At 47.1% G+C, this 57,671-nt stretch carries 34 protein-coding genes (1 of these 34 running past the window's edge); 14 read left to right on the top strand and 20 right to left on the bottom strand.

The genetic code is table 11. From position 1 onward, the window contains the following. From CRP01_RS04625 to CRP01_RS04600, 6 genes are all read left to right on the top strand, one after another. On the top strand, positions 1-5 hold the 3' end of the coding sequence (locus CRP01_RS04625; RefSeq protein ID WP_099148842.1) for a response regulator transcription factor. 664 nt of this gene lie to the left of the window's left edge; the window shows 5 of its 669 coding nt (coding positions 665-669); its start codon lies beyond the left edge, outside the window; the stop codon is at positions 3-5. A gap of 212 nt (positions 6-217) precedes the next feature. Then, positions 218-1,762: an amidohydrolase family protein gene (locus CRP01_RS04620; protein WP_099148841.1), complete on the top strand. Its 1,545-nt coding sequence runs from the start codon at positions 218-220 to the stop codon at positions 1,760-1,762. Positions 1,763-1,967: 205 nt separating this feature from the next. Continuing rightward, positions 1,968-2,879 carry a DUF2589 domain-containing protein gene (locus CRP01_RS04615; protein WP_099148840.1) on the top strand — a complete coding sequence of 304 codons (912 nt, stop codon included), beginning with the start codon at positions 1,968-1,970 and terminating at the stop codon, positions 2,877-2,879. 7 nt (positions 2,880-2,886) lie between these two features. Continuing rightward, a complete protein-coding gene (locus CRP01_RS04610; RefSeq protein WP_099148839.1) occupies positions 2,887-3,594 on the top strand; it encodes a hypothetical protein in 708 nt (235 codons plus the stop codon). Positions 3,595-3,596: 2 nt separating this feature from the next. Beyond that, positions 3,597-4,142, top strand: coding sequence for a hypothetical protein (locus CRP01_RS04605; RefSeq protein WP_099148838.1), 546 nt, complete (start codon positions 3,597-3,599; stop codon positions 4,140-4,142). A 37-nt stretch (positions 4,143-4,179) separates the two neighbouring features. Continuing rightward, entirely contained in the window at positions 4,180-5,742 is a 1,563-nt protein-coding gene (locus CRP01_RS04600) for a hypothetical protein (RefSeq protein ID WP_099148837.1), read from the top strand. 141 nt (positions 5,743-5,883) lie between these two features. Here the strand turns inward: CRP01_RS04600 and CRP01_RS04595 are convergent, their stop codons facing one another. The 6 genes from CRP01_RS04595 to CRP01_RS04570 all read right to left on the bottom strand — a co-directional run bounded on the left by CRP01_RS04595 (position 5,884) and on the right by CRP01_RS04570 (position 27,776). Next, the gene (locus CRP01_RS04595) at positions 5,884-13,368 is read right to left on the bottom strand and encodes a LamG-like jellyroll fold domain-containing protein (protein WP_170110224.1); all 7,485 of its coding nucleotides are present in this window, start codon (positions 13,366-13,368) and stop codon (positions 5,884-5,886) included. Positions 13,369-13,562: 194 nt separating this feature from the next. Further along, positions 13,563-19,697, bottom strand: a complete 6,135-nt coding sequence (locus CRP01_RS04590; RefSeq protein ID WP_099148835.1) for an RHS repeat-associated core domain-containing protein — start codon at positions 19,695-19,697, stop codon at positions 13,563-13,565. Positions 19,698-20,263: 566 nt separating this feature from the next. Then, entirely contained in the window at positions 20,264-21,007 is a 744-nt protein-coding gene (locus tag CRP01_RS04585) for a LytR/AlgR family response regulator transcription factor (RefSeq protein WP_170110223.1), read from the bottom strand. Continuing rightward, a complete protein-coding gene (locus CRP01_RS04580) occupies positions 20,997-24,116 on the bottom strand; it encodes a sensor histidine kinase (RefSeq protein WP_170110222.1) in 3,120 nt (1,039 codons plus the stop codon). Before CRP01_RS04580 ends, CRP01_RS04585 begins: the two co-directional genes overlap by 11 nt. Before the next feature lie 1,010 nt (positions 24,117-25,126). Beyond that, positions 25,127-26,608: a sulfatase family protein gene (locus CRP01_RS04575; protein ID WP_099148832.1), complete on the bottom strand. Its 1,482-nt coding sequence runs from the start codon at positions 26,606-26,608 to the stop codon at positions 25,127-25,129. A gap of 22 nt (positions 26,609-26,630) precedes the next feature. Continuing rightward, the gene (locus CRP01_RS04570; RefSeq protein WP_143473269.1) at positions 26,631-27,776 is read right to left on the bottom strand and encodes an NHL repeat-containing protein; all 1,146 of its coding nucleotides are present in this window, start codon (positions 27,774-27,776) and stop codon (positions 26,631-26,633) included. 1,083 nt (positions 27,777-28,859) lie between these two features. Here CRP01_RS04570 and CRP01_RS04565 point away from each other — a divergent pair. Both CRP01_RS04565 and CRP01_RS04560 read left to right on the top strand, forming a co-directional pair. After that, entirely contained in the window at positions 28,860-29,747 is an 888-nt protein-coding gene (locus CRP01_RS04565; RefSeq protein ID WP_099148830.1) for a hypothetical protein, read from the top strand. A 310-nt stretch (positions 29,748-30,057) separates the two neighbouring features. Next, positions 30,058-31,602: a site-specific integrase gene (locus CRP01_RS04560; protein ID WP_099148829.1), complete on the top strand. Its 1,545-nt coding sequence runs from the start codon at positions 30,058-30,060 to the stop codon at positions 31,600-31,602. Between the two features lie 86 nt (positions 31,603-31,688). On the opposite strand, the gene CRP01_RS04555 is transcribed toward CRP01_RS04560, so the two are convergent. Next, positions 31,689-32,051, bottom strand: coding sequence for a four helix bundle protein (locus CRP01_RS04555; RefSeq protein ID WP_170110221.1), 363 nt, complete (start codon positions 32,049-32,051; stop codon positions 31,689-31,691). 208 nt (positions 32,052-32,259) lie between these two features. On the opposite strand from CRP01_RS04555, the gene CRP01_RS04550 reads away from it, so the two are divergent. Together CRP01_RS04550 and CRP01_RS41815 are read left to right on the top strand one after the other, a co-directional pair. Continuing rightward, a complete protein-coding gene (locus tag CRP01_RS04550; RefSeq protein ID WP_099148827.1) occupies positions 32,260-33,630 on the top strand; it encodes a metal-dependent hydrolase in 1,371 nt (456 codons plus the stop codon). A gap of 10 nt (positions 33,631-33,640) precedes the next feature. Further along, positions 33,641-34,393 (top strand): hypothetical protein, encoded by a 753-nt coding sequence (locus tag CRP01_RS41815; RefSeq protein ID WP_143473268.1) that lies wholly within the window; start codon positions 33,641-33,643, stop codon positions 34,391-34,393. Positions 34,394-34,719: 326 nt separating this feature from the next. Here CRP01_RS41815 and CRP01_RS04535 read toward each other — a convergent pair whose 3' ends face one another. The 5 genes from CRP01_RS04535 to CRP01_RS04515 all read right to left on the bottom strand — a co-directional run bounded on the left by CRP01_RS04535 (position 34,720) and on the right by CRP01_RS04515 (position 41,736). Next, positions 34,720-35,607 (bottom strand): KilA-N domain-containing protein, encoded by an 888-nt coding sequence (locus CRP01_RS04535; RefSeq protein ID WP_099148824.1) that lies wholly within the window; start codon positions 35,605-35,607, stop codon positions 34,720-34,722. A 122-nt stretch (positions 35,608-35,729) separates the two neighbouring features. Further along, entirely contained in the window at positions 35,730-37,163 is a 1,434-nt protein-coding gene (locus CRP01_RS04530; RefSeq protein ID WP_099148823.1) for a replication initiation protein, read from the bottom strand. A 1,441-nt stretch (positions 37,164-38,604) separates the two neighbouring features. After that, positions 38,605-39,060: a hypothetical protein gene (locus CRP01_RS04525; RefSeq protein WP_143473267.1), complete on the bottom strand. Its 456-nt coding sequence runs from the start codon at positions 39,058-39,060 to the stop codon at positions 38,605-38,607. Continuing rightward, positions 39,050-39,751 (bottom strand): ParA family protein, encoded by a 702-nt coding sequence (locus CRP01_RS04520; RefSeq protein ID WP_099148821.1) that lies wholly within the window; start codon positions 39,749-39,751, stop codon positions 39,050-39,052. Before CRP01_RS04520 ends, CRP01_RS04525 begins: the two co-directional genes overlap by 11 nt. 1,379 nt (positions 39,752-41,130) lie before the next feature. Beyond that, on the bottom strand, positions 41,131-41,736 hold the full coding sequence (locus tag CRP01_RS04515) for a hypothetical protein (protein ID WP_143473266.1): 606 nt from the start codon (positions 41,734-41,736) through the stop codon (positions 41,131-41,133). Between the two features lie 100 nt (positions 41,737-41,836). Between CRP01_RS04515 and CRP01_RS41810 the strand changes: the two genes are divergently transcribed. Further along, complete coding sequence (locus CRP01_RS41810) at positions 41,837-42,040, top strand: hypothetical protein (protein ID WP_143473265.1); 204 nt, start codon at positions 41,837-41,839, stop codon at positions 42,038-42,040. A 711-nt stretch (positions 42,041-42,751) separates the two neighbouring features. Here the strand turns inward: CRP01_RS41810 and CRP01_RS04505 are convergent. From CRP01_RS04505 to CRP01_RS04495, 3 genes are read right to left on the bottom strand one after another with little or no spacing between them, the layout of a single operon-like run. Further along, positions 42,752-43,474 (bottom strand): hypothetical protein, encoded by a 723-nt coding sequence (locus CRP01_RS04505; RefSeq protein WP_099148818.1) that lies wholly within the window; start codon positions 43,472-43,474, stop codon positions 42,752-42,754. Positions 43,475-43,488: 14 nt separating this feature from the next. Continuing rightward, entirely contained in the window at positions 43,489-47,124 is a 3,636-nt protein-coding gene (locus tag CRP01_RS04500; protein ID WP_099148817.1) for a hypothetical protein, read from the bottom strand. 2 nt (positions 47,125-47,126) lie between these two features. After that, a complete protein-coding gene (locus CRP01_RS04495; protein ID WP_099148816.1) occupies positions 47,127-48,836 on the bottom strand; it encodes a hypothetical protein in 1,710 nt (569 codons plus the stop codon). An 801-nt stretch (positions 48,837-49,637) separates the two neighbouring features. Between CRP01_RS04495 and CRP01_RS04490 the strand changes: the two genes are divergently transcribed. From CRP01_RS04490 to CRP01_RS04480, 3 genes are all read left to right on the top strand, one after another. Continuing rightward, on the top strand, positions 49,638-50,273 hold the full coding sequence (locus CRP01_RS04490) for a TlpA family protein disulfide reductase (protein WP_099148815.1): 636 nt from the start codon (positions 49,638-49,640) through the stop codon (positions 50,271-50,273). Between the two features lie 188 nt (positions 50,274-50,461). Next, a complete protein-coding gene (locus tag CRP01_RS04485) occupies positions 50,462-51,316 on the top strand; it encodes a hypothetical protein (RefSeq protein WP_099148814.1) in 855 nt (284 codons plus the stop codon). 32 nt (positions 51,317-51,348) lie between these two features. Then, positions 51,349-51,561, top strand: coding sequence for a DUF433 domain-containing protein (locus CRP01_RS04480; RefSeq protein WP_099148813.1), 213 nt, complete (start codon positions 51,349-51,351; stop codon positions 51,559-51,561). A gap of 171 nt (positions 51,562-51,732) precedes the next feature. Here CRP01_RS04480 and CRP01_RS04475 read toward each other — a convergent pair whose 3' ends face one another. From CRP01_RS04475 to CRP01_RS04455, 5 genes are all read right to left on the bottom strand, one after another. Further along, the gene (locus CRP01_RS04475; protein ID WP_099148812.1) at positions 51,733-53,817 is read right to left on the bottom strand and encodes a tetratricopeptide repeat protein; all 2,085 of its coding nucleotides are present in this window, start codon (positions 53,815-53,817) and stop codon (positions 51,733-51,735) included. Further along, positions 53,814-55,910, bottom strand: coding sequence for a tetratricopeptide repeat protein (locus CRP01_RS04470; RefSeq protein ID WP_099148811.1), 2,097 nt, complete (start codon positions 55,908-55,910; stop codon positions 53,814-53,816). The genes CRP01_RS04475 and CRP01_RS04470 overlap by 4 nt, the downstream gene beginning before the upstream one ends. A gap of 5 nt (positions 55,911-55,915) precedes the next feature. Continuing rightward, a complete protein-coding gene (locus tag CRP01_RS04465; RefSeq protein WP_099148810.1) occupies positions 55,916-56,437 on the bottom strand; it encodes a hypothetical protein in 522 nt (173 codons plus the stop codon). Next, entirely contained in the window at positions 56,427-56,888 is a 462-nt protein-coding gene (locus CRP01_RS04460) for a hypothetical protein (protein WP_099148809.1), read from the bottom strand. The genes CRP01_RS04465 and CRP01_RS04460 overlap by 11 nt, the downstream gene beginning before the upstream one ends. A gap of 176 nt (positions 56,889-57,064) precedes the next feature. Beyond that, positions 57,065-57,448: a hypothetical protein gene (locus CRP01_RS04455; RefSeq protein ID WP_099148808.1), complete on the bottom strand. Its 384-nt coding sequence runs from the start codon at positions 57,446-57,448 to the stop codon at positions 57,065-57,067. Between the last annotated feature and the right edge of the window lie 223 nt (positions 57,449-57,671).

Genomic DNA, 57,671 nt, shown 5'->3' with positions numbered 1-57,671 from the left:
ACTAAAGCAAAACCCATTTTAAGTTCATACGGGTTTTCGGCTATCAGCTGAAAACCCGTTTCTCGTATAAAGAGATAAAACTACTCCAATCAAGCATCTTATGCTACTTAAAACTATTCAAAAACTAGGTAGTGTTGAAATAGGGTTTGGGTATTTCTCCTAGTATCTTCTTCTGCATTTTTGTTCCAGGAATCAAAAATTGCTCAAACTCCTAATTATGGAAAAATACACATTCCTGGATCTGCATTGCCATCCCTTTATGAAGGCTTACGCCCATAGTTTCAAATCTGACGGGCCGACCTACAAAAATTCAAACCATTACCGGCATAGGAACAGTAGCTGGTGGTCAGATCGGGCTACGGCCAGGGACCTCAAAAAGCACCTTAACGGATTATTCGGACTGACCCACTTTACGCAGGCGGACGTTCGCACTAGCCTTCAGGGTAATGTTGGGGTCGTCTTTTCCAGCCTTTATCCACTGGAACACGGATTTACTGTACCCATGAATTGCGATGGACCATTAGCTGATACTTTACTGGATGGGATTACACAATTCGGTAAACCCCGGATCAATTTTATCCAGGCACTCCCTGCTGACCCATACGACGGATATTGGTATGATCTCCAGCAGGAGTATGCATTCCAAAAGGCTCATTCGGGTAACGTAAAGGAGATATATGGAAAAAGCTACCGTTATCAGTTTGTCAATAATTATCGGGAAATGGAAGCATTGCTGACTTCCGAGGATCATCAGGTCCAAAATCTTGCCGTCATTAATACCATCGAAGGTGCTCACTGCTTCGGATCAGGAATTGCACCCTTTTGCCTTCCGAAGCGGTTGGATGAGATCTTGGAAAGAGTAAGAAGTGTAAAGCAAGACTGGGAATATCCACCTTTCTTCATCACTTTGGCTCATCATTTCAAAAATGAAATTTGCGGGCACGCCAAGAGTTTAGGTATGGCCGGTGTGTTGCTCAATCAAAGGCCTGGCCTCAATACGGGGATCACTTCAGCGGGTTGGAAGATCATTGATCTCTTATTGAATGAAAATACGGGGCGTCGGGTATTGATCGATGTCAAACATATGAGCTTACAGGCTCGCAAGCAGTATTATCAGTTTATTGCCCAAAAGCATCAGTATGCTATTCCCATTATTGTTAGCCACGGATGTGTGACGGGTTACGATGATAAAGAAAATAGCCAGCATAAATTATCTGCCGTTCCAGGAAAGCCACACCGGAAATTCTGCTCCGATGATATAAATTTCTTCGATTCGGAAATTCTCGCCATTCAACGTTCCGGTGGAATATTCGGTATCCAATTGGACGAAAAAAGAATTTCCAGCAAACAGGAAAGAAGGCGGGTTAAAAGGGTTGATCCTCGGTATAGATTGCTCTATTCTTCCAAATTGGTTTGGAATCAAATTCAGCACATCGCACAAGTACTGGATCAGGCCGGGCTTCCCGCTTGGAATATCCAAAGTCTAGGGTCTGACTTCGACGGTATTATCAATCCGATCGATGGCTGCTTTACTGCCGAATACTATCAGAATTTATCGCAATTCCTTCTGATCCATGCCCGCTATTTTGTCACGCATGAAATGTCGGAAAAAATAAAATTGAAAGAGAATCGGATACCGGCAGAAGCAATTGTCCAACGGTTTTTTCACCAAAACGCAATGGACTTTTTGCGAAAATATTTTCGAGAAAAAGACGACTACTCCAACCCTGTGTATAGGGTCGCTAAGCGGGCCCGGCGCTAATAAATTTTCGGGCAAACTAAACCCCCACTTATAACCCCATTTTCACCTGTGGCCTGGCTTTTAAAGCTAGGCCGCTTTTTAACACTACTCAATTTTGGGTAAACAGAGCGATAAGACTGAGTACGCTTGTTGATTTTTTTACGGTCATCTTCGTACTGTCTTAAAAATAAATAGCATTTATTAACCCCTTTTAAATTTTGCAATTATGGCATTGTCAAATTACAACCCCGGTCAGGAATTGGCTAGCACCAATCTCGCCAGTATTATCGGCGGTTCATTATCAGCAATTGTTGATGCTCAGGCAAAAGCGGCATTATCTACAGTAGATTTTATTAAAAGTGTAGGTTTTACTAAGGATGTAGTAGACGAGGATACCGGAGAGGTCATTGAGCAGGGAAAGCTTGTATATGTTAACTTCCAGTATCCTAAAATGGTGAAGCCCTATGAGCCAGGTGTTAAAGGTAAAATCAAAAGCATTGCCGTAAAGAGCGGAGGAAAGGATTATAAGGTCAGCGATATTCTTATTGTAGATGGAATTGAAGTTACGGTGACGGAAATCAATGCGAGTGGTAGTATCACGAAAATTTCGTTTAGCAAAGAAGGAAGTGGTTACGAAAATGAAACAAACGTAGGCGCTGCTGGAGGCGGAGGTACAGGTGCTACATTTGATATCGCAGTGCAAGATATAGATGCAATCCCAGCTGAGTTTCAAAAAACATATCTGAGTGTACCCTTGATAGGGCTGATTACCACTCCGCATATCCGGGTTGAGGAAGGAGAGGTAGCTTTCAATGTCAACATTAGTTCTGTGGAGCACGCAGAAGTAGGGACAAACTTTAATTTGAGAGCAAGTTTCTCGCGTCAAAACACCAATACTAACAACAACTATGCATTGGCGGGTAATTCTCTCAATTATAACAAAAATACTAGCTCAGTTAATTTCAAATCCAGTATTGCTTACCAACGTACCTCCCGTCAAGGGCATAAGATCGACAAAACCTATCATATGGGTGTGAAGATTAAAGTCATCCAAGATGAAATGCCAGAAGGTATGGGGAAGTTGTTGGATATCCTGGAAGATGCCATCATTTCTACTCCTACCGAAAACCAATATTGATCTGAGCATGGTTACCATTAAAGATTTTTTGGGCGCTTTAGCCGTTGGCATCAATCAATCTCGGGTATTGGCGGACCTTGAGTCCGCCAATATCGCCCGGGAATACGCAGCAGATGAGATACTTAAACATTTTTCGGTACCTCGTTTCCGAATGGACGACGTGACGCTTCATATTCCAATGGCGATTGATCAGTTAGGGAAAAAATTGGCTAACGATCAATCACCCCTGGATCAGGAAAAAATTGAACAGCTTGTATTCCGCACCTTTCAGGAGTTAGCTCCAGTGGATAAAATGGATGAGCGCCATAAAATTGCATTGGAGCGCTATCTCCAGCTTCAGTTGGAGTTACTGGAAACTGACCTGAGTGAAGGAAGAGATAAGGAAACTGCTTTACGGTTCTTCGTCTCTTCACTGGTCAGTGAATTGATGATAATTTTATCGGTCCAGGAGAAAGAAGAGGTCTTCCCCAAAGCCACGGAACTGAAGGAAAAGTTGGCAGAAACTTTAATGACCAGGTTAAACCAGGTGGTCAAGGACCCCGTCGAAGTGATCGACCTGGAGCAGACCCGGGTCATTGTGGAAGCGGCTAAATTGAAAGAAATACGACCGGAAAATTTGATTCGGGCTAGTGTTCAGCTCGTAGAAGAAAGTTTGATTTTGCAAAGGATTGAGGGCAATGACGGTGAGATCAGATTCAAATTATTACCAGAATAACTATGCTTAGATCTGTACTTACTCCCTGTGAAGAACTACAGCATCAACTGATGAACGTTGGTTCCATTGTCAACCACTTTCGGGACAAAAAGAATGATGCAGTCCCACAGTGGCTCCAATGGCTGGAAGTTACCGAGGAAATACTGAAGAAGAATAATTTCAGTGAAACCTCCGCCTTGGCGGGTTTGCGAGCCGATATCCTCGCCGTAGCAATGGAAATAGATGCACCTCGCAAACGGAAAAAGGCAATTGCACAAAAATCTTTGGAATCGGTTAACGTCGCCCAGGATATTGTTGCAAGCCGTCATAATGCACTACAAGAAAAAATTGAACAGGTTCGGACGCTTTTCCGACAGATCGTTCCGGTAGCTAAACAAGCGGGCCTCATTCGATTTGGTCCCGGCCAGGATTTTACCGCCTTTATGGAAGATTTTCTTCAACAGTTACAACAGCATGAACAGTTAGGACCCGGTATTACTGCAGCCATAGCTGCCATCGGGAAAACGGATACTTTGAGGATTATGGCCGATGAAATTGACTTAACTTAAAATTAGTTTAAACACCCCTTTTAAATCAAAACCTAAAATGAAGAACTTAACCCCTTTTTTCTCCAAATCCTGGAATTTCGCTCTTCTTCTATTGACACTATCAATACCTCTGTTTGCACAATATGAGTGCCAATGGGGACAATCTATTTTTCCTGGCTCGCTGAGTGTTAAGGTCACCGCAACGGATCAGGAAACTTTTTTTAACGGTCCTTCCTGCCTGACCACGGACGGATTGGGCAATAGTTATGTTGCCGGACAACTCGGTACAGCTAATGGCCATGCAGATATGTACATGGCTAAGTACGACGCAGGTGGTAATCAACTCTGGTTTCGACTGTTTAACAGTCTGGGTAGTTTGGATATTCCGACCGGAATCACGGTGAGAGGAAAAATGGTTTATCTGTCAGGACACTTTACCGGGAAGGTGGATTTTGATTTGAATGGAGATTTCGGAGCAAATGATCCTGCTGGAAAAACTATCGGTGATCAAACAGTGGGCTTTATCGCCCGCTATCGAGATTTGGGCAATCAGGTGGTCTATGATCATAAGGTAGCATTTTTCAATGCTGAAGAAAGAGTACTTACGCATGGGCTAGCACAAGGGCCTAACGGCAACCTGGCAATCGTAGGGAATTCCCGGGGGGATATCTATGTGAATGGCCAGGAGGAAACCGTGGAGGCGATAGGAAATGGTAACTTAGATGCCTTCGTCCTTTATTTCAACCCCGAACTGGATTTTGATTGGGGATTGATCAATGGCTCGCTGGATGGTGATGACCAGGGGTTGGATGTGGTAATCGATAATGATGATCAGATTTTCATTTCGGGATCCTTCAGGAATACGATTATTTTTCATGAAATTAAACCGGGTGGATCTAAGCCTCAATCTGCTGTCCCAGGGATGTTGAAATCAGTTGGAGACAATCCGTATCATGCTTTTCTAGCGAAATATAGTGTAGCCGGTGAATTAGATTGGACAGTAATCCCTCAGGGTGAAAATAATCAGTCCAACGGGCAACGGCTTGCCGTAGATGGGGAAAGGGTTTATATGGCCGGAAGGACAAAGGGAAATGTTGAGTTTTATCCAGGTATAAAAAGTGAGAATGACAATACCATAAATGTATACGTGGCGGCCTTCAACAAGCATGGTCTTGAGCATGCAGATGCTTATTGGATTAATTGTTTAACGACGGGTAATAGTGACCTGGAAAATATTTATGACCTTGACATTCCCAAAGGTGATGACGTGGTAACGCTCCTTTACGGTCAGCCAGATGGCACCTTTGTAGATCGAAATTTGGTCATTCACTTTTTTGAAAAGGAAAAGGGGAAAACTGATGTTAAGCTTGATCCTATAGCTATTCCATACAACCGCTTAGCCCAAAATTCCAGACATTTTAAGGGGCAATTGTGCTACAACCGGAATAATAACAGGGATTTTATTCTTGCTACAGCTTACTGGACAGATGGGTTAGATGCCCCTCAACCAGAAGATTATCTAGATCTAAACAACGGAATAGTTTGGCCACATGCAAATATTCCAGTCCAAAGCTCCATCAGGATGAATGGCAGTCTGATCGCCAGATTCATTTGGAAATAAGGGTGTTAGCACAGACTCACTGCAAAGGAGATAAATACAGCACTGGTGATGCTTTCTTTTTTAGTGCTCCTTTTACCCCCCCCCCAGAATTGAAGGAGGGGGTAAAAGGAGCATTTAACTCTGAGTGGTGTCGCGCCCCCTTTACCTCGCCACCATCACCCGTTCAGTGTGTAGTCCCTGATCCGTCAATAAAGAAATAAAATAGATGCCCGGAGCAAGATCTTGTAATTCTAATTCCTCGGTATAAGCGCCGGGGTCCGCCCAATTGCTGAGTAACTGGTTGACTTTTTCTTTGCCGTTGGTATCCCAGATCACTAATTGTACGGTGGTCGCTAGCGGCAACTCATAACGAATGTGTAGTATTTCTCCGGCCGGATTGGGATAGATACTCATCCGGAAAGCTGGTGGGGGTGAGATAAGCTGCGCTGCTTCCCCGGTTTCCTCTTCCGGTAACCGGGCGGTACTCGTCGGTTCGCAGGGCGCGATCAGTGCCCGAAAGCTACTCCCGGCTTCAGCCTGGAAGCCGGCTTTTAAAACAATTGCATTTTCTGCCTGGAAAATGACATTGGAGCCTTCGGCGATCCAGCCCCCGGAGGTGATGACCCCGCCGACATAAGTGCCCGATTGGATCGGATCATCATCTATGGTTTGATCATCACAGATCGTTCCACAGAATGGTTGGTCTATCACCTCATCACAATTGTTATCGATCCCGTCACATAATTCCGGGGCTCCCGGATATACCTCGTTGCGGGTATCGTCACAGTCCAGATCGTTAGTAACGTACCCGGCTATCGCGGAAGCACAACCCAGTAGCGATTGGGCCGGATCGCCGTAACCGTCACCATCGGTATCCGCGTATAGCATCTGGTACCGGTCGGCTATATTAACCTCGGTGGAGCATATTTGTCCGTCGGCCTGGGCAAAGACGCTAATCAGCTCTTCCTGCTGCGGATTGGCGGGGTCGAGTTGGGACCGGTATCCGGTATCACCGTTTGACCAACTGATTTCGGCGATGCCCAATTCCCAGATCTGGACATTAAATTGGCCACAGTTGTCTTCGTACTTAGTATCGTGGAAAAACAACTGGATCGAAGATCCATCACCGGTCATTTGGTAAGCATAGGTATGCAGTGAATTTGGCTGGTTGTTCAACGGAAGCAGATTGTTGTAGGCTCCCCTGAAGGGGGAACTGAAGCTTGCATTGCCATTTTCGTAGTAAAAAGCCGGATCAAAGTACTGTTGGCCCGTGGCCAGAAAGTCACAGCCCGTCCATTTGGTATACTGGCCGGCTACCAGCACCAGGTATTCTTTATTGGGTTCGGTGACATAAGTATAGTTATGACCGCTGGTGAAACTCAACTTGGTCTCCCCTACTTTGGTTTTTAAATAGAAATTGGTCAACTGATCGAGATCAATCCCGGGCAGGATGGCTTCGAGGCTGAGTGCTTCCGGGCTACACGCTGCGACATCCTCGTCGAGGATGCCGGCTTTAAGTTGCGGAATATATACTCCATCAAAACTTACACAACCAACCTGATCGGTGATCTGTACACTGTGCAGCCCAGCTTCCAATCCAGTGGGAGAATTGCCGGTTTGGCCATCTCCCCATTGTAAGGAATAGGGCGCTTGTCCACCGGCTACTTCCACCGTGAGTGCCTTCGTGTCATGCTCGCATATAGCTGTACTATTGGCAGCAGTGATCTGCGGTTGATTGACGTTTACGGTGACGGTAGCGATACAATCACTATTACCTTCCGTGTTTTCCAAAGTGTAAGTTGTGGCCACGGTCGGACTGACCCGAATGCTGTTTCCTCTTTCTCCGGTACTCCAAAGCAGTGCTGCATTTTCAATTGCCGGTTCATCTTCGGTAGAAATGGGGCTCCCTACTAGCTGCCCGTTGTGCCCCTGCGGTGAACGATCAACTACCGCATTGCCCTTACCTTCATCAAATGACCAGTAACCGGACAGATTGCCATAGTTTGGATGCGTACTGATGACCGATTGATCTTTCCAAGCCTGGATCACCGCTTCGTCCAAAGCGGTATTCCAGATCCGGACTTCATCTATATTACCGGCATAACCATCCGGCTGATAACCGGAACCAATGAGAACATCATTTACACTGGCCACGGCCGGAATGACGTCGGTGGTGGTATTTTCGGTGACCAGCACCCCGTTGAGGTACCAGGCCAGCCGGTTGCCGGATACATCCCGTACTATGGCTACGTGATTCCATTCGTTAAGGGTAAGCGGCTGGGTACAGTAGAATTCCCGGGGCGTACCACGATCCTTTCCGGTGGTCCCCCAGTAAAAATTAATGTGTCCGTTCTCCCATTGAGTAATGGCGTATTCGCCGCCATAAGCTTTGTGCAGTGGATTGCGGCGTACGTCAAATGCGGAAGGCTTTAGCCACATCTCAATGGTCAGGTCTCCCGTAATTTGCAGTCCCGGAGCATTGTCGATGTGAGCGTGATCACGGCCTCCGTCAAATTGCAGGGAACGATGCGGCCCGTCATCGGCAGTAAGGGTGACAAAAGTGCCCAGACAGACCTCGGGATCAGCGGGTAAAATGTTTGGCGTCGCCGTCCAAAGATCCTCACAATTATTACACGCATCCGTAACCTGATTTGCCTGTGCTTCGGTGCAGGCATCGCAGGGAATACAAAGGGTACCTCCACAGTCAATCCCGGTTTCATCGCCGTTCTGGATACCGTCGAAGCAGGTGGCACAACTACCGTCACTTTGAGTGGCCGTCGGGTCGTAATTGTGTGCATTGGGGTCGGTACAACCCGACTGGCAGCCACTATTTCCATTGTCACAGAAGTCTGTAAAGTCACCACCTCCGGGCAGATCGGAATTGTTGTGCAACTGCACGAGCAGATTGGGTAGGCTACACAGGTTCTGGTAGCTATCCGGTATACAACCGCTCAGTAGGTTATCATTGAGGTACAGGTAGCGCAACTTGCTCAGCAGCCCTATCGATTGCGGCAACGGGCCTTCCAGGTAGTTTTCGTACGATAGAAGGGATTCAAGATTACCTAGTTCGCCCAAACTTTCGGGTATGGCACCAGTTAACTGGTTTTCGAACAGATACAAATGGGTCATAAGCGGGAAATTCCCGAAGGTGCTTGGGATGGGGCCGATCAGCCGGTTATCTGACAGATCGAGATAGGTCAATTGATCCAGGTTACCGATACTGGACGGAATGGATCCCGTAAGCCGGTTGGTCGCCAGCTGTATACGGGTAAGTTGGGTTAAATTGCCTAAAGACTCCGGCAGGCTTCCCGTTAACTGGTTGCGGTAGCCGTCAAACTTTTGCAATTTCAATAGATTCCCTATTTCCGTCGGGATACTTCCGCTGAGTTGGTTATCGGACAGGTAAAGTAATTCCAGATCTGTTAATTGCCCGATGGAGGTAGGAATGACGCCGGTCAACTTATTTTTACTGAGGTGCAAAATGCGTAAGTTCGTCAACTCGCCGAGCTCAAAGGGAATAGTGCCGTCCAGTTGGTTATCAAAGAGGTAGAGTTGTTCCAAGCGACTTAGAGTCCGTAAATCTACCGGTATAGAACCGGTCAGACGGTTTTGCTGTAGCTGTAGGGTGAGCAGATTCCCGAGCTGGCCTAAACTAGCGGGTATGCCCCCGGTAAGGTCGTTATCTACCAATAGGAAATACTCCAGTTGCGACAGGTTCCCCAATTCCGGCGGCACCGGGCCGGTCAGCAATGGATTGAAGGAAATGAACAGCCGTTTTAAGCCGGCCAGTGAGCCCATTGATGCCGGCAGAGTACCCGCCAGGTTGTTACCGCCACCGTACGTGGCACTACAATCGGGGTCACCATCCAGATCCAGGCAACTGACACAGCCTTCGGCGTTGAGCTGGACGCCGTACCAGGTGTCGAGGGGTTGGGTGAGATCCCAGCTATTGGTCCAGTTGGGGCCACCTGCTTGCCAGTAGAGGTCGACCAGGGAAAGGGAGTCTTGGTAACGGCAACTTATGTTGATGTGAAATTGTTCTTCCAAACATCCTTCTGCAGCCCCGGATTGATTATATGGTGTGATGGTCACATAGATGGTAGCCCCTTGCGGGAGAGGACCTGGATTATAGTTGGTGGTATTTCCGACATCCAGATCATTCAGAATATCCGTACCTCCTGAGCTAGTTCCGGCTGTAAGTCGATATCCGGTAGCATTGTTTGCTGCCTGCCAAGATAGGGAGGTGTTGTAATTTACATCAACCGCTCCATCCTGGGGATTGATTAAGCCGCTACAGTCAGGTATTGTACAGTGCGAAACGGGTGTGAAACTGCGCAGTGCGGTATTATTGGTTTCATCGCATTCGGCCAAATTATGGTCCCGATCTACTACTACGTACACATATTCGTATTGACAATCTGCGTAATTGATATTGCTTAAGGTAAAGCCATACGCTGACCCGGGTGCAAGCTCTGATATAACAGCATCCATCAGCCATCCTCCGGCACCTGCTTCGTCGCCGTTCCCTATAATGGTGTCTGTGGAATAGTAGGCCTGAAGAACAATGGAGTTGGTGATCGATGCGGTTACATCCCCTCTGTTTTCGACCACAGCTTGGATGGTTCCAGAAGCGGTAATAGTGAAGTCACGAATAGCCAGATCTGGACAGGAATTGCCGCAATCATCTTCGATATTGTTGATTTGAAAAACTTTATCAGTTGTACATCCGAGAGCATCCGTTACCGTGAGGGCGTAATTTTCTGCCTGGAGATCACTAACGCTGCTATTCATCCCTCCGGTGCTCCATTTATAAGTATATGGCTGGGTGCCGAGGGTGATCGTGGCTATAGCTGTACCGTCAGATTGCCCACAGGTTTCATCAGTAATGTCCAGTTGAATGAAGGGGTTATCTAGCACCTCGATCACCCGCTCGGTAGTATCGGCACATCCCAGGTTACTGTAAGCCATTAAATAAATTGTATAGGTGCCGGAAGTGTTGAATGGATAGATCAATTCGTGAGTATTGCCAACTACATTGTTGAGATCATCGATAGCCCAGGAAATACTATCCGCACCGGCCGAAAGGTCGAGGAAGGAAATGGCTGGATCTGCACAAAATATATCATCCGTGGATCCGATTTTCGCTAATATCCCGCAGGGACTTCCGCAGGGATAGATCAATTCGAATTGGGTGTTGCTCCATGTAGAGGTTGTGGTACTAGTAGGCGGACTCACCGAACTGGTAAGTACTGCAGTTGCACTAGTTAAAGAATAATTAACCGCAGACGCATTCATACCGGTGGTCTGGCAATCGTTTAATAGGTCGGATTTTCGGATCACCAGCATCCCTTTATCATTATTGTTTAAGGGGTTAAAGGCGTCCGTGTTTCCCACCAGCAACAACCGGTCGGCAAATACAGATGAATTAAAATGGGTATTGTCTCCACCGCCGTAAATATATTTGGATACTATTGGCGTACCGGAACTATTGATTTCAGTGATCGTCAGATCTTCGTTGCCATCCGATCCGATATCTTCATTGCCCAGTAGGAAGATTTTTCCTGTTTGATCGATAACTACTTGTTCGCAGTTACCGGCATTACTTAATTGTTTTGCCCAGATCAGATCACCGCCGGCCGTCAGTTTAGCAAAATTATTTCTTGCCGCCACGTAGAGATTACCACTTGCGTCTTCGGTCATCTTTTCTGCTATATAGTCTTGGAGGGCATCGCCGGGGCGATAGGCTTTGATCCATAGTACTGTGCCGCTCGGATTTACCTTAGCCAGACCAAATCCATCGCTTGATGTGCTTCCGGTGGGAATGGAGACGATCACCCGGTGATCAAATAACAATACATAGTTGCCATCATTAGTCACTTCTACATCCATGCCGATGTTCCACTGATCATTACCGAAAAAGTGACTCCACTGGTGGGTACCGCCCGAACTGAGTTTGCACAGCCAGGCATCCCGGTTGCCGGCACCGTAGGTGGAGGAATGACCGGCCAGTATAATATTACCGACCCCGTCTTCTGCCAGGGATTCTATTCTTTCAATTCCTGATCCATCCAGCTTTGTATTCCATAACTCCTGGCCATTTTCGTCCAATTTAACTACATAGCCGTCATTATTATATCCGCCGGCCAGAATGTAACCCTTATCAATGGTTGAAATGATTTCGCTGGGAAGAATAGAGGCCGATAATTGCACGGTCCAAAGTTCATTGCCCCCTTCATCGTATTTACTGATAAAGGTATTGCCTCCCAATAAGCCGGTGACGACATAGGTGTCATCGTGGGCCGAATAGGTGACGGCTCGAAAACTGACTGCCTGGGATGGATCTTCCGCTACAATAATGAATTCGTCCCCGCTGCTGGCGGTTAGAGGGAAGGTGTTGAAATAAATGGAGGAGGACCAGGGGCTCAATCCTGAGTTCGCACATTTACTACGTACTTGCCACTCGTACTCCGTGTCAGGTTCCAGCCCTTCAATAAGCGCCTGGGTATGGGGCAGACCGGTCACTTCTGTCCATTCGTCCAGACCGGCTTTGGAGTAGCGAATTTGCCATTCATCTACATTCAGCTGATAATACCAGCGAAATAACGCAGCCGTAGCACCTATGCCGCTGGTATTCCTTCCATCTGGCGGTTCACAACTGCTATTGCTAAGTGTGATTGTTTGACAGTAGGTATCTTCTCCGCAGGAGTTCGTCACTTTCAAACAGGCCTCATATTCTCCACCGTAAAGGTATTGATGGGTAGGGTTTTCCAGACTGGAAACTGTTCCTTCGCCGAAATCCCAGAAATGCTGATCGGCTCCGCCCGATTGATCCGTAAAGCTGACCTCCAGATCGGAAATGCTGTATGTAAAATGACTGGCCGGCAGATTACCGGCATCCCCTAAGGTGAAACTATCTATTCTCCGGCATCCTCGTTGATCTTCTACCGTAACGGTATAGTCTCCAGCAGCCAGTTCTGTGGCCGTAGCCGTAGTTTGCACCGGCACGGTACTCCAGCGATAAGTAAATGGCGGCTCTCCGCCGGAAACACCTGCGGTGACCTGTCCTACATTCCGCTGACAGTTATCGGGTACGATCAAGTTAAAGCTAATCGCCATGGTGCTGCAACTATTGATCTCCATCGGGAGTATACTGAGGTTATTATCCTCATCGGTTTCGGTGATGGCTTCCAACGCATCTATCTGAATGAGTAGATAGACCGTACCGGTTGCACTCCAGTCGGAAGGAATGCTCAGTTGCTTGGCAATTGGAGTATACCCGCCGGCAGGTACGCCGGCCACGTAGCGTGAGCCGAGGTAGGTTTCATTGCCATCCAGGGTATTACCGGTATTTAGGTGAAAATGTACCTGGTGCCCTCCAGCCAGGACATTACTGCTGCTATTATTGATGCGCCCGCTGTAGGTAAAGTCATTTCCGGGACTCAGAGCCGTCGGAGTCACGCTTTCCTGGGTGGCGTAGAGATCTACCGGGGTCGGATTGGTTACCTTATACTCCGTACGGTTGCCTAGTTTGTCGTACTGGTACTGGATGATGGTACCGTTGGGGTATTCGGTTTGGATGAGGCGGTTTAGGTCGTCGTAGGTGTAACCTACATCTAGATTTTGACTATGGACAAAATATAAAATCAATATTTGAAATAATATTGTAAGATTATATTTGATGATCATCTCTATTTGTACTTAAGGGTGAAAATTAATTTTATCCTGTTTGTATTGACAAAACAACTTGTTCAAAAGTCACTCTATCTTCTCAACAGCAAAAAGATTGCAGAGTACTATCCCCAAGGAGGAGCAGGTTTTCTACTAATTCCTTTTCATTACACCTATTTTCTAAATTGTATTCCTAAATTCAGTCCAGCTCCATAACCATCTCCTGTATGTACAGGGGTTAGATCAATGTCAGAAAATGAATTTTTATTTGTCGGAATAGTGTTGGTATTTAAATAGATTGGTGCTCGGGGATTTGGCTTTAAAACTGTTGCCATTTCAGATTCTGATCTATAGTCTGTAAAGGTTTGGTTTATAGGAAGAGCAACATTTCCAAATTTTACGCCTCCTTCAATATCTAAATATTGCTTGCCTTCTAAATCTGCTCCGAGGCTAAAACAGACATCAGCTTTAATAAAGCCGAGGGTTTTATCTTCTATTTTTTTAGAACCCAAACATAAACCAGCACTTATATCTAGGTTTACATTTGTATTATCAACAGACATGATTGCCGGGCCAGCGGTAATTTCTATTGGACCTCCATCAAAACTTTGACAAACGTCTACAACTAAATTTAAAGGGGTTGGAATTAAGCATCCTTTCAGATCGGCTTCAATAGTACCTTTTGGATCAATAAACATCGTTGGATTCCCCCCCCCATAAGCATACAAATTCTCTCCCCAAACCGGATCCTCACTCAAAAATCGTCCCGTCTGCGCATCGTAGTAGCGTGCCCGCATATAGTACAATTCATCGCCATCGTGCATTACCCCGTATTGCCCCACAAATTTGAAAGGATTTGGATCTGCCTCTTGCTCCCCGGCAATACCTCCATACGGCAGATAGCTGTATTGGTGCGTGATATTTTCTCCGTTATCCGTCATAGCGATGGTACTGCCCCGGAAGTCGTAGTGATAATAGTGCGCGGCATCATTGGAAACCTTCACTCTGGCACAAAGGCCCAATCCATGTATGTAGTAATACAGGGCATTACCGCTGCCGTCCGTTTCCACCAATACATTCCCCATACCCCGGACGTCCCAGATGTATTTTCGGGTAATGCCGTCCCGGGTGGCAGATCGCCGTAATCCCATTCCGTCGTATGCATAGCTATTACTGCCGTAAGTAAGCAGCATGTCTCTATCATCCCAGGTCGAAGCAGTAACTCCTTTGGACGTTTGTTGCCCGTCGCTGTTAAAGCTGAAATTGGTAGCAGCGTAAGTATTTACTTCATTCTCGCTGTTGTAGCTACCGGTATGCACTACTGGTGTCAGGGCGGGATCTCCGAATGGCTCTGTGCGATCTTCCCCCAGATGATTCCCCATGGGATCGAGAGTGAAGGAATAAGCGGCGATGATCTCTGTATTACTTTTTCGGTTGGTCAGACCGATCATCCGGCCGGCGGCATCGTAATTATAATTACAATACGTACCGTTGGGATAGGTCGTTTTTTGAAGACGGCCATCGTCGTAGTAGTCATAGTGGACGGTCTTACCCAGCCAACGTACATCCGTCAACCGGTTGTTGGCATCGTAGTCGTAGGTAACTGAAAAACCGCCCGGATAGGTAATTTTTTTGACATTACTGTTTATATCATAATCGTAGCCAACAGTTTGGGATTCATAAGTCGCCGTTTTCATCCGATTGAGGTCATCGTAGTCAAATGCGACGGTCGATCCACCCGTTTTACTGATCGTTTTGATATTGTCTTGTGTGTCGTAGGTGTAACCGGCATAACCATCCGATTCTAGTCGCCCCAGGTCATCGTACTCATACTGGAAAGTGTGCCCCCCGGGTTTGGAATAGGTGTCCAGCAAGCCATCCTCCAGATAAGTGTAGGCTTTGGTGTCGCCGCCAAATTCGACGGTAGCTAGCTGATCGAGTAGTGTGTAATTGAAATTGGTCTTGTTTCCTTTGGCGTTTTTAATCCAGTTGAGATTGTCGTTTTTGTCGTAATCGTACTCGCTGACCAGATCACCGGTGGCAGACTGTTGGGTAGCTTTCCGGATCAGATCATGTACATCGTATTCGAAGGTAGCGACCTGTCCGTTAGGGTTAGTCAGTTTTTTTAGTCTGCCGACTTCGTCAAATTCGGCGGTAGTTTCGATACCCAGCGGACCACTGATGCGTTTTTGGTTGCCGAAGTTATCGTATCCGAATATATAGGTGATATTTTCGGGATTTTTAACAGAAGTCATCTTTCCACGACTGTCAATCGATACATCCGTGACGAAACCCATGTTATCGGTCACCTTATCGAGGGCATACCCGATATAGTCATAAGTAGTCGTATTACCTTTAGGATCACGATAGGTCTTAATGTCGTTCCACGAAGTATAGGTGAAGTGATGATTGATCCCTGTCGGTAAGTTCACATCTATCAGGTTACCTTTATTGTCATAGGAAACACCCAATTCATAGCCCTCATAATCAATAGAGGAGACAAGGAACGGATCTACGGGAGAGTTGTATCTATATTCCAGATCTACAAGGTTGCCATTATTATTGATGGATTTCTTTTCTACCAGTCCATTTTCATTCCGGTATTTTTTCACCTCCGTCCCAGTTGCATCTTTCACATTAGATAGGAAATCCGCCGCATTGTCGTAATTGGGATTCAGATTTACCTCATAGAAGACATTGCCGGGATAACTTACCTGTTTTAGTTTTCTGGTGATCGCATCATAATCACCACTGATCTTATTGCCGCGCGGCAGGGTAATCTCGTACAGTAAATGAAATTGAGCATTGGTTCCATAATCATAATAAGTCATGTCTTCCCGGGCATTGGTGTAACTCAGTAGATTATTGTCGTCATTTACATTGAAATAGATATCCCGGCCACCGGCCACATCTTTTACCTGTGATAACTGATTGCTCCCGGTTTGATAATAAAAGCGAAGTTCCCGGCCGGCGGTGCCTATCACTTTTTTAATTCGTGGAGCATCCACTATTTTTTCGTGAATGATCTGGATGATATTGTTGAATCGATCCTTGATCTCGCTGAGCATAAAAACTTCAGCTTTACCGCCCAGCAAAGTGTATTTGGTGAATGTGTATTCGAGTAGATTTTTTTTCTTTATCCGATAGGTAGTATTATTGACTTTAGTGAGCTCATCAAATACGCCGTGTGAAATGGTTTGAAAGTTGGTGCCGTTGTAAGCGTGCACCTGTCCGCCCGGCCAGAAGACATATACCCGGTCATCAAGAGAAAAGCCTTGGTCATTCCAGCCTTTTTCTTCTACCAGATAACAATTGTAGCTATGTGACCAGCCATCTCCAAGAGGCGTAATGCGCCGAAGTGAGGTGGGTAGCTCTAGGATGGCGGTGTTGTAAAAGTGGGAAAAGTTTAAGGACAGATTAAAGCCGGGAATGTTAAAGCTGGTCTGTTCCCGGTACTTAAAGAAACCCTCGTCCATACCCATGGATCTGGCGAGATTTTCCGGGCTTAGGTTGCCGGGGGTGAAATAAGCTTCTGACCCGGGATCGCTATTTTGGTAGATGGAGCTGTTATTTTCATCACAACCGGACAGTAGGCGGTACAAAATGAGAAAAACATGCTTGCGGGAGATCGGTTGGAAAAGATCCGTGCCGAAAGTACACCATTTTTCAGTACTGGCTTTCTTGACATAACCATAGGAAGGATGTGCTAGGTCAATATAGCCGGGGAATGGATTTGGACCCGAAAAATCGGGACTAATATTGAAGGCTTCTAATATGACTTTCAGGGCATCTATCTTGTCAATGGTTCCATAAGGGTTAAAGAGCATCCTATCCCGGTCAAAAGGTGTGACCCCGTCTCCATACTCCAGATAACTCAATGCTTTTGCATATCTGTAATAGGCTTTTTGCGCTGGATCCGCTTCGTAATAGAGGTCTGCAAAAGTTAGTGGAAAGGCATCGGAAGGGGCTGCTTCGTCTCCATCGTAAAGCGCGAAAAATACCAGTTTGGCCAGATCAGCCCGGTATATCGGGGCATCTGCATCAATGGCTCCACCCTGTGGGGTGATATACCCCTGACTGCACAAGCACTGGGCTGCTTCAAAAATTTCGCCGGAGGAAGGTAAATCCGTAAAATAGGAACATATTCCTCCACTGCCATTGCTCAGGCTAAAAGGCTGACTGTAGCCAATTGGACTGTTTGATCCTGTACAGTATATTTTTAGTTGTAAAGAGCTCGCATCTACATTCGGAATGAGCAGGCCATTTTGATCGTAGCCTACCTGCCAGCTGAAACTGCCGGAGGAATTGCTGAAGGCATGGTTCTCTTTTAGCACATATAAAGTGTTTCCGGCAACTTCCAGTTCAATGGTGACGGCATTGCAATCCGGAGCATTGTCGGTTGTCCATTGAATGGTACGTGTTTCTCCGATCTGCCACCCAGAAGCAGGAGTAGTAACACTTAATAATGCGGGTCCTAATGCGGGCATAATATCAATAAAGATGGGATTGTCATGGATAATAGATCCAATGGGATATGAGCTACCACTACCACCGGTTTGGTATCGAATTTCTACTGGGATTCCTTCCCCCTCTTGATTCGATGTTGGGATAAAAGAATAGGTGATACTTTGACTATTACCATCAGCGAGGGTAAGGCCATCTGGGTAAGTAAGATCTATTACGTCTGTTCCTACTTTTAGGTAGAGCGAACCTGACCAGGGCATCCCTCCCGAATTTTGGACAATTGTTGAAAAGCTATAGGTTTCTCCTACCCGCAATACAGAAGCAGCAATGCCATCTTTTCGGATTGTGAGGGGTGCATCCAATGCTAGATTGGCAGTGCCTCCGGCGGTGCCGATAGAAAATGAGTGAAAGGCGTTTGCTTCATTAACTTTACCATCTAAGTTTTTTGCTCTTACGGTCCACTGGTACTCATGTCCGTTCTCATAATTGTAATTGTGCGAAAAAGAGCCAATATCTGAACGAGGGACATTGAAATTGAGCAGTACTACATCGGAAGTCACATCCCGCAGCTTCAGCTCATAACTCGCCGCTCCACTTGGATTATTTTTTGCCCAGGAATAAGTGATGGCCGTAGTGCCGGAGGGAAACTCTTTCCCGTTTTCGGGGCTACTCAATATCGGTGCGTTCAAATCCGTATAGATAGAGAACGGCCCGACTACATCTCCTACTCTTTGGCCTTGTGAGTTGGGCTCATCGTATAGCACTGACAAATAAACATCATCCGAGTTGATGTTTTGACTGATATTCCATTGATAGGCGCCGTCATCTGATTCGTTGTCTGCTATTGGCTTTGGAGAACCATTGCTGCCGATGTAATAATGAATATCTACGGGGCAGGAATTACCCAGGTGATCACCTGCCCAGGTGATGTTGATCTGCTGGTTGTAAGTATTTCCTTGATCAGGATTAGTGATGCTGATTGCCGCATTTTCACTGCAAGGTGTTGTAACCTGGAGGAGTCGGTAGTGAGTTATAGTGAGACTGTTTGCGAGTTCGATCGTCGCATTTGGTTCACACCCTCCATATATAACAAAATCCAATGGATTTCCACCGGGTGCATTTGTGTAAGCTATCAATAACCTATAATTTCCGGCCTGTATAGCCGCAATCTCCTCCTGAAGATAAAATAGCTCGTAGTCTTTTGCTGCTATGCTGGTGTTTACTCTTTTTAATTCTATATATGAAGATCCTTCCACCTCGTCCAGGAGTACAATTACATCACCTGCCCAAGTCTTATGGCCGAGGTTTTGCAGCTGAAAATTTACTCTAAGATCACTGCCTATACTCACCTCCTCATCGTTCATCCCCAAACAGTTTTCAAATTTCAAAAAGGTATCGTAATACACATTGATCTTTCCGGCGGCATAGCGTTCGCCTGCATTTGTGATATACATCCCGTAGAAATCGAGACTTCCACTATTGAAATCATCTGGTATACTAACGGACAAAAACCTTGAATCCGCCCCCTCAAGGACCGCACCATTTGCGATTGGCGTACCGCAATAGCCTCCGACTTTTATGTAAAATGTACCATTAGTAGTAAACTTACTACCGTCATTTTTACTCAATTCAAAAGTAATTACGGTATTAGTAAGATAGGTTATTCTAAACTTAACCGTACTACCAATGAAGGTCCAGTTATTGCAGACATAGTTGGAGCTACGCGTAGCAAACTCTTCGTTTGCAGGATTGCTCCGCAGTAGCTGTTGAGCATTTAATTCCTTGGTTTGTACGGCGAGACTGAAAACCATTAAACTCCAAAAAAAGAAGCTTCGGATATGCATGATTGACCAATTTGAATGTAGAAATAATACAAAGCATTAAGATGGAACCTAAGAGAATTTTAAAAGCCGGGCAATGAATGCGCAGGAGGAAGTTTAGGCTGATTGTTTAAGTAGAAGTTAGAATGGAATGACCGATTTTGAATCGACTATCAATAGGGTTTTATATGGCTCATTATTGGTGATTTCCCGTGAACGACCTTATTAATTTGGAATCGCTTTACTTGTTTGGGCTAATAACCGGAGGAGTAGCCGAAAATACTCTTTCCCTATTTTAATCCATCACAAAATATAACTGGCACTTGGTTTTACTTCCATCATGATCCCAAGATAAAGAAGGTTGATATTAATTTTTTTCTGAAAGTAATAAGATGCCAGTTTGCAGGCACGAAGGGCACTTTTGCGCCAATGAAAGGGATACATGCATCAAATGCGAATCTTATACCGAAGGTGTTCAATTGGTAGTGAGTTAGGGTATAAAGTTCGGCTACCCGATTGTTACTCTGCGTATGATTGATCCGCCATCAACTGCTTATTTTTAAGTGGAGCCTCTGACTTAAGCTTCCTCCTCACCCCAACAACCGCAACAACTGCCGAAAATACTCCTCCCCCACCTTAAATTCCTGGGGAACTCCCTCCAGCTGCACTTTCTTGTCTTCGTGCAGTAGGCACTTGATAGCGTCCAGATGTACGGCGTGGTAACGGCTGATACGGAATATGTAATCCGGCAGGTCCGGCAGGATCTTTTCGAGGGTGCGGTGGATGAGGATGGCTTCGCGGCCTTTTGCCTGGAGGTAGGTGTTGCCGCTGCCGGCGACTTCCAGATACTGGATGTCTTCAAAATCGATGAGGAAGGTGGTGTTTTTGCTGCGGGCAATGAACTTATTGAAGCTGCCGAGGGGACTGACTTCCGTTCTGCCGGAATGGAAAGATTGGATCTTGCCCAGACACTCTTTGCGTTTTTCTTCCCAGTGCGAAAAGAAGGGTTTCTGAAGAATGTGCACGATTCGATCCCCGTAATCGTTGAGAGCACGTTGGGCGTATTCAAAATATTCGAATCCAGTATTGATGATCACCGGGATGGCGGGAGCGCCGGCCTGATCCAGCTCCGCCAGCAGGTCGAAAGCGGTGCCGCCTTCCAGTTGGATATCCAGGAAGAGGGCATTGGGACGGGTGGACAGGATCTTTTCGAAGGCGTCTTCCACCTCCTGCGCGTAGGCACAGACTTCGATTAATGGGTCTTCCTGCAGGCCATCTACCAGTTCGTGGAGCACGTCGTATTCGTCTTCGACTACAATAACTTTAATGGGCATAGTTATATACTTTAGGAATTCGCACCGTAATCCGGGTGCCGTAGCCTTCTGGGGTCGTGGGATCAAGATAAATATTATCTTCAATTTCAGTGGTGATCTTGTATTGGTTTTTTTGATTATATATTTGGTGGAGGCTATTGAGCATTTCGGTGCCCTGCTGGGTGTTGCGTATTCTCCGTTTTTTTGCGTTGGAGTATCCGATACCGTCGTCCTCAATGATGAGTAACACATGCGTTTCCTCCTCTTCCAGGCGGACCGTGACTCCGGTGCTGCCTTTGCGATGCCGCAGGCCGTGCTCAATGGCGTTCTCAATGTGGATCTGTAGCTGCATCAATGGTACCATGGTCCGGCGAAATCGCAGACGCTCTTCCTTAGCCGGTAAAATGTACTGGTACCTTTCCCGAAATCGCTCTCCTTGTATTTTGAGGTAATTCTCTACCAGGATCAATTCATCCCAGAGGGAATGAAAGGCCCGCTTATCCCGGCTATGGGTGAAGACCGTACGGATGTTGGCCGCTAGTTTGTCGATTACCTCACCGGCGGTAGTGTCCTTGCGCACCCTGGCCTGTACCCAGTGCAAGGTATTGTTGAGAAAATGGGGATTGAGCGAACTGGTAATGGCCTGCACCTGTAATTCTTCCTTTTCCTGATTCAGACGGGCCGTGGCCAGCTCGTGGCGCTGGTGCTGCCGCTTGTTGCGATAGACTAGTCCCATGATCACTCCGGCCGCCAGGGTGATAAAGGCACTGACCAGCGCCCAGAACCACCAGGTTTCTTCGAGGTTCGGCGGAATGATCAGCTGGTAGTCGAATCGCTTTTGTAGCAGGTTGTTTTTATACAGCTCTACCGAAAAGCGATGTTTTCCGGGGGAGATGTAGCCGAGGGTAATGTCCCGGTTGGTAATGTAGGACTCCGTTAGGACGGTACCCCCGCTTTCGAGGACCAATTGGTAATTCAGCCAGTGATTGGGATGCAACTGCCCATCAAATTCCGGCGTCCAGGCAAAACGGAGATATCTTTGCCCCCGGGGTATGATCAACTGATCTTCCGTGACGGGCGTCTGCTCATTTTCACCGTGGTAGAATAGGATGGAGTCCAGACCAATGGCGACGGTATCCGGGGGAAGCAGATCGAGATCCATGCTTATCGCTCCGAGATCATTGCCCATCCACACTTTACCTTTCGTATCTATGTAGACAGCGTTCTGTTCTGATCCCCCGCCGGGCAGATATTGGTTCGTGGGAAAGAATTTTACATAGGGCTGGTCATTTCGCTCATAAAAAGAATGGAGATCCAACAACCCAAACCCACGGTTGTTACCGAAGATCAGCTGGCCGCGGTATTCTTTAATAAAAGTCACTAATCCCCTTCCAGCTTGGGGCAGGTCAAGGAGTTGAAGGGCATCATTGGCGTCCTGGTGCAGGAGATCAAAACGATCTGGTTTTTCCAGAAAAGCTAAACCATATTGGGTGCCCATCCATAGGTTATCCCGGGAGTCTACTAGCAAACTCATCGCTCCCAGGCCTCCTTCATTGGTGATCTCCCAGGTCACGGCGGTATCCAATTGGGGATCATACACCCCGATCCCCTGCGAACTTCGACCGTACCATACTCGACCGCCGGTATCCTCGGCGATGGTGAGCACATTGGCTAAGGTCATTCCTTTTTCCTCGCCGATATACCGTACGGGCTGGCCGGGCAGAAAAGGCGGCTGCATAATTCCGATCCCTTTTCCACTTAATCCGAAAGCCAGCACCTTCCCTTTTTGTATGGGGGTTATATAATAACCGAGCATCAATCTAGGTGGATCATCTTTATAGGAAGGGCGAATATCCCATTCCTTTCCATCAGACCTAAAAAAACCGTAGGGCTGTTCCTTTAGAAAATACATCATTCCCCGTTCATCACGCCAACCGCCGGGCATGAAGGGTAATAACTCGGTTTGGCGCGGGCGAACGATAGAATTCCCGTCAAATACTGCGTAACCGTTACGATAAGCTCCCAGATAAATATTGCCCTCCGGATCTTCATTGATGGTGTGTAGACCGCTGACCATATTGGGGTGCGATTCAAAACATCCCATGAAGGCGGAAAAGATCTTTACTAAACCGGAATGGGAAGCTACCCAGAAATTCCCGGCCTGATCGAGATCGGGCCTCGATCCGACTATGGGCGCCTTTAACTGAATACGCACTACTAACTCGGCCTCCGTTCCTTGCTTCAGTTCCCAGATCTCAAAGTCATCTTCCGATAAAGCGTGCTCGGGCGGTGGATGACCGTAAAAAAACAAACGTTCCTGTGTATAAAATGGGATATAATCCAGAAATTGATTTCGGACTTTTCCATTCCAGTCCTTTCCTGTTATTGGTATTAAATGACCCTGATCCACTTTTGCCAGTGCACGGGGTGAAAGACCCGGCATATCCATATTTATGGCCAAGTTGATTCCATTGGGTTGGGCAAACCAGCTGCGGATAGTACCCCCACCTCCAAAATCCGGTTTTGATACAATCTGGAATTGTTGGTTCAGCTGTACCACCTGATGTCCGGTATCTGTACTGTTCCGGTAGATTAACCAATAATTTTTCGAATCGAAATACCAACTGGTATAGGCCGGATCTCCTAGGGATTCCACCAGATCATCAAATACCGAATCTATCTTAAAAGTGTTGCGGTCAGGATCATAACGATAGGCGCGATTTTTCTGATCGAAGAAAGTAAGCGCTCCTTCGGTCTTCTGGATCGGCTGTTGCAGATCCGGTGGAAGATCTATCACCCATTCCTGGTCACCCTGCACCCGCAGCACTTGACTTCCAAAAGCGAGCCATACCCCGAAACGATCTTCGGCGGTAAATCCAAATACCGAACGATCCGAAGGGAATGGCACCCCCTGATGGAGTGGTTTAAATTCAGCACCATCGTAACGGATCAAATGCCCGAGATTGGTAATAAAATAGACCTTACCGTCGGAAGCGACCGTACATTTGAAAATTTCGGTAAAAGGTAGTCCGTCCTGGACCGTATAAGTATGGGTGAGATTGTACTGAGCGGCTATCCGGGCTAATGGGAAAGCTCCAAATAAAAAATAGAGGAGAATTTTTAGGATCAACCACCTGGGCATAGTTTTTAGGAAGTAAAATACAGTTATTCACAAAATGTCGCTTTTTGCTCCTTCAATTCGAAGGTGAAATGTGGGGTTTAACGCAGGCTTAATTACACTTTCGTTCCCGATTCTCCCCGGTTCATACTTGCAAAAGGGGTGTTGGTGAGGATATAAGCCGGGATGGGCTATTTGCAGACAAACATGTTTTTCATTGCACTTATCTTTAGGTTAATTCGGAATTAAAGCTATCTCTCCTTTTACGCTTCGCCAACGCTTCAAAAATTGACAAATAGGTCTTAAAGAACAGGCAATTTTTTGGGCGTTGGTGACAGCTTCTTTCCTAAGATTTAATCTTGAGTCGTCCTGGCCCGGAACACAAAAGAGCAAGAGCAAGAAGATGTAGGGATCAATCTCTCGATGTCAAAGCGTTTTGGAATTGCGGGTTAGCCAACTCGCTAACCCGCAACTATACCCTGTTTATCCTTATCCTCAATTTACTGTGTCCTAGTCCTAAAATGAAGGATGAATCATGCGAATCAAGGGTGGAAGTCCCGGAGGGATGTGAAGGATCTATTTGCCATTCAGGGATGAATGATTTATGTCAATAATAATTGCCTGTACAAATTCTATTTTGCGCCACTCCTCTTATTCGATCTGTCCGAACACCTGGAAAAGCTGAAAATACCGGATATAATAGACCGGCAGCCACATATCGCACACATCCATTGTCGGCAAATCTAAGAGAAAAGCTGTGGGGAAATTTCGCATGGATGGAGACATCCCCTTTATTTGGATTTGCGAAAGGTATTGGGCCGGGAAATTGGTTGAGTTAACATCATTCTGGAATAGTGCATTATTTCACAATCCCAACTTGTTAAAAAAGCTTTACCAGATATTTAGGTAAATAAACAACTGTAACCCTATACCGGCTGACCACAACAAAACAAACCAGCCCTTTTTTTGCCATTTCCCCTAAAGAGCTCTTGTCTTACTACCACAAAACATTTCCGAGGACTTCAATGCCCTCCGTCTCCACCCTTATCGAAAAACCTTTCCTCGAACGCTGACAAGAGCGGGTCATCACTCCTTTTCATTTCAGCGTGGAGCAGCCGCTTTAATCGTTCCTGCTCTACCTGCAGTTCCGGATCATGGATCAGGTTTTGGAGTCCGTCCGGATCATTCCGGAAATCGTAGAATTCCTCCTTCACACGGAACCTCAGGAGTTCGACCCGTTCGGCGATTGCCGGATTGGAAGCTGCTGCTCCGTTCATAGCCTGGAAGGTTCTGCCGCTCAGGGCATCTCCGGTGAAGTGAAATTGTCCGTCTGCCCAAAAATTGGCAATGTAGCCGTAATCCCCGTTAAGCACGCAACGCATGGGGTATTCCCGGCCGGAAAACAACTTGTGCAGCTGGGTAAAGACCACGTTCCGTTGTTTTTGTTCCTGCCCTTTTAAGACCGGGAGAAAGGAGTAGCCGTCCATGTCCGGTACTTTGGACAGGTGCAGCGCATGGAGGATCGTGGGCATATAATCTATTCCGGAAATAAAGTGGGTGCTGTCCACCGCTCCGGCGGGGACCTGCCCGGGCCACCGGATGATCCAGGGCGTCTTATTACTGTTGAGGTAACAGTTCCCTTTGGCGAAGGGTACGGATATCCCGTTGTCGCTGATGAACATGACCAGGGTATTTTCCCGGAAGCCGCTTTCGTCCAGGGCCTGCAGGATCGCACCGACTACCTGATCACAGCGGTACACGGAGGTATAATACTCCGCGATCTCTTGTCGCACCTCCGGCAGATCCGGCAGAAAGTCAGGGACGGTAATTTCTTCGGGCGTTATTTTCCGGGTAAATTTCGGCGGATCCTCTCCCCAGGCGCGCTTCTCCTGAGCACTCCCCGCAAACGGCCGGTGCGGATCGTGCGTGTTGGCCATCAGAAAGAAGGGCTTGCTTTCCTTTTTTGCTTTTGCCAGGAATTTGGCGATATAATCGTGGTAAAGCTCCGGATCGCGGCCGATGCCGAGTCCGGAAGCCACGTCTTCCTCTCGGATACAAAAATCCCAGCAGAATTTATCCATCGGTTTCAGATGCTCCTCTTTACCGATAATGGCGTTCAGATAACCGACCTCTTGTAGGGCTTCCTGAAGAGTGGTCACGTTTCGGCTGATGGGGTCAAAGCCCGGCGCGCCGTTCCGGTGCGGATACCTCCCGGTCATGATGGATTGCCGGCTCGGCTGACAAATGGCAATGTTGACGAAGCCGTTGGTGAACCGCATCCCCTCCGCGGCCAGGCGGTCGATATGTGGCGTGATATCGGGGATCCGGCATCCGTAGGCGCCTACGGAGTTATAATTCAGATCATCGGCGGTGATGAGTAACACATTTAGCGACTGGTATTCCTCGCCTTCTGCCGACAGCGGTGTTTGCGGGTCTCCCGTACAGCCGATCAGCGAAAGCAGGACGATGAGCATGGAGCAGTACCTGGTGATGATCAGATTCATTGCCGGTGTTTTACCTCCTTCCTTATTCCTCCAGTTTCAATACGGCGAATTTCCCTTTATTCCACCCGTGCACCAGCAAGTACAATTGCTTGGATCCGTTTTCGCCCTCCACAAAATGAGGCCAGACGTGGTGGATATTGGTTAAAACCGGAATGTCCAGATCTCCGGGTACGATGGTGGAAACCAGGTCTTTCCCCGTGTGGGCGTAGATCGGTGCCGACTTTTGGTCCTCGCCTACTGGTCGCAGGGCATTAAAAAAGAAATGCTCGGTTTCATAGGACACATTGCACACCAGGCTGCCTTCCGGAATATTATCGAACATTTCCACAAACCCACCGTCCGGTCTGAACTTAACAACTTGTCCGGCGGCCCGGTTAGCTACCAGAATATGACCATCGTAGGCATAAACACCGTGCGCCGTCTGGAACTGACCGGGAGCCTTACCCTTACCTCCCCAGGCGAGCTTTCCCCAGGTCCAGGAACCGTCCCGCTCTTCGATCGTCAGGATGAAGTCTCCTTTTGAGTATCCGTGGGAGGCGTAAATTCGGCCATCCAAATAAGTGACGTCGGTGACGCCAAAATTGCTTTCCGCGGAAGAAAAGAAATCATTGGCGGGTACAAAATCAAACTCATTCCCTCTGGGCTTGAGTACGTCACTGACGATGGTGCCGTCGATATTGAGGACCAATACTCTCTTTCCTTCCTGGGCTATGGCCAGGTGTTTTTTCCCCTTGTGTACAAAGAACACGATTCCGTGAATATTGTCTTTCAGGCGTTCATCGGTACCAATGACCGTCCATTCGGTAAGATCGGGACTGATGGCACATAAGCCGTAGCCGGGAATACCCGTATAGACGATACCGGTCTCGGGGTCTTCATTAAAGCCACCATGCATCGCTGACTCAAACTCCAGAGCCGCTTCCGGAAATGCCGCCGTTAATTTCTCGTCCCAGGAAAAGATGAAATCGCCCTGGCCGGTGACCAGTCTGGCCTTATCACTAACCAGACGTGCCGGCACCGTTTCGGGCTCATGATGCTGGTGATCGGCTTCCACGCCGTGATCATGCGTATGATAGGTATCGTTACTGTCGGTATGCTGCGCTGCGGATGCGATAGAAAATCCCAAGGCGACCAGGATAGTTAAAACCTTTGTTGGAGTTTTTTTCACGGTTCTGCTGTTTATTTATTTTATTTTAGAAACTGCTCAATTATTATACGTTATTTTAGCCGGCTCACCTGATTGCGGTTGTTGATTTTTTCCGAATACTGCAATATCTATCCACCCGGTGGGTACTTACGATGGTGGTTTTTATGAACTATCAGCGGGTGTTTTAATCGTCGCTTCGGACATACCATGGCCAGCTCTGATTTTCCAAACCGGTAAGCCTGTTCAATTTACCATAAGAAAAGACCACTTCCTAAACCTGCGAAGCAGACTTGATGGGTAAAAAAGATATACATGACGCGAAGTGGTTTGGGAAAATCTCAAATTGCTTCGGTCATTATATGCTGTGCTTAAATTGTTCTGGATTGCGCAAATCAATTTTACGTCAGTATACTTCTCTAAGTAGGAAAGTACGGATACTACTGAGCGTTGCTTATTCATTCATTTTCGGAACCTCACGCCATCTTCTGCGTAAGAATAGGGTAAAGAGCGCTCAATTTACCTGTACATTCACAAACATACTGGAGAAGTCTTATGGTTATCTTTGTAATCCTATTCTTCGTTGCCGTTTTGATCATGGCAACTGGAAACAGCAATGGTAAATAGATTCTACCGCACGATCCTCTGTCTGTCTGATCGGTTTGAAACTTACATTTCTCATTCTCCCAGAGGAATGCTGATCCCCTATTTGCTATTCATCTCATCAATCATATTTTCTGCCAGGATTCTATGCTGTATACCGTTGTTCCGTAAGAGAGCGTAATTATCCCATAACTTGCAGCATCCTGCATTTTATAATGTAGGATTTTACTCATTTATTTATTTCTGAAAAGAAAAAGATAAATGAGTAAAATAAAAAATAAACTAAATAGTTTGAATAGATCATCCTAAATCCTTATCTTGCTAGTACTGAGGTACCTGAATCTTCATTACTCGCACATTTCCAGGTCCTCAATAGCCTTCAACACTCATCGGTAGCTAAGAATAAAATGGAAAAGTCCCGGGAGATCTTTCGTAGACACTTCCCTTTTGATCTATGATTTGATTTTCTCGCTGAAAACCATTTTTTCACCTTAACTGCCAATCATGAAAGCGGTATGTATTTTTTCGCTCGTACTTTGTGCGCTTTTCCCTTCTTGCAACACTTTAGACGATCCTGCTGAGATCGGCACTACTCCGGATAACTGGGGCCCAATTCACTATCAGATCGATGGCATCCTGAATGAGGATGGCGTCCAGTATTTTGCCCGCCGGGATAGTTTTGGACAACTGCACTATCATCCGGAATCAATTGCTGAGACGGACCTTCCCTTCCGATTCTACGCTAATCAATTTCAGTATTTCCCGGAGATCATCATCCGTAGCCCCTACCCTATTCGCACCAACTGGTTTCAGCTGGCTGCTGCTTCTTGTCTCGATCCGGGAAATACGGCTACGGGCATCGAGTTTACGGTCACCACCGCCCGGGAAAAGGATTATCTGCTCATCGCGCGACTGGACAGTACGTATTGGGAGTGCTTGAAATCGACCGATGAGCCGATCCGCTTTGCGTTCCAGTTGCTGGATACTTACCCGGTGCTGCCGACTCCTTTTTATCTCCACGGATTTTATGATCTGGAACAGGAGATCGTCCACCTCAGGGCGCAACGAGATCCGGCAGGCATCTGGCACTCCACCGTTGGTTATCTGGCCTTTCAGGAGCCCGGCCCTAAAGACTTTTCCATGACTATCGTTCAACATCCGCAATTGGGCAGCGGTCAATCGCTGCTCCGGATCTCCAGTAGCATGCAACTTGTTCCCTATAGTCTCTGGATTGGCCTCGCGGATGAATGCCTCGAACAGGCCGATTGGGAGGTCCACCGCAATCGCCTCAATGATCGCTTTCTTCTGGATGTGGTGGTCCCCGACTGCTATCTGGATTGCCTCAGCAACGTAGCCGACGGATTTGAGTTCGAAGTGAAGTTCTTCCAGTAATTGATGATAACCTGACGTGCTTATTTCATTAAGACGAAAGTGATCGCAGAGCAATCGTACGGGGTTAGGCGGGTGAGATATTTTGCTGAGTCCTTTGCTTCCTTTTTGACTTGAAAAATGAAAAATAAAACGGCTCACATCATCAACTTAAAGATCTGAAAAATTAAAATGTTCAAATAAAATATTTCACCAAAAACAAGTCACCCTTTCCCCAAAAACCTGGGGGTGACAGAATCCGCATTCTGTCGCCCCCCTATACCCCCGGGCACATTTTTTTTCTCCCGCGGAACCACTACTAAAAATCGGATCTATGCCAGATCAAGCAAAAACAAATTATCATCAAATCCAATTACCTTCGGAAGCACAGTTGCAACAGATCCACCAGAGGGCCGATCGGAATTACAAATACAAACTCATCGTCCTCCTCATGCAGGAAGCCGGCCTCCGGGTCACCGAGGTCGTACGCCTGCAGATCCGCGACTTCGATTTTGAGAATAAGGTGCTTACGGTCAGCAGTCTGAAAAAGCGCAAATCCCAGAAAGATAAGTTGCGCTTCATTCCACTCACGGATAATGTCATCCAGGCTTTCGCGCAGTACTGGCCCAAACTCAGGGATCACTCGGCGGATGCGTATGTATTTCCCGCCGGCCGCGGTTCTTCCAAACCACACCTGGATCGTCGCAGTGTCTGGCGACGGATCAAAAAATACAGTGGCCAGGCGATCCACCCCCACATGCTTCGGCATCACTTTGCCAGTAATGTGGTCAGCAAGGGAAATGACATCAGGGTGGCTAAAGAACTACTCGGCCATAAAAGTGTAAAAACCACGGAGATCTACCTGCACGTCCCACAGCAGCAGCTCCGCCGGGCGATCGACAGCATCGAGCGGCAACCGTCTTTCTGGCAGCGCTTATTCGCTCCCCCAAAAGGTACACCTTCGGAAATTCCGATCACCCATACGAGAACGGGACTAACAAAATTTCACGTGGGCCGAAGTCGGGAAATTACTCAACTCTACGAACTGGCCGCTAAAAAGGTGAATACGCTGCTCCTGGGCGATCCGGGCATCGGCAAAACGCATCTGCTGGACAACTACCAGCAGGGAAATATCATCCGTATGGATGAGTTCCAGTATCCCAAGAGGTTGCTCGGCGGCCTATTGCTGGAATTATTCGACAACGATAAAGAGGAGATCTTGAAAATGGTCTCCCGCACGGAGTCCCGCCAGCAGTTCGAGACCAGAATCGCTACGCGTGAAAGTATCAAGCGCCTTTGTGAACTTGCCATCGAGGTCACCCGCGAGAAAGAATACACCATTCTCATCGACGATGTCACCAATATCACCAAATCGGGTGTTCGCATCCTGGAGAACTTCAAGAATCATTTCCATATCATCGCCGCCGGCCGCCGCATCCGGATGGAATACCGCACGGCCTTTTCCAATTTCGAGCTCATCGAGCTCCAGCCCCTCCCCCGCCCCGATGCCATCCTGCTCATCGAACGACTCAGTTCGCCACTGCTCGATCGGATCGAGGATTTCGAATCCTTCAAAAACCGCATCTGGGAGGATACCCAGGGCAATCCGCTTTTCATCATCGAAATGGTCGATCGCCTCGCCAAAGAACCCCGCATCACCGTTGCGGCCACCGAACGCATCAAACATACCGCTTCCAAAAATGAAATTGATTTTACGGTCATCCTCATCATCTGTATCTCTTCCCTCATGGGTCTCCGCTACATGGGCTCCGAATTCGGAGAGGACGGTGGCGCTTTCCGCCTCATCGGCGGCCTCGCCCTGGTCTTTGCGATCTTCGCCCGTCCCATTTTTAGATCATTAAAACGTAAATGGCTATGATGGTTTCCTGGCTGGATGGTTATCATGGTTGAATGGAAAAAAACTAAGCAAAAATGAATACGAGATCAAAGGCAAAACTCCTCCATCTAATATTTCAATTTTTGGTTCGTATACAGAATCAGTCGGTTGATCATTTTCGGAAGTTCCTCCACACCGGATATGAGCACGTCTACCTGTTCGTCAGGGATCAACTTTCGGTTTTTCGCCTTAATCAGCCATTCCCTAGTCTCCCAGGCAGATCCGGAACTGTACCGGTAAAAACGAATTTTCTCCTTCTTGTAATACCGCCCGAACCCTTCTGCAATATTTGCCGACATAGAATCCGCCGATTTGGAAATTTGAATGCCAATGCTCCAACGAGCAAATTTATCCCACTTGTTTACGCAATCCCATATCTCATTCCCCAACTCATGAGCATGAACATATGCTTCGATCTTTTCCAGTGTCATGTATTCCATCCGCCAATTCTACGGTCATTTTTCAATTCATTCCAGGACAGTCTAACCCAAATTCTTTCCCCCAGTTCCCACGCTCCAACCATCAAACCATCCCAGCCATCAAACCATCATAACCATCAAACAATACAAACCATCAAGCAATCATAGCCATCAAACCATCCCAGCCATCAAACCATCATAACCATTCAAACCACCCCCCATGCGCACCCCCAACCACCTCGCCGGCGGCATCATCATCACCGGCTTCTGCTCCGCCCTCTGCAACATCAACATCTTCAACACGCCAACCTCCATCGGTGTCATGCTCATCGCCTCCCTCCTACCCGACATCGATCACCCGAAGTCCATCATCGGACGCAGCCTCAAACCCATTGCTCAGGCCATCAACCGGCGCTGGGGGCATCGCACCATCACCCACAGTGCCGTTGCTTTGGTGTGCTCGACCTTCCTCTTTGCCCTGATCGAAAAAGCCATCAGCGGTCACAGTCCCCTGGCGATCGTCTATTTCTTCGCTTACTTCTCTCATCTCCTATTGGATATGGTCACCCTCATGGGCGTGCCACTACTCTACCCTTTCAGCAAGAATCCGTTCGTCATGCCGGCCAATCCCAAATGGCGGATCCGCAACGACGATCGCCGGGCGGAGACCATTACTTTTTGTCTCTTCTTACTGGCGGCGCTGTTCATGCGTCCCTTATTCGAACAGGGCTTCTGGACGACCTACAACCGGACTTTCGGTACCCTCAAACATGTAGTCAGCGAATTTCACAAGGCGGATGATCTATTGGAGGTCAGCTACCTGGCGAAGCGCGGTACTGAGCCGCTTTCCGGACGGGGATATTGTATCGAAGTGACCGAGCAGTATGCTATCCTCCTGGAAAATGGTCGCTTCCGGCGACTGGATAAGCAGTCTATGGTCCTCAATAAACTGCTCCCGCGCCACACGGGGCGGAAATTTGTCTACGAGCACCTTTCTATAGTGAATGTTTCGCTGGATAGCCTCAACCGACTAGTCAAAGGCCAGCTGATCACGGAGGTCGACCTGAGTAGCCCGCTCCCTTTTCGTATACTTCTGGATGGCCATACCACGGAACAAAAACGCATCCACGAGCAGTACGTGACCGATCTGATCTTCGTAACGCCGCAGGATACGCTCTCCCCAACGACCACCGATCAGCCTCCTTTTTTCTACGAGGCCAATCCCCGTATTCCTATCCTCCAAAACAGACTACAGCAAATCCGGAGCCGCAATCAGCTCTACCGCAACCAACTCCACAGCCGCGAACGTGACATCCAACAACTCAAACAGCAGATCCGCCAGGCAACGGACATGCCCACGCAGGAAAGATTATACCAGCAACTGGAAAACTTACGCAAGACCAAACCAACTCATCCGGATCTGGAGACCGAACGCCACCTCGCCATCGAGATCGCTGAACTCCAAAAACAGGAGCAACGCAAAAACCAGCAACGGCTAACGAAGCTCCAACTCACCCAGTCACCCAATCCCCCCCTCTCCCCTTCTCCCCAGCTCCTATCCGGTCACATCACCTTCGTCACCATCATCTAAAATCAATCATATGAAAACGATATGCATCATCACCATCGCAATCTTCTGCTTACCACCAACCGCCCAGCCATCTTGTATTGGAACCCTCCAACCATCTAACCATCCAACCGTCCAGCCATCAAACCATCAACCTTCAACCCTTGACCATCAACCCTCAAAAACCATAGAACCAGCCAGCCATCCAACCATAGAACCATCCAGCCATCCAACCATAAAACCATCCAGCCCTCCCGATTCCCTCCCCCCCAGCAAAACCCTCTACCAGGCGATCGACGCCTTCTACGCCCATCAAACCCACCTCGATCTACTGAAATTTAAAGAATCCAAAAAAGGCGAATGGCTGAAATTCCTCCCCAACCTCGGGATCACTTATACCGTTACCGGGCAACCCCGCCCCAGCATCAGTCTCTCTTCGGGGATCCTCTACCAGGCGCAACGAGATAAGCAAACCCGAGCCGCGAAAAGGCAACAGATCATCGAAAAAAATCAACTGGCAGCAGAACGGGAAAAAGCTAAATTGCAGGGATTGTTGTTGCGCCATCGGCTCCTACTGGAAGAACTCGACCACTTAGAGTCCCTGCATCGCGTAGAAGCCCAGATCTTTGCCATCCGGGAAGATGAATACCAGCGACAGGAACGGGCGCCTTCGGATTTCCTCCAGGCAAAACGGACCTTCCTCTTACAGAAGAAGGCTTTACGGGATAAGGCGGGGCAATTGCAGCTCCTGGAATTGGAGATTTTGGCAATAGCTCATCTGAAATGAGCACGCCGACTCCAAGCATCATAAATGCGAGCTTTACTACGCCTGACTGAACCTTAAGAATACGATGAGCAAATTTTACAAAGGATCAAAGCGGATTTGATTTAAAGACCTTTTTTAAACACAGTGAATCCCCTGTGATTAAACGAGATCATTCCAAATCCTCCATCATTCATCACTTATAAATGACTGCAACCAATCGAGCCATCAAACCGTCCAACCATCGAGCCATCCAACCGTCCAGCCATCAAACCATCAAGCCATAAAACCATCGAGCCATCAAACCGTCCAACCATCAAACCATCCAACCATCAAGCATTCACGCAAATTCACTCCAACTCCTGCATCCGGTTATCGTGGATCTCCTGCATCTTCTTGATCGTTTTCGAACGCTTGAGCACCGGATACTGGAATTCGTAAGTTTCCTGCAGCAGGGCTTTCCGTTCCTCCTTGTCGCATCCCCACTGAATCAGCATCGCATCCACCACTTCCAGATTCTGGTAGATCACCAGTTCCAGGATCGAGGCGTAGTCGCGCATGCTCCGACCGGCCGGTTTGTCCGGGTTATTCGCACGCCAGGCTTTGGCCGTGGTGCCGAATACAATCTCGTTGATCATGTCTACTTCGCTGGCAAAAGGCAGCCGACTTTTATAGGGCTGCGGGGACATCAGCAGCTTTTCGTCCATCTGGGTCAGAATGGAGGCAGCGAGCAGGGAGTGGTTCCCTGCGGTCAGGTACCGCTTATTTTCGAAAGGGTCGCCCAGGCGGGCGTATTCTTCTTTTTTAAGTCGTCCGAATTCCTCAATGAGGTGCAGATAGAATTCGGCGCTCATCCAGTTGGCAAAGTGGAAGGCAATGTTGCGGTGCGCAAAGGTACCGCCGTACTTCCCCCTCACTACCCGGATCCCCCGGGCGTTGGTATAGGTGATCCACTTCGTTGCCGAAGTCTTTTGCCCCGCGACCATCTCCGCCGCAAAATTCTTGTAGCCTTTAAACACAGGGGATTCACTGTGTTTAAAATCCGGGTTATTCTTCTGCTCCCAAACCAACAGGAATTCTATCGTCTTATTGTTGTTGATCCACGTCTGTACCGGTATTTCCGGCCGCTTGGCTTCCTTATAGCGGGCAATGTCCGTCAGGTTAATATATTCTTCCCCCTCCAGCGAATGGTAAGTGATCTCAACCCCCTCAATTTTCGTGATCTTGCGTGTACTCATGCGGCAAATGTAAAGAGAATTATACGGACGGATAAACTAAAACAACAGTTACTGTCTATTAGAAAATAAGACCCACTCACCCCTTCACCAAGTCGCCCCATCTCCCACTCCCCTTCACCAAGTCACCCCAACTGCCCCTCCAATTCCGCCAGCTGCTCCTCATACTTCTGCAGCATATCATTAAAATGTTCCGGAACCAGTTCGACGATCTTCCCCTTCACCATATCCCGCAGGCCCTTATCCTGGCGAAAATCCTCGATCTTCAGCTTCCGCTTCAGCGACTTCTCCTTATCAGTAATAATGGATTTCACGAAGGGGTTGCGCCGCAGCGCCCGGATCGCCCGCTTGGTAATGTCGGGATCGCTATTGGTCAGTACCCGGATCTGCTCGTTGATGGTGACCGCCTGCTCTTCCTTCAGTGCTTCTATCTGCCGTTTGATTTTTTGTTGCTTGCGTTGGACCTTCTGGTCCTTTTCCTTTTGCTTGACCGCTTCCTCTTTGGGATCGGTGTAGCCGTTGACCAGTGCGTTTACAAAAAAGCCGGCAATGTTACTTTTGATCTGCCCGTTCATCTTCGCCCGCCGGGTTACCCGTACGGCCTGCTTGACGTGTTTTTCCTCCCGACTTTCCAGCAACTTCAGGAATACGGTTGGCGTAACGCCGAATTTCTGGATCACGACATCCTGGTAGGCGGTGAATAGCCGGTCTTTCTCCGATACGGCGGTGGCTACTTCTTCCACCTGCTCGATCACTTCCCCGTCCGGAAAATCCAGACTTTGCTGACCGATCTCCCCGCGGATCCGTTTTACTTCGTCTACTTGTTTCGACTCGAATACGAAGTTCAGGGCAACGACCTTACGGCCTTCTTTAATGCGGCCTACGTCGGTAATGGTGATATCGGTATGGGCGTTGATGTCTTTGATGGAGGGTTTGATCACCCGCTGGTGGAAATTGGCAAATAGTGGGTATTCGTCGTTCAGCTCAAACATGCGCTTGAGCTCGTCAATGCGCAGGGTCCGCTCGCCGATCGTTTCGTACTGCTTCAGCAGCTCGTAGACGCGCACGGGGTAGGTGCCGAGTTTGATAACGTTTCGCAGATCGTAGGCGGTAAAGTTGCGTTGCAACTGCAGCAGCAGGGGTTTCATCTCGGGCTCTACCGTCACATCGAGGTATTCTTGTTCCTCTACCCCTTGTTTTTGCTGCCCCTCCGCCAGGTAGTTGACCGTCCGGATGATGTGGTACTCGGTTTCCCGCTTGAAGCCGTTCTCCACATTGCTTACCTTGAAGGTCTTGCGCATGAGGCTTTTTCCTGCTTCCCGCAATAGATCGTACGATTGGTTGGACCGCAAACCGAAGGTCTTGATCACGTCTTTGTACCAGATCCGGTAGGCTTTGAAGTCTTCGTCTTCCCGCCGGATGTGGGACAGGACCGTCAGGAAGAAGCGGGTTTCCCACACGTCAAACTTGTAACGGGCTTCAATCAGCGTGTTGGCTTTCTTGATGAGCGTGATCCCTTTGTTCTTCTTCCGGGTTTTCTTCCGTGTTTTTGGTGCCATAACTTATGGATGAACTATATCAAATTTGGGAGCGGTTTTGCTGCAATAGACCAAATATAACAGTATTGGGAAAATTTTTCTCCCATTTTTGCTATATTTTTTCCCATATCTGTTATACTTGTGCTGAAAAAGCGGCTTTGACCCTGTTCTTTGGACAGGGCATCCCATTTTTGTTATACTCCCCCAATCTTGCTATAGTTCTTCCCATTTCCGCTATACTTCTTCCCATATTTGTTATAGTTGTGTCCCATTTCCGTTATAGTTCTTCCCATTTATGTTATAGTTTAGCTTGCAACTTATTGATTAACAGCTAATTACAGAGGCCTAAAAGATTTAAAAATATTATTAAAAAGAAAAAAACAACAAAACAGGATAGTAAACTTGTTGTTGGTGATCTAAATTTTAATTTGAAAAGGCTTACAGCCTCAGACTTTAATGGATGAGAATACCGTAAAACCAGAGATTTGACGGATACTTATCGGCAAAAATAAAAAACAAAAGAAAATTTCCCACGTGTCCCAATTTTGTTATAGTTCTTCCCATATCTGTTATAACTCATTTCAAAGACCGGCCTCTCCCAGGCCTGTTTTACATTTACCCAACGGAATTTTTCGATCTACCGGCCGCATTTCCCTGAATACTACAGCTCGATTGGATCATAGAGCGAAATTAAAAGGGAGATCAGCGTGATCCAGCCCTTAAAAATGAAATTTACTGATCTGAAACGGGAAGTAATCCCCTTTCATCAATGTCTACTTGTCCCAAATCTGTTATAGTTCTTCCCAATTATGTTATACCTCATGGGAATATGCGCCCACCTTGTAGGGTGCTTTTTGCTTCGAGATTCAAAGAGGTTTCCCAAAATTGTTATACTTCCTCCCAAATCTGTTATAGCTATACTGGCTTTCTGCTTACTTCTCGCATCTTCCACCGTAAGTTAATGGTCGCTATTCCGTGCATAACCAGCAGATCTCGCTTCTTTTGTCCCAATTTTGTTATAGTTCTTCCCATTTCTGTTATACCTGATGGTGCCAATCGGATAAACTATGAGCGCATCTGGTTAGATCCCGCTATCCCAAATCTGTTATAGTTCCTTCCAAAAAAGTTATAGTTTAATCGAGATTGACGCCATCTTATTGATCTTCAAATATTTACTGTCCGGAGGGAAATGGGCAGCCCCGGACTAAAGCGGCCGGCACGAATTGTAAGAAAGGCTCGGGCACCCGGGATCTGGTGCCGGTAGATAGAGACTTTTGCCGCCAGGCCTAATCCCGACCGGCAGCATGCACCTTATATATATAGGCAGGGCACCTAAAAGATAAGTATTATAACCAAGGAACACCTTAGCCAATTACACGCTGTAGGCTCCACAACCATATAGCCATCCAACCATCCAGCCATCAACCGTCAACCATCCACCGTCGACCGTCAACCATCCCCCCTACTTCGAAAACTTCGACAACTCCTCTTCCGACATATTAAAGTAATCCAGCAGTACGCCTTCCACCACATCGGGAATGGTCAGGCCTTTGTTCTTGGCGATCCGCAGGAGCAATTCCTTCAATTCCGGACGGATCATGGTTGTAAATTTTTTCCGTCCCTTGTTGGTCAACTGCGGCTCGTCCTTAATCGCCTTGGCGTCGGTCAGACTGAACAGCTGATCGGAAGCGGCCGCCTTGGGTGCGCTTTTCTTCCGTTGCTTTTTGGTTTTGGTCTCGTTGGCCGGCTCGGCCGGTTTCGCACTTTCCTTTTTGGGGACTTTTACTTTTGCCGTCTCCGGTTTGGGTGACTCCTCCTCGGTGGGCTTGCTGACTGCTTCCAGCGCCTTCTGTACTTCGTCTATTTCCATAAACCGACTTTGCTGTACGGCAGATACCCGGTGTCGTTTAGCCATCATTTACGATTTTGTAGAATTCGTTAAACCATTTGCTGAAATTTCTTTTGGCGCGATCGCTGGATTGCTCTTCGTAGAAACTGCTGATCGTGTCTACATTGCGGAACAGGGCGTAGCGGTGCAGCTTCTTGTCCATAAATTCCATCCGGAACATATCCTGGAGCTCTTCGATCTCCTGTACCAGGAACTGATCGTCCAGCGTGCGGTTTTCGAACATGTTTATAAATCCGGTGATCTCCAGATCGGCGCCTTTGGACTTCCGGACTTTCTTGATCTGCAGCGCGACCTTCAAAAAGTCGATCGTGGATTCTACCACGTAGTTGCCCGGAGCAAAGGGAATAAAGAGGTGATCGGCATACAGCAGAAATTTGGTGACCTCCTGCTGATCGGCCGGCAGATTGACGTCGAGCTTACCCGGGGGGTCAATGATAATGTACTCGTACTCCTGGTCGAGCTGCTTGATGTCCTTCTGGAATTGGGCGATGTTCTTGTACACGACTTCGTACGGGGTAACTCCTTCTATAAAGCGAACGTCTCCCAATCTCCGCTTGATGATACTTTGCTGGATGTCGGCGTCCACTAAAAGTACCTTGTGCTGGTAAGGGGCGTTGGCCAGTGCATTGGCGACCATGCTGACGACGGTGCTCTTGCCCGCACCTCCTTTCTGATTTCCTACGATGATTATTTTTGCCATGGCGCTAAGGTAAGTATTCGTATTCGGAATACAAAGCAGTATTCTTATTCTTATTCGGAATATGTTTGCGTAATCGGAATAAGTAAATGTATTCCGATTAATTTGTTGTATTACGTAATACGTTTACGTGTTACGGTTTTGTGTTCTCCTTCGGTAATACGTGCAGGATTTGCGATTACGTAATACGGGAACTTAGTACGTGGCACGTAAGCGTATTCGGAAGTTGTGTTTTGAAGTGCCGGACACTTTAGAAATACGTAACACGTGTTATGTATTACGCCATACGTTTACGTATTACGTAATAAAATACGTGGTCTTTCATCCGGACCATCGCGGTGAGGTCAACGACTTGAATGAGCCAAAATGGATAATTTTTGACAACGTTCATTTTGAGGCCTCCTGTTGATTTGAGTGTACTGAGTCGGTAAGTTGGGCAATTATTTCCTGAAATGCTGTCTGGCAGCCTGAAAAAGGGCTTAAAATGAATTTTTTTATTCGTCTTGTCCGGTCTGCGCCGGCAAATCTCTGTGGAAGCATTTTTGGAACGCTGAGCAGATTTTTTCGCGGAATCGTCTAATAGCAGCGTTACTGACGACAACTCTATTGATTAAAGATATCAGATTAAAGGTGATCCCTGTATGTTCTGAGCTACTTTTTTTACGATTGAATCTGCAAATTTTAACTCCTACATTTCTAGAAGTCGGAGATGGAGGAGATTTTATTCGGTGTATATGGATCAGCTAGCGGACTGTTTTTAGCGCGGCTGATCCTCAATTGTGTTCGTTACCTGGATGGTATTCTTCTCCAATTTTTACTTCAAACGCCTTAAAAAACACGAATAGGGTAGGGGAGGAGTCCGTTTTTTGGAAAATTCGAAACAAAATCAATAGACAGATAGCTGAATTTATTGTCCTTTTAAAGGTGAAAATAAATGAGCAAACTAAAACTATCCACTCTATCTGATCCTATTTGTTCTAGTATTTGGTAGAGAATTGCCTCTCTCAGCTATAGCTGAGATCGGGAACCTTCGCCCCGACTATTTGTTTTCTTGATTAATAGTCGAAAGCATAAATTTCACGAACGTTCTTACTAGTGCCCAAAATTATTTATCAGCAGGGTAGAGGGGGAGGTCAATAGTGTTTAGTCTAAGAGGGATCTTGTGACTTATAAAGAGAAATTTGGTTAATCTGCTAACCAGGATCTTATTGGTTTCATTTTTAGTCAATGGCCTGGCCAAAGCTAAGGGCAAGATTGTTTATTCATGCCGTATCCGGCAAAAATCATTGGAATAGCGTTAACTGTTATTTTCCTTCCATGATAAATTGGAAAAGGGGACTTAGGTCCATGCCTAAAGTCCCCATCCATTAACCATCAAAACATCAGGCCATTAACTTCATGCCTTCATGAGACAATTTCTGCAAGTCTGCAAGTAGCTGTTCCGCTTCCTTGGTAATACCTTTTAAGGCCACAATTTCCTTGGAAATAGAAGCTCGCAGACTTTGTACCAGCATAACCTTGAACAGATCATTACCTCCGGCCAGTAACTCATCTATGGCTTGTAACTTCTCTGCGGCCTGCTGGAGCGTTACCTCCCATTCTTTTTTCATCTGCTGATTCAATTGACTTTCCCGTTGTTTCAACTGCTCGTCCTGTATGCCGGAAGTAATCTCATCCAGCATAGAAAAATAAGCCGATGATCGCCGGTTCACCTGGTCGAAGCTCGCTTTCAACTGGCCGATGCGCTCTAGCACACCGGTCCAGACTTCTTCGAATGCTAGCGTCAAAGGTCTTGCCTGCTCCGCATCGTAGTTTTGAAGAATGGTATCGATCCGGAAATAGGCGTGCCCCAATCCGTGCCTGCTGATTTCCCGCTGGTCTTCAAAATTTTCGATCGACTGTAGGAACCGATCACTTTTTTCAAAAGACGTCTCGGCTCCCGTACTGCAGGACCATTGCAGGCATAGGCCTACGCCTAGTATTAACATTAAAGTCATCTGCTTTCCAATGCTACTTGGCTTTAGTCTTTCCGGTGTGGACCGGAAGCAAAATGATTTATAGTTTGACATAAGAAAATGTTTTTTTTGAATGAAGAGAAAATGGATTGTGATCGCCGGTACCGACGGGAACTACGTCGTCAAGGTACTGGTAGCGGATCATGGCCCCGAGCAGATATTCCTGATCCTGGATCATGACCAATTCCCTCGGTATGAGCAGCACTTTTACCTGTCGTTTACTACCGGGAGTAATATCCCGGGCAAGTACGATCAGATCGTTTCCTTCATGGCGTAAAATGAAAAATCCCGCAACCTTGGTGGAAAGGGAAGCACTTACTTCTCCATAAACCCACACCGGTTGATTCTGGAGTCCGGCATCGGTCCACATTTGCGTGAATTCGATCTGCGGAGCAACCTGATAGTCAGCTTCAGAAAAACTCCTTCTTCCTGGGCTACTGTAGTAAAGCCAGGAAATAAACATAGCTAGCAAAATGAAGTAAATTAGTTTCGTTCTCATGAGCATGTGGTTTTACCGTTTCAGAAAAATATGGATGACCGTTATCATCACTTACACCACAAGTATCAGCTTTAAAATTTCTAGGTAAAGCTAGGCGAGGCACGCTTGGCCGGTATATTGCTTATGGGAGGTACTGTTGCTAGCCTTTTGGAAAAGCTTCAGCCGTAATAAAGCAAAGTGCTAATACCTAATAGTCTGATAGTAAAATGAGATAACCCGATTGCGTTCTCATAAGCTTGTGGTTTGTCGTTTCAGATAAATGTGGATGATCGTTATCATCACTTACACCACAAGTATCAGCTTTAAAATTTCTAGGTAAAGCTAGGTAAGGGCAAAATCATGTGACTTTTGAGCCTGGCAGGAGGGTTAATTCAACTTTTTGGAGAAAAAAGTATCGAGGATGAAGTGGTCACACAAGACCGGATGATTTTAAAAGTTTCCATCTGTTGGTTGTAGCGCAGAAAAAATAAACAACAGGCTATCCGTTCACTAAAAACCTCTTCCATCTCCCCAAAACAAGCGGGCCATTTCCAGCTTATACCGGCCGATCATCCGGGGATCACTGGTGCGAGCCAATGCATGGATCAGATCCCGCAATAAAACATATTGCTGAAGCAACTGCGACATTTGTTCGCTTTGCAATTCCTGCCGTATAAGGCTATCGGCTAACTCCCCGTACTTCTCCTGGTCAAAACTATTCAACAATTGAAATTGTAGCTCTTCCAGGTCATCCATCCGACGACCGGAAAAGTAGTCAGCTAGCAATTGATAGTAAACGGCCCTTTTTCGTTGATGATAGGCAGGATTAAGCTTTTTTAGCATATCTACCGTCGGGCCTTCCGTGCTATTTTTTTGCTGGTGGGAAACCCATTTATCACCGGCCAAGGCTTTGACCCATCCTTTGTAAGGAGTTAGATTTTTTTTGTGCACTACCAGGTAAACGGATTCTTTGGTTGCAATAATTTCCTGAATGATTTCCTGAGCTTTTTTATAGGCTATCGGATTAATCGCTTCGTCAAAGATCAGAATGTCGGGTATGGGAATGCTGGAGGCTTCTGCTTCGTAATCGTTTGAAATCTGTTCGAAGCTGATGGATTTGATCTTTCTTCGTTCAGGTTGGTCCCAGAAGATCCCGAAGGGCTGATAAATTGGTACTGTCCACTCGGTGTATTGGGTACAGATGATCAATAAGTTGGGGTTATAGGTATTCATTTTTTTACGGGTTCTTAATGTAATCGGGTGCGCGCTCCGAATAACATCCGGCATAAGTGGAATTTTGAGGGGGTATCGATAACGTATTTAACAATGTTATTGTACTGCTGAAAACTGAAATGTAGAGGCAGACGGTGCGGCTTGCCTCTACCGGAGATCAAGATAATCTCTATCCGCGGATCAATGTCTATAAAATGCTTTTGGATCCACCGCTCGATCTCGTCAATATCTCCTATCAATTTTTCCAGCAAGCCGACGTGGAAAATGAGAAAGTCCATCCTCCTCCAATGCATTAGCTGGTGGATCCACTCTATAAGTCGCTGCTCCGTATTCTCTTCGAGATATTGATGGTACAGACAAGGGATGCCTTCTTCATCGGGATTCGGGACAAATAAATTGAGCCAGCTGAGATATTCAAAGAAATCTTTTGCCGCAAGCTCAAAAGGCGCTTTCTTTTTATAAGCTTCTTCCTGTATCCGTTCGTCAATAACTACTACCTGGGTAATGGCGGATTCCATTAATTCAATCTCTAATTTTCTTTTTTGGTTCCCTGCTTTTAGTTTATTGTAACCTATAAGAAGTTTGCCTAGTGGATCAGTAGTGCCGAATGCGTTGTAAAAGAAAAATTGCCGGGGGGTATTCAAGACCCTCTTTCGCATTTTTGAACCGTGTGCATCGAATATGATGGCTTCCATTGGACTGTCTTCTGGCCTTCTTTTGCTCCTGTTTTCATCCGCTGAAAGCGCCGGCAGCCCGTATAGGTAGAGGGTGAGTTGGAGGTCGTTAAGGTATTTTCTGGTTTGGAAATAATTCAACCATTTTTCCCAGATCCAGCAGATCGCAGCGGTCGGATCTTCGTTTAATTTTTGTTTTAGGTTCTCTTGCTCAACTTCATCCTGAAGAACCAACCACCGGTACGGAAATCGCTTGATCCGTTTGTTGGTACTTCGGCTTTCAAAATCTAATAATAGTAGAATGTTGTGGGTGTGGATATCCTGCTTTTTTTCACTTATCGCTATTTTAGTCAGTATCTTGATCCCGTATGGTATCCACTGATGAGCGCTGGAAATATGGGTGAGTCGGTCCCGCGAATCGACAATCAGGATCTCCCGTGGTTTTTTTAGATAAATTTGATAACCTAGATAGGCCCGGTCCGGACGTTGGCTCAAGGGTAGGGGAACGGCTTTTAAAAAAGGTATTTTTCGATGGTGCTCTCCTCCTACGGGCAAACCCGGCATTTTTTTGCGCAGATAGCTCGCTGCTAGGTCCATTTCTGCAATCCCCCATCCCTTCTTTCTTACTTCGTAGTTTTTTTCAAACAGTTTCGCTTCTATATAGGCCCGATTGAGTTGGTCCGCTAATTGTCCTACTACTTCTCGTTCATTATCGATATTGTCGTGGATATAGATCGTATACCCACGATCGTCTTCTTCTACCACTTTCACGGTGAGCAAAAGGTAATCTACGTCCAGAAGAATTTCATGCTTAGCGGTATTGCGAATGATGTTTTCCAGGATCATTGCCAAAGCGCTAATCCCCAGCTCTCCGTTGGGGATCTGGACCATGATATCTCTCCGATCTGGACGTTTACCCGGAAGTGTATCCAGATGGTTTTCGTACTCTATATCGATCAACTGAATGTCTGTCCCACTGATGAATTTATTGACGACTTCTTGCTGGCGTAACGGTTCCAAGACCTCCAGATTGAGCATGGCCGCTACTGAGGCTACGGGTTCACTGGTAGAAAGGTCGGCCAGCAAATTCATTCGGGTCCTTAAATAGGAGAGGAAATCGGTTACCTTTCTTAAATTTTCGTCCAGATCGCTGACTTTGATGTAATCTCCCTGGTCCATGGTCCCGTAGACCAGTTTGCCCAGATTGGAGGTCTGACTGAACCTGGACAGAATGTGAGAACCCAGATTGTGGGATATATTTCGGGAGGATATCACCGATACAGCGTACCGGTTGGCGGCCTCTTCAATGGCGTGTTCCTGGAGCTTCATGATGATGTTCAGCATATTCTTGGATAATGCACTGACAATGGTGTTGATCATCCCGTTTATTTGCCGACGGCCTTGTTCTCCAGGGCCTGATTGAGCAGGTTTTAGGTATCGGAAGGTAAACATAATACCACTTACGCCTCCCGAAAAGGTCATCGGAACCACAGCGTGGCACCACCAGTAGCGTTCTGGGTGCTTTAATCTTTTTTGATCCGCTGCGTATACTTCTTGATGAAGCTCCAGCCAGTCCTGCCAGGCTCGTCGGGTAGAATTGGATATTTTTCCTCTGGCCTTGGATACCGCATTGATCCGCTCCATTTCTTCGGATACCTCTTTTTTTTGGGAGGACTTGGCATTAATTGCTCGCTGATCTTCTAATAGTTGTTTTTCCTCAGCACTGGTTATTGACAAACGTCGCTTCCATTCTTTCCAAGCTTTCAAAAGTTTTTTCCACCGCTTACGCGAAGAGTCTCGTGGTAGTTCAAAGATGTTCTTATGTTTTGGTACTTTTGCAAGCTTGCTGAGCAGGGAGGTCCATTCTAGCCATTCCTCATTGCTGAGCTCTTCCCTTATAGAATGGAAATGGCGACTGCCCAGCATCTTATCCAGCATTTCTTCGTCCTGTAGATTGTAAACAGCTGGATTCCCGAAAGAGGGGAGGTCTTCTGCCGTCCACGCATCATTGGCAAAAAAGAATTCTAAGCCTTTTTTACTGACCAGTGGAGTGAGTGACGGCTGATTTAAGTTGGGGTCGTCTTTATCTCTTAGATAGCGTACTATCTTTTTAAGAATGGGCACCAATTCCTGAAATTGCGGATAACTTTTAGCTTCCAGAATACTGCCGAAATATCCGGTGTAATGACTGTCCATTCGGTATACCCGTAGTAATTCGTTATCGTGAAAAAAGGAAGACCATAGGATCTTGGCATTCATGGGCTCGATGATGGTGTTAACATCAGCTGTGGCCAGATTGAGTTGAATGGGAATTATCGTATTAAAAGTTCTGGGCAGGTATTCTGCGTTGATCTTTCGGTAGAGTTCGCGCCTCTGCAGTTGTCGAACGATCCGGAAACGAAGTTGATCCGGCTCTACCGGTGAGAAATACTGATCTAAAAAGAGATAACGCCCGCTTTTTTTGAGGATTTTAATCACCAGATATTGCCCTTCGTGAATCCCGGCGCCCAGGATCAGGGCCGTGGATCTTTCGTAAAACTGTTCCATCTCGGCGATCATCATCGAGCCGGCCCCGTTGTTGTGAAATTCCGGTAACACCGCTACCTGATATACATAACCGAAAGCACCGAGATGGGCGAGATCTTGTAGGAAAGGAATGTCGTGAATGACGTAATGTGCAAAGTGATGAAGGGGAAACTGATCACGCAGCATCTCCACATTGTCCAGACAGAGCATAAAACCAATGCATCTTTGGCTATTTTTATCGATTGCCATAAATAATCGACCTGTCTCGATCAATCGTTGCTTGGAATAACTGATTAAACCGGCATAGTCGGTTTCATCAATGAGATAAGCTCCCATCTTGCGCTTCCCTTTACGTTCAGGGCGGTTGGCATCGTAAATGATCTTTAATTGCTCCAGATCTTCTTCCTCGAGTTCCGAAAATTTTTTGTGAAGGATAAATGTGTCTATCATGATCAGTCAGTGAGATTTTCTTTGTTAACCTGCAACCAAATCCATTCTTCCGGAAATACCAGGTCTCTCGTTTCTTGCGGAAACTGGCTTAATTGATAGGTTTTTCCGGTTTTGATGCCGAGACAGTTATTAAGTATGTCTTGTTTACTTTTGTACAGGGTGCCTTTCTTTACATGTGGTCCTAGTAAATAGTTATAAATCGTCTCAAACCTGGCTTGGCGTTTTTCCGTTGCTGTAGGACGCGACCCCAATTGCTGATCAAAATAATGGTCCGGCAGTTGGAGTAATCCGATAACCACCCGACGGCAAAGTAATTGCAGGCACAATATGTCCAGGTTTTCTTGCTCGTGGCCAGTTACGTCTTCCTGCAAAAACTTATTTTGAAACCGGTGACCGAAGCCGGCCTTGTGGTATATCCTGGTTTGAAAATCAGTGAAAATTTCCAAGGCTTGATTACTGATCTTTTGATTCCTGGCTTTAAATGAATCGGTGTAGCGAAACTTAAGATATTGCTCCCCAATGGGTTTTTTCCGCAAATCCAGACTGATGTAGCGCATCTCACTGCGCTTTTCTTCCGATTTTTGGAAAACGCGCCGAATAAAGCGTCCAAATTCTGGTTGCTCTCCGGAAAAAATGCTGTGCTTATGAAATAATTCGACCGAACTTGATGGTCTTAGGTCCAATTGTCCGAAATGGTACGAGGAGAGGTAGGCAAAATATAGATTTGGATATTCCTTCTGTAATAGGCGCATGATCTGACTACCCTGCTGCCGGGCTATTCTGCCATGTTGATCGTATAATCTGAAATCGCACAATACTGTACAGATACTCGGATATTCGACCAAATATGATTTAGCCGTGATGAGATCGGGAGCAGTATGCACTATAATATGATAAGGGTCGAGAAGCTTAGTCAACTTCTCCTGGTCTTCTATCATATCGTCAATAAAAAGGATATGTTGTTTTTCCGGTGGGTTGGATTCTACTGGACTTACACGGTTTCCAGATATTCCCGCTAACAGCTGGTCGTATAACTCCGTCAATAAACTGTAGAATGCACTTTTTCCCTTTAATTGTCCAGCGTTTGCCCGGAAGATTTCCAACTGTTTTATTAAATTGACGGATGTACCTTCGAAAACTTTTAGTAAGGGGATCAATTCATCAAAGACCAAATCGATCGCCTTCTGGAGCTGAAACTTTTCCGGTCCCTGCTCCAAGCGGGCGTACAAGCGATGAAACAATTCCCTGACGTAGGTCGGTGGATGTTCGTATAGGATGCGCACCAACTCGTCAAAAGACATATGGTCTCCCTTCTGATCCAGCGGAGGATCAAGATACAAAGCCAGGTCTTTCTTTCGGGAAGGGATTAAGGTGGATAGAGGGACAAAGCGAACTAAAGGATCAAGAAATATTCGGCGTCCGGAATGACGCTCAAGGCTTTTACATACTTGCATCCCTACCAAAAGATCATCTCGCCAGCTGGTCATCAGTATCGGTTGCTGACATCGAAAGTCCCGCCTTAGGCGTTCGATCAGTTCCAGACCTTCCCAATTGCTGTATTTTTCGGTGTCGACCAGTACGCTGGCCTGAATGATAAAAGCATCAAAATCGGATAAATACAAATGGAAATGTGCTCGTCTATGATCAAAAAGATCACCTAAATGAGCTATAAGCGGAGCTACTTCTTCGCAGCATATAATAGCAATTTTCATTGGGATTTAGCGATTGGACGTTGACAATTCTTTGGAGAACGTAGATTAAATATATGTAAAATTCCCCCAATATACATTATGCTGAAAACATGTTCTGATATTGAGTTATCCTTATGCTTTTTCTCCTGTACCAATTTTTGGTCACAGTGTAATCATCTCTCAATACTGGACTATACAGCCGAGCAGGTTGTGAAACCTCCAAATTTTTCTTCGAAACTACTCGACCCTCATAACTCGCTTTCATTTTTAAAAGGGCTTTAGCGGCTGGGAAGTGAGAATCGCCGGGCTTGATAGCTGTGTATGCTGTAATTGCTTCACCTGGAGAAGCTATTGACTTATCTTCCGGGAAGGTTATCCCCAATTGTTTCTCCGTGTCATCATGAAAATCGGTAAAATCGAAGTTTTTTAGTACCTGCCGGAGGTATTAGCAGCTAATTTGAAGGGATTCATTTACAATAGGCCTATCAATAACTTTTCGTCGAATAGAAGATGATGTTTGTCCGAAAGATATGCCTGATTATTTTTATTGCTACAATTTGCCATCAACTCAACAGGGTAGCTGTAAGCGATTTACAGCCGCCCTTTTTTTGTGCGTACCCAATCCTTCCAGCTACCGAATTTCTTAACGAATGCTGACCGAAGCAATTTGAAGACGCTGATCAGTCCATACGGAGTCAAGGTGTGCAATAGATCTTGTCGAATATTCAAGTACTAATGGTAAGCCATTCGGCTGGTCCAGTAGCACACCAATACTTCAACACCTGAACACGCGCCTTCGCGTCAGTAAAAAAGGTAACCAACATGAAATTCGCACTAGCTTTAGCTTTTGTCCTGGCCACCTCTTTTGTGGCTTACTGCCAATCCCCGCAACCAGAACCCGCTAAGCCGCAGTCCGACTTGCTCGCTTTCCTCGATTCTCTCCGGTTGGATCCGTCTTTCCAGCAGGAGATGAACCAACTGGCAGAAGGCCTGTTTACGGCTATCGGTGCCTCGCCGCACTCGATCCTGCACCAGCCTTTGCCGGATTTCTCTCTCTCGGACCTGGAGGGCCAGATCCTTACCAATGAAGATCTCTTCGGCAAAGTGGTATTGCTCCATATCTGGCATCCGGATTACGAAACGGCTCCCGAGCTACATACCCAACTCGATCAGTTGCAGGACTTTTACCAGGATCAGGATGTACTGTTCTTGTCGCTCACCACCGTTCAACCGGAGTACCTTACGCCTTATCTACAGCGTTTCCCGCTCCATTTCCGGCATTTCCCGGCAGCTTATTCCCTGATCTGCCAGATCAGCATGATCCCCCAGAATATTCTCGTCGATCGCAACGGCATCATCCGCTACACCACCGCGAGCTTCTCGGACCTCATGTTCGGCAAAGACACCCTTGATCTACCCGCCCTCCGCGAACAGATCGATGATCTCCTGGTGGAATAATGATCATTGGGTATACGGATCAGAGACTGTGCTCTACGTACCAGATGCTAAATCGCCAGCCCTCTCAGATCCGTATCCCCAACCATAACAACCACCCAACCCTCAAACCATCCAGCCATCAAACCATAATAACCATCCAGCCATCAAACCATCAACCCTCAACCATCAAACCCTCAACCACAACAACCATGAAACCATCCCACCTCATCATCATCCTCTCCTCAACCATCGCGTGCACCAAACCCGATATCACCACCCTACCCCCCGAACCCCCCAATAAAGCCGACACCACCGACACCCTCACCTTCACCGGCTACTACCAACCGGAAGACTGCCGACTCTTCATCAACGCCCGCATCACAGCCACCGGCGAACTCGTCCCGGACGATACGGTTGAACCACAATCCTGCCGCGAGGCCGCATCGCCCTTCAGCGTCGAAATCTTCCGCTTTCCCAACTTCCTCGGACCGGACCATCGTGGCCTCCGGTTTTCCCTCAACCAGCACCGGTTGCTAGCTAACTATCAATTCCTCCCAGAGGGCTTCAAACTGGATAGCTTTTTGGTCTCCGAACGCAAGATCTACACTTTTGCGTCTCCCGGTCACCAACATCTGCAAGTCTTTTTCCCAGATACCATGCTGACAACGCCAGTTCGTCAGCAGCAGCATCGATTCTCCTTCCAGCTCGTCCGGGGTGGGGGAGGGGCTCCTCAATTCACGCTTCTGGAAGGCACTTACGATTCCACCCTGGATCTGGTAAATTTCCAAAATTTGCCAGATCTCCCTGCTCCGGGCAGCCTCAGCTTCTCTATGCTGATTGACAGCGCCAGCTCATCAGTAAGGATCCGCAGCATCTACCACCTTCTGACCGAAGACTTCGCCCTTTGGAGCGACAAGGAGGATTGTGAGGATCTCCAAAACTGGGATCTGCAACTCATTCCCGCTACCGGCTATACTATGCTGGAAGCAAAGGTCGATCCGCCGTTCCTGAAGTGCTCAATCCAAGAAGAGGCTTTTAATTTTAGAATAGCGCTGCTCCGGTAGGCTCTCTTTTTTCATTTCTAAATCCAGGACCCATGTCTCAATCAACAATTGAAAAAACTTCCAAATACCTCTGTTTCCCCGGTACTCAGGTACCCCTGGCCTGCTTCTTAATCCATTTGCAGCAAGGGTACACCGTCACCGAATTCCTGCAGGACTTTCCTTCCGTTCAGAAAGAACAAGTGGACTATTTTCTGGAAATTTTGATCGAGGAAATGAAAAAGCCGGACTCCGTTCTTTCGGAATGATGAAGGCTACGGTCATCGTCATGTTTTCAGGGGAGCCAACTCTTCCGACTTTATTCATTGTGGATTCGGGTAATGCTGCGCGCGTACTTCAGGCTGGACAATTTTTAGTGTAATCGTACTTTCGATTCTGCTGCCGCCGGGTAGTGACCGAATCCGCTCTACTATCGAAGGCTATCGTTTATCCCATTCCTGCAGCAGAGTTTCCGGATCCTCGCCCCACGCTTCGATCACTTCCAGGGCAGACTGCCTGAGCTGATCAAAAGCGTCCGACCCCGCAGCGAAGGCGGCTAATATGCGGAGGGTTTTGGTTGCGAAATGTAAAGAGACTTCCCGTTTGAGCAGACTTTCCTGATAGAATATGCTTAGGTTGACGGCCGCCATCGCTACGTCTGGCAGGTATTGTTGGGGATGGAGATCGGCTAGTTCCTGGTAGACTTTTAATGACTCGGTGTAATATTGCTCCGCTTTTTCCAGGTCTCCTTTTTCCGAAATGGTATTCCCGAGGTTGTTTAGCAGTAGGCCGATATGGGCCTCGTAAACCTGTGGGTTAGCCTCGGCTAAAGCCCGGTATATTTTTAACGCTCTTTCGTAGCCGGCCAGGGCTGCTTCCATCTGGTCATCTTCGTATTGAATGTTTGCTAAATTGGTAAGGGTTGCCGCCAGATAGGGTTGATAGGCGTGATCATCCCGGCGCATCAATTGTTCGTAAACGGCTATTGCTTTTTCGAGTAGGCCGCGCGCCTCCGGGAGCTCATTTTGTCGCCCGTGCAGATTGGCCAGGTTGTTCAGGAGGATCGGAAGATAGGGCGTGTAGGTGCTTGGATGCAGTTCGGCCAACTGTTGGTAGGTTTTCAGAGCGGCTTCGTAGCCGGCCCTGGCCGATTCGTGGTCACCGCTATCGGCGTGCAGTATGGCCAGGTTATTCAGGGTTCTGGCCTGCTCCGGTAGATATACGTATGGATTTTTTTGGGCTAGCGACTGGTAGATCTCGATGGCTCTTTCGTAGAGCGTCCGGGCCTCGTCAAAATCGTGTTTGCCGGCTGCTATCAGTGCCAGATTGTTAAGGACCATGCTGATGTCTCCCAGGTAGTCGTCGGGTTGACTCTCGTTTAATTGGGTATAGATCTGTAGGGCTTCCTCGTAGAGTTGCTGGGCCCGGGGGAAATCTTGCTGTAGCTTGTAAATATTGCCCAGGTTGTTCAGCGTTTCTCCTACCGCAGGAAGATGGAGGTCGGGGCTTTTCCCGGCTAATACCCGCCGGATCTGCAGTGCTTCTTCGTATAGGGGTTTTGCTTTTGGGTAGTGACCCCAGTTCCGGTATAGTTCTCCAAAACTATTGAGTGTCCACGCTACTTCGGGTAAGTACGTATCGGGTGCCGTTTCGGCCAGACTTCTTCTGATGCGGAGTGCTTCCTTGTACCGCTGTGCCGATTGCTGAAATTCGTGCCGGTTGGCGTGCAGCAATGCTAAATTGTTGCTGAGCAGCGCCTGGTAGTGTAAATAGTCGGGTAAGTCTACCTGCTCGAGTTGTTGTAGGTAGGATAAGGCGGCCTCGTATTCGGTATACGCTGCGTCATTTTGGTGATGGGTTTGCAAAAAGTACCCGAACTTGAGCAGATATTGGGTTAGAAATCCCTGGTTCCTGGATGCTTTTGCCGAGCGTTTCCCTTTTTCAAAATAAGACGTGGCTCGCTCAAAGCGGTCTGTTTGCTGGTAGTTTAGGTTGGTGATTTCGGCTTTTACCAAAAATTCGTTGGCGTTGTCGACCAGCTGCTCGGATACTTTTTGCTGCTGCTGTTCATTTTCTAAATATTCCCGAAATTGGGCTGTTAGGTATTCGTCCGTGAGGATATCGGCGGCTTGTCGCAACTGTCCACCCGAGTAGGCCTGCCTGATCTGACGGATCTTTTCACTACCTCTTACCTTATCTAGGGTCAGCGCCAGATCGAGAATATTGGCTCGCATGTTGTTTTCTTCCTGGACAACCTGCTGGATTTGGCCGGCTAAAACCGCATAATTTGCCGCAGTTGCCTCTAATGGCGCGATTGCTTGTTGAAGTTGTTGTTTCCGGTCTTGTAGATCCTGATAAATGTCGAATCCATCGTAAAAGGCGTCCAGCTCAAGGTGGGTGTTCCTGCCCGACCTGATGTCGTCTGCCATTACCCGGATTCGGGCCGCCAGCTGGACTTCTTCGGTGACGAGGATATGGGTGTTTCCTCGAGAGAAAATATCTTGCAGAAAGGTGGAATTCTTCATGACTCGGGGCTTTGTTCGTCCGTTAGTTCCCGCAGCATGGCTGCCGGATCTTCTCCCCAGGCCTTCAGGATCTTAATGACGCTGTGAAAACAGTTTTTGACCATAGGGGATACTTCTTCCAGTTGGATGGCACTGGCCAGGGTGAGTCTCGCCATCTTTACGGATACTTTCTGATCCGGCAGGTGGTTGATGTATAATATGCTCAGGTTGGATGCCGTGATGATCACTCCGGGAAGGAAGGCCTGGGCGTCCTCCTCAGCGAGGGAAGAATAAAGGTCCAGCGCTTCTTCGTACCGGGAGGCTGCCAGATGAAAGGATTCCTGTTGCGTGTGGAGCTCGGCCAGGTTGTTTAGGGCCATCGCTACATCAGGTAAAAATACTTCCGGGTTGACCTCAGCACTTTGCTGGTAGATGGCTAAGGATTCTTTAAAGCACCGAGCTGCTTCCTGGTATTCGCCCTGGTCTTTTTTTAGAATGGCCAGGTTGTTGAGCGTACCTGCCAGGTAAGGCAAATAGGCCGGAGGGGCAATTTCTACTAATTTTCGCTCGATCTCAATGGCTTCTTCGTACCGCGGTTGGGCGAGGGAGAATTGATCCTGCATCCTGAATAATTCGCCAAGGTTATTGAGGGTCATGGCTACGTCGATCAGAAAGGTCTGCGGATTTTCTATGGCTAATTGTCGCTGAGCCTCTAAGGCGTCCTGGTATAGCGACTCGGCTGCTTCGAATTGGTGCTGGGTCCTGAATAGTTCTCCTAAATTGTTCATCGCCATGGCGGCATCTGGTAAATAGGCCTGCTTGTTTTTCTGGGCTAATTCTTTTCGGATGGCAATGGCTTCTTCGTATTGGGCCTGCGCGAGCGAAAATCGATTTTGTAATGCATAGGAGAGGGCGGAATTGTTTAGTGTTGCGGCTATTTCGGGGAGCAGTTCTTCGGGATTGTCAGTGACGAGTTGCCTTTGAATGGTCAGGGCTTCCTGGAAGTAGATCTGGGCTTGGATGAAGTCACTGTTTTCCCGCAATAACTCGCCGTAATTGTTGAGGGTCATCGCGAGACTGGATAAATATAAGGCAGGTTGCGCTTCGGCTACTGTTCTCTTGATCTCCAGCGCTTCCTTGATGGTCGACCGCGCCTTTTCGTGATCATTGGTGTCGGAATGTAGTACGGATAGGTTGTTGAGCGTGGCGGCTACCTCGTGCCGGTATTCGGGCTCGTTCTCTGCCAGTTTTCTCCGGATCAATAGTGATTCTTCAAAAAAGGATACCGCTTCGGCAAATTCGTTGGTGTTGGAGCACAAAATGCCTAAATTATTGAGGATCATGCTGAGGTCAAAGGCATGTTCGCCGGGATCTTCCCGGTTTAATGTTCGCTTGATCTCCAGGGATTCGAGGTACAAAGTGCGGGCCTGGGGGAATACGAAGTGTCGTTGGAGAAAAAAGGCATAATCGTATTGGTACGCGGCAATATGGGATAACTTTTTGGAGACCTTCACCGAAATTTGACCTTTTTCGTAATAGAAAATAGCTTTTTCAAACCGATCCTCGCGTTCGTAATTCAAATTGGTGATTTCGGCCTTTACCAGAAATTCATTGGCATTGTCGACGAGCTGCTCTGATACCTGTTCCAGTTGCTGCTGGTTGTGCAGGTACTGGTTGAATTGGGTAATGAGGTAGTCCTCGGGTAGGATGTCTTCTACCTGCTTCAGACTGCCCTGGGTGTAGGCTTGCTTGATCTGTTGGATCTTCTCGCTGTCTCGCATTTTATCCAGACTTAACGCCAGGTCGAGAATGTTGGCTCGCATGATGCTTTCCTCCTCACTGATCTGCTGTATCTCGGTAGCCAGACTGATGTAGTCCGGCGCGTGCATATCCAAAGGGGCAATGGCTTGTTGCACCCGTTTTTTCTTATGCTGCAGGTCCTGATAGAGGTCGAAGCTGTCGTAAAAAGTATCCAGCTCAATGTGGGTGTTTTTACCCGACCTGATGTCGTCGATGAGGATCCGGATCTGACTGCTTATAGGTGCCTCTTCGTGGAGTAAGATATGGGTATCTCTACCGGAGAAGATATGCTGCAGAAAGGTAGAATTGGTCACCGGGTTCAGCTTTTATTCAATGCTATAATGGTGTCCAGGATCTGGACTTTGCGTTTTTCCAGATATTCCATTTTGGCGATCAGGGCGTCCTGATCGTGCAGCAGTTCGGATTCTACCAATACTTTGTCGGCTTCGGAGATCAGGCCTTGTTCAAACAGGTCGCGGGCTTTTTGTAAGCGTTCGGTTCGGACGTCTATCTTGAGAAAGGTCTCCGCCAGACGCAGGGCACCGGTTTTGAATGCTACCGCTGCTTTCTCCAGTTCTGCTAATTTTTTGGCTTCAAATAAATGGGTATTGCCTCCGTCCTCGGCCAGGGCCTGTACCCTGGCGCGTTGCGCTGCTATCCGGTCCAGCAGTTTTTGGTAGTCCGGAGAACGCTGAAAGTATTCATGGATGCGGATATCGGTATTCAATCCGGAGACAATGTTGCTGATCTCGTGCTCAATGGAAACATGATTTCTAATGTAGAACAGGATGCCGATATGGGTGTCTCCACCGGAGTGGATGTGCTGAAACCTATGCTCCATCCTGGTCGCTTTTTCCGATGGTGATGTTGGTGTCTCCTTCGCTTCGGATGCCTTGAATGATGGTGTTGTTGTTTCCTTTTATCCGGTTTTTAAATTGATCTCCAATCTGGGTCTGATTCCCGCTATAATTGCCGGTGATCACCTGCTTACTGTTGATGATGGCGATGGCACGCTCCATTTCCTGCTGGATTTCCGGTTGTTCTTCCAGTTCATCGATCTCACAGAGCAGGTCCAGGACTCCGGCTTGTATTTTTTCTTTGCTTGCTTTTTCTTCTGCTTTGGTTATGGTACCGAGACGGATCTCCCGTCGCAGGTCATTGAAGCGGGCAGTTTGCAGGATCGCTTCATTCAACAGCGGACTGTTTTCTAATAGGTCGCCCAGCTTTTGTAGTGCGATGGCTAACTGGTCCTGATTGATGTGATTTCTAATACTTTTTAGGTAGCTGTTCATGTACTAAGGGATATTGTGATGGCGCTCTCCGGAGCCTACTGGGATCAATAGCGATCTGCTCGTTATCAAATAAAGATATCGGAAATTGTTAATTTATTCAAGTGCCTGCTAAGCAGTTGCCGCCGCCAGTTGTAATTTCAAAAATATACTACCGGTATCAGCTACCATAAATCGGGCTACGTTCCATCACCATCATCGGCCAGTTCTTCTACTTTGACGAATTCTATAAAGGCGGGCAACTCTTCTTTTTGGGTATACCTTTGTATCATCTGCCCCTTTTCTACCCATACCGATTCTGCGAATCCATGGGCTGGCGCTCCGCCCAATAGCTGTCTGATATATTCCGGACTGATCTCGTCAATATCCAGAATGAAAATGTCGGGAAGTGACGTCCGGCCATGCACCAGCGCTTCGAGTATTTTGTCGGCAATGACTACGGAATGGGCACTCCAGTTAGCGTATACGATAAGCAGGGCTTTAGTCAGCTCCTCAATGGCCGGTGGATCACGGTCCACCCATTTTGCCCGCGGAGTCATGGCTAACAGGGTATCCCTATTCATGCTTTGGAAATTTGTTCTATTATGTTAACACATTCCCACATTCAAACATTCCCACATTCAACGTTTCCACATTCACACGTTCAAACGTTTCCACATTCAAACGTTGGAATTCCTCATCATAATAGACAGTTGAATTCGGTTAGTTGCTATCTTTAAACAACAAATCGAATTATGGCAAAATTACGAAAACGCTTTACTAAGGCCGAGCGCTTGGAAATTGTTA

Origin of the sequence: Flavilitoribacter nigricans DSM 23189 = NBRC 102662, from assembly GCF_002646595.1 — a bacterium.
GTDB classification, from domain to species: Bacteria; Bacteroidota; Bacteroidia; order Chitinophagales; family Saprospiraceae; genus Flavilitoribacter; species Flavilitoribacter nigricans.
Note: the sequence above shows the minus strand (reverse complement) of the source record. Positions and strands in the feature narration are given on the sequence as shown.

What these genes read in the sequence shown, in the direction of transcription:
- CRP01_RS04465 (WP_099148810.1), bottom strand. Translation starts at nt 56,437, where the DNA reads ATGGAGCATAGGTTTCAGCACATCCACTCCGGTGGAGACACCCATATC.
- CRP01_RS04555 (WP_170110221.1), bottom strand. Translation starts at nt 32,051, where the DNA reads ATGACACTGGAAAAGATCGAAGCATATGTTCATGCTCATGAGTTGGGG.
- CRP01_RS04505 (WP_099148818.1), bottom strand. Translation starts at nt 43,474, where the DNA reads ATGAATACCTATAACCCCAACTTATTGATCATCTGTACCCAATACACC.
- CRP01_RS04485 (WP_099148814.1), top strand. Translation starts at nt 50,462, where the DNA reads ATGAAACCATCCCACCTCATCATCATCCTCTCCTCAACCATCGCGTGC.
- CRP01_RS04605 (WP_099148838.1), top strand. Translation starts at nt 3,597, where the DNA reads ATGCTTAGATCTGTACTTACTCCCTGTGAAGAACTACAGCATCAACTG.
- CRP01_RS04475 (WP_099148812.1), bottom strand. Translation starts at nt 53,817, where the DNA reads ATGAAGAATTCCACCTTTCTGCAAGATATTTTCTCTCGAGGAAACACC.
- CRP01_RS04575 (WP_099148832.1), bottom strand. Translation starts at nt 26,608, where the DNA reads ATGAATCTGATCATCACCAGGTACTGCTCCATGCTCATCGTCCTGCTT.
- CRP01_RS04600 (WP_099148837.1), top strand. Translation starts at nt 4,180, where the DNA reads ATGAAGAACTTAACCCCTTTTTTCTCCAAATCCTGGAATTTCGCTCTT.
- CRP01_RS04515 (WP_143473266.1), bottom strand. Translation starts at nt 41,736, where the DNA reads ATGTTAATACTAGGCGTAGGCCTATGCCTGCAATGGTCCTGCAGTACG.
- CRP01_RS04550 (WP_099148827.1), top strand. Translation starts at nt 32,260, where the DNA reads ATGCGCACCCCCAACCACCTCGCCGGCGGCATCATCATCACCGGCTTC.
- CRP01_RS04500 (WP_099148817.1), bottom strand. Translation starts at nt 47,124, where the DNA reads ATGATAGACACATTTATCCTTCACAAAAAATTTTCGGAACTCGAGGAA.
- CRP01_RS04565 (WP_099148830.1), top strand. Translation starts at nt 28,860, where the DNA reads ATGAAAGCGGTATGTATTTTTTCGCTCGTACTTTGTGCGCTTTTCCCT.
- CRP01_RS04520 (WP_099148821.1), bottom strand. Translation starts at nt 39,751, where the DNA reads ATGGCAAAAATAATCATCGTAGGAAATCAGAAAGGAGGTGCGGGCAAG.
- CRP01_RS41815 (WP_143473268.1), top strand. Translation starts at nt 33,641, where the DNA reads ATGAAAACGATATGCATCATCACCATCGCAATCTTCTGCTTACCACCA.
- CRP01_RS04590 (WP_099148835.1), bottom strand. Translation starts at nt 19,697, where the DNA reads ATGCATATCCGAAGCTTCTTTTTTTGGAGTTTAATGGTTTTCAGTCTC.
- CRP01_RS04585 (WP_170110223.1), bottom strand. Translation starts at nt 21,007, where the DNA reads ATGCCCATTAAAGTTATTGTAGTCGAAGACGAATACGACGTGCTCCAC.
- CRP01_RS04610 (WP_099148839.1), top strand. Translation starts at nt 2,887, where the DNA reads ATGGTTACCATTAAAGATTTTTTGGGCGCTTTAGCCGTTGGCATCAAT.
- CRP01_RS04460 (WP_099148809.1), bottom strand. Translation starts at nt 56,888, where the DNA reads ATGAACAGCTACCTAAAAAGTATTAGAAATCACATCAATCAGGACCAG.
- CRP01_RS04495 (WP_099148816.1), bottom strand. Translation starts at nt 48,836, where the DNA reads ATGAAAATTGCTATTATATGCTGCGAAGAAGTAGCTCCGCTTATAGCT.
- CRP01_RS04525 (WP_143473267.1), bottom strand. Translation starts at nt 39,060, where the DNA reads ATGATGGCTAAACGACACCGGGTATCTGCCGTACAGCAAAGTCGGTTT.
- CRP01_RS04530 (WP_099148823.1), bottom strand. Translation starts at nt 37,163, where the DNA reads ATGGCACCAAAAACACGGAAGAAAACCCGGAAGAAGAACAAAGGGATC.
- CRP01_RS04620 (WP_099148841.1), top strand. Translation starts at nt 218, where the DNA reads ATGGAAAAATACACATTCCTGGATCTGCATTGCCATCCCTTTATGAAG.
- CRP01_RS04455 (WP_099148808.1), bottom strand. Translation starts at nt 57,448, where the DNA reads ATGAATAGGGATACCCTGTTAGCCATGACTCCGCGGGCAAAATGGGTG.
- CRP01_RS41810 (WP_143473265.1), top strand. Translation starts at nt 41,837, where the DNA reads ATGAAGAGAAAATGGATTGTGATCGCCGGTACCGACGGGAACTACGTC.
- CRP01_RS04615 (WP_099148840.1), top strand. Translation starts at nt 1,968, where the DNA reads ATGGCATTGTCAAATTACAACCCCGGTCAGGAATTGGCTAGCACCAAT.
- CRP01_RS04535 (WP_099148824.1), bottom strand. Translation starts at nt 35,607, where the DNA reads ATGAGTACACGCAAGATCACGAAAATTGAGGGGGTTGAGATCACTTAC.
- CRP01_RS04490 (WP_099148815.1), top strand. Translation starts at nt 49,638, where the DNA reads ATGAAATTCGCACTAGCTTTAGCTTTTGTCCTGGCCACCTCTTTTGTG.
- CRP01_RS04480 (WP_099148813.1), top strand. Translation starts at nt 51,349, where the DNA reads ATGTCTCAATCAACAATTGAAAAAACTTCCAAATACCTCTGTTTCCCC.
- CRP01_RS04560 (WP_099148829.1), top strand. Translation starts at nt 30,058, where the DNA reads ATGCCAGATCAAGCAAAAACAAATTATCATCAAATCCAATTACCTTCG.